This is a genomic window from Brevibacillus sp. SKDU10 (assembly GCF_001645205.1).
In the GTDB taxonomy this organism is placed as follows: domain Bacteria; phylum Bacillota; class Bacilli; order Brevibacillales; family Brevibacillaceae; genus Brevibacillus_B; species Brevibacillus_B halotolerans.
In genome coordinates, this window is sequence record NZ_LSSO01000155.1 from 1 (window position 1) to 57671 (window position 57671).

Here is a 57671-nt window from a genome sequence, read left to right on the forward strand (position 1 = left end):
AGCCTTTTCTTTTTAAAAATTGCAAATAATCTAGCGTTTCGAATATCTCACGAAGCTCTTGATGACGATATCCGGCAGCCAACAGAGCGGCAACGATGGAACCTGCTGACGTGCCAGCAACGCTCTCCCACTGGTATCCATGCTGTTCCATCGCCGTAATCGCTCCAATCAAAGCTATCCCCTTCATGCCTCCCCCTTCAAAAACCGCATCTACTCGCATGTGCTCCCTCCATTCATACAAGGATGAATCCACAAATAGTTTATGCGGCAGGATAGTTATCCTACTCCTGAAAATTAGGGATAAAAAATACAAAAAAGCAAGCTTATCTGGCTTGCCTTTTGTGCTACATGGAATCTGGTTTTGTATCCGTGTCCTCTTTTTGTTCGTCTTCCTCTCGAATACGCATGAGTTCAGCAACACGTGAAGGATCCTCTTTTAAAAATTGAACCAAATACTCTATGCTAGCAATGGATTCCCAGCTCAAATGGTGTTCAATTCCCTCAACGTCCTTGTAAATTAAATCCTGATCGACACCGATTAGCGTCAAGAAATCTTCCAGTAATGCATGTCGCCGCACCAAACGTTTACCTACTTTTTTTCCTTTAGCCGTTAAGACTAGCCCGCGGTATTTTTCATAGACTAAGTAATTGTCTTTATCCAGTTTCTGCACCATTTTTGTAACAGAGGACGGATGCACCTCTAACGCTTCTGCAATATCGGACACACGAGCATATCCCTTGGTATCAATTAAACTATATATTCTTTCCAGATAATCTTCCATACTTGGAGTTGGCACTCTCATCCCTCGTTTCAGCCAGTATCGCCCAAAGACATATGACTCTATCATACCGCTTTCTTTGCTTTTGTTTCAAGGGAAAGTTGAAAGATTTTCCGGCATTTGCTAAAATAATTGTCCTATTTTAATTTTTTAGTCATCCAAACCAGTTCCTTCCCCAAATTCACAAAGCGTTCCTGGAGACGTTCGTCCTGTAACGTGTCATCCTCTTTAAACGCTTTATAGGAATGAGAAACGCTCGGAGAACCTGGTAATGGATAAGCATGCAAATTACGTAAGATAAGCTGTAGTGTATTAACCGTATTAGTTGCTCCCATACTTCCGCCTGCTACGCCGATAATTGCGACTGGTTTTCCGTGTAAAAATCGTCCTTCCAAAAAATCAAAAGAGTTTTTCAAAGCACCTGTAATGGTTCCGTGATATTCTGGGGAACCAACCACTAGTGCATCGGCTTCCGCTACTTTCTTCACAAATTGATGAACAATCTCTGGATACGTACTAGCATCGCTTCTGGCATCATATAGAGGCAGTGGCCACTCAGCTAAATGAATTAATTCAACTTCTGCTCCTTCCATCTTGGCTGAATCTAAAACAATTTGCATTACCTTTTTTGTGCTGGATTCAACATTCATCGAGCCCGCTATTCCTACAATTTTCATTAAGAAAACATCCTTCCCTCTTTAAAAGCATTCCATTTATTGCTTTTCGTTTATTTCTATGATAACGAATCTCATTATTTGAGTAAACAAATTTATTTAATAAGTATAAAAATCAAGCTGTTGTTCTGAATGAACAGGCTTCCCTCATAGACTGATATCAGGATATAACTCCTTGTCTTCTTCAACATTTTTCCAACAAGAAGGAAGATGGTCAATGATAAAAAAAACCTTTCGTGTCACGTCCTTACTTACATCCTCGATGCTTGGGGCGGGATTTCTCAGCGGTTATGAATGGTTGCGGTTTTTTACCTACTATGGCACCTGGGGTTCCATTGGTTTAATGTTGGCTATTATAGCGATGACTTGGATTCTGTATGAATCTCTTCACCTAGCCTATCGAAATCAACTATTCTCCCTGTCTCAGTTTTTAGCCCACCTTATCGGACCACAGCTCACTCATGTATTTGGTTTCTTTACAGCTCTCATCATCATTTTATACAGTGGGATCATGTTAGCTGATCAAGCAATTTTTTTGGAGCAGACAACCTCGCTGTCATCACTGCTTGGTTTACTTGTTTTCCTGGTGCTTGTCTTTTTGGGCGCTAGGCTCTCCAACTCTTCCTTGGCTAAAATAGCCGGAGGGTGCATATTGGGAGCTGTCGTCATTGTATTGTTTTTATATAGCAATCAAACTCATATTCCATTACCCAGTCTATCTTATCAGCTTAATCTAAAGTGGCTTTGGAATGGATTATTATTTACTGGCCTGCATCTATTTTTTAGCTTGGCTGTGCTTCTTCCTTTGGTGCGCGAAACAGATTCACTCCCTTCATTGCGACTTGGCATCGGATTGGGCAGCTTATTGTTTGGTGTTATTGGATTGTTCATTCATTTGCAAATTTTATCGCATTGGCATGATGTTCATACCCACCTCAAGCCCATTGTGGAAATTCTGATGGCTCAATTCCCGCATAGTGTGTATGCTTATCTGCCCATAAGTCTCGGACATGTCATTATACTGGCAAGCATTCTCCTACGCAGTCTAACTGACCCGTTGCTTCAAGAGACGCAGGTGAGTGAGCTACCACTTGTTCTTACCTTAGTAACCTTTGTAGGAGTAATCTCCTTCTTTGGCATCTTCTTCTCCTTTCTTTACCCCTTGCTTTACAGCACGATCACTTATGTTGGCCTCGCTTTATTAAGCATTCTCATCGTGCAGTTTAGCGGCAAGCGTAAGCCTCCGCAGGATATCAGCGATACCTGATAATATTGTTCCGACTACACAACAGCACTAAGGCAGCTACTGTTTTTGCATGACAAAAAGCGCTTCTCCTTGCAGAAATAACTTCTGGAAGAGAAGCGCTTTTTTCATTAAACCCTATATGCTTGCCCTAGTATTGTGAGTTCGATACCTCGCCCTTTACAATGGACACACCCGCACTTGCACCGATCCGGCACGCGCCAGCTTGAAGCATTTTTTCAACATCTGCATAGCTGCGAATACCGCCAGAGGCTTTTACACCTAACTCGCGACCTACTGTTTTTCGCATTAAAGCTATATCTTCCGCAGTGGCTCCGCCTGTTGAAAAGCCTGTTGATGTCTTTACAAAATCGGCTCCAGCTTTCACGGCTAATTCGCAAGCACGTACTTTTTCTTCTTCAGTGAGCAAGCACGTTTCAATAATAACCTTAACCAGTGCTTTGCCTTTTGCTGCTTCTACTACTGCACGGATATCTTGTTCAACTAGCTGGTCATTTTTATCTTTTAATGCACCAACGTTTATTACCATATCTACTTCAGTAGCACCGTTTTCAATAGCGTTCGTTGTTTCAAAGGCTTTCAGCTCAGGAGTGTTCGCGCCTAAAGGAAACCCGATAACCGTGCACACCTTGACCTCTGGAGCTTCCTTCAAAAGCTCCGCGCACAGGCTTACCCAAGTAGGGTTCACACAAACGGAAGCAAATCGATACTCTTTTGCTTCCTCACAAAGCTTTACAATCATGTCTTTAGTTGTATCCGGCTTTAGTGCTGTGTGATCAATATATTTTGCTACGCTTTCTTTGGACATGTACATCCCTCTTTCGCAACCGTTACCAGTTATCTATTCTTTAATCCCACAATAAACCAACGGCAATGCTTCCACTGGGTCTTTGGAGAATCCATATGATTGATAGATACGTTCAATCACCTGATCGACGTCCTGTGTATTACTGTGGATCGTTACAAGCGACTCCCCTTGCTTCACCTGATCCCCCACTTTTTTATGCAGAATCAGACCAACCGCTAGGTCGATTTCAGATTCTTTCGTAGCACGTCCTGCTCCTAAAATCATTGCCGCTGTACCAATATCATCGGCAATAATCTCGGCTACATAACCATTTTCCTTGGCTGGAACCTCTATTGTAAATTGAGCTGTTGGCAAACGCTCTGGTTGATCAACAACGCTTGCATCTCCGCCTTGTGCAGCCAGGAAGGTTTTAAAGGTTTCGAGTGCTTTGCCGTTTGCAATCACTTCTTCCAGCTTAGTCCGTGCTTCTTCTAGACTTGCAGCTTCACCTGCTAAATAAACCATTTGAGAGCCTAATACTAAGCAAAGTTCACGCAGATCTTCTGGCCCTTCACCTTTTAACGTATCAATTGCTTCCTTAACTTCTAAAGCATTTCCGATTGCAAAACCAAGAGGCTGACTCATGTCAGAAATAACCGCCATAGTTTTACGCCCTACTTGGTTACCGATTTTAACCATGGTACTAGCTAGTTCTTTCGCATCATCTAGCGTTTTCATAAAGGCTCCAGCGCCTGTTTTTACATCCAAAACAATGGCATCAGCACCAGAAGCAATCTTTTTACTCATAATCGAGCTTGCAATTAATGGAATTGAGCTTACTGATCCTGTGACATCACGCAAGCCATATAGCTTTTTATCAGCGGGGGTAAGATTACCGCTTTGTCCAACTACGGCCACTTTATTTGTGTTCACTAAACGGTTAAATTCATCATTATCAATCTCGACATGGAAGCCTGTTACTGCTTCCAGCTTGTCTATTGTACCGCCTGTGTGTCCTAGACCACGACCAGACATTTTTGCTACAGGAACACCTACTGCCGCAACTAGCGGAGCAAGGACTAGCGTTGTAGTGTCGCCAACACCACCTGTGCTGTGTTTGTCTACCTTTACACCTTCTATAGCGGACAAATCAATCTGATCACCTGATTCAACCATGGCCATTGTCAGATAGGCTGTTTCTTCTGGGGTCATTCCCTGAAAGTAAATCGCCATAGCTAAAGCAGACATTTGATAATCCGGAATAGATCCATCCGTAAAACCCTCAACGATAAAGATAATCTCTTCTTTGGTCAGTTCTTTCCCATCGCGTTTCTTTTCAATTAAATCGACCATTCTCATATTGATCACCTGCTGTTTCATTATGTATGTTGACAGCTACTACCGTGAGATTACCTACTTCAGTATCTCCATCTTCACCTTACCAGCCTCATGAAAAAATGTCAAATCTCGTTTGAACATTTGTCCAATTCGTATCATATACAAATGGAGCCCAATTCAGAAGGTAGCAACGGTTTGCTGTCTTTAAAAAGGGTAAGCACCTATTTTAAGACATTTTGTGAAGATTACAAGCAGGAATTTCCGAAAATCAAAAAGAGGCCTGCTCCAAATAGGAGAGCTTGCCTCTTTTTCTTGCAATCTGAAGGTCATTTGAGTTGTTTTATTCCGTTTTTATTTTTTAATAATTCCTTGGCAGTATATTGATCAGTAACCAAAACATTATTATAGCCACCACGGATTGCTCCTCTAATTGCCTCTAGCTTGGTTGAGCCTCCAGCGACTAAAATTGACCGTTCCTTACTCTTGAGCTCATCTATTGGGATACCAACTGTCCGGTTCGTTAGCTCTTCGTTTACAATGTTACCCTCCTGATCGTAAAACCGGGAGCAAATATCGCCAACTGCCCGCTCGGCTAACAAGGCTAAATCATGTTCACTAAAATAGCCTAATCGAAACAATAACGCATCAGACATAACTCCACCTACAGTAAAGATAGCAATGTTAGCCTTTCGTGCTAGTTCTAGCTGTCGTTGTATGTAACGATCTGTCTCTACCGTTTCTTTTACCAACGCTGAGTCGACGATTGCGGGGAGAGGCAAATAATGCGGCGTAGTCTGGTAGGCTTGTCCAAACAAATGCAATACCTCAGAGGCATAGGTATTTGTTTGCGAATGGCTCACACCACCCTTTAATTGTACCACCTGTGCCCCCTGAATGGCTTTTGGCTGCAACTCCATGGCTACTCGGTACATTGTCGTGCCCCATGTAACTGCGATTATATCATGATCTGTGACAACCTCATGAAGATACTGTGCTGTTCGTTTCCCAATCATTTCTTTAATGAGTGTCTCGTCATTAGTCGCTACTGGTACAACCATAACAGCTTTTAACTTATATTTTTGCGCTAGTTCCAGCTCAATGCGCTGAAGACTTTCCTCTGGGTCCATAATTTCAATGCGCACAATGCCTTCTGCCTTGGCTTGCTGTAGCAGTCTCGATACAGTTGGTCTTGATACACCTAGTTGCTTAGCAATCTCTTGTTGACTTAAATCCAATTGATAATACATTTTAGCTGCTTCGACCATCTTACTAATTTTATTTTCTTCCATATGTCACCCGTACCTTTACGTCATCTATCAAGACTATACAAGCAAACCCATGTTCTAGCAACCTTAATAGCCACCTTGATGTTTGAAACAAGATTGGCTTGCGCAAATTAGTAATTAAACATGTAAAACGGAGGTATCATATGCCTTACTTTATTGCAAATGGCGCAACCATTCACTATGAGATAAAAGGGGAAGGACTTCCGATTTTGTGTATCCATCCCCCTCTGCTTACAGGCAGCATTTTTTATTATCAGCAAAAAGAGCTGCAAGACCGCTATAAGGTGATTACAGTGGATTTGAGAGGACACGGCAGGAGCAGTATTTCAGCCCATCCCTTTACGTATGAAGGAATCGCTTCTGACTTGCATCTATTATTAGAGCATCTCTGTATTGAACAAGCCGTCCTGTTAGGCTATTCTACCGGAGGCTCTATCGCATTAGAAATGATGTTAAAAAAACCTCAGCACATCAGAGGTGCTATATTATTAAGTGGAATGGCCCACTGTAGAAGTCCCTATCTGCATCGATTAATTACGATTGCTGAAAAGTTAGCTCGACGAGAGGCTCTACACACATTAGCAATGGTGATTGGCTATAGCAATGCCAATAATCCCTTTATGTTTATAAGAAATTATCGCAATGCCATAAAAGGAAACCCAATAGGGATTGCTGACTATTATCACTATGCTACTTGCTACGATGTGTTGGATCGCCTCCATGAGATCAAGTTCCCCATTCTTTTATTAACGGGTGAAAAGGATCGGCATTTTACCAGCTTTTCCAAAGAAATGGCTTCTCAATTACCGATGGCAAAAATTCGTTCCATTCCCCGTTATAAGCATCAGCTCCCTACCAAAGCTTATCACGAGGTTAATTTATTGGTTCATCAGTTTATTAACAGCTTTTGCCTTCAGTCACAATAGCAGTTACCAGCATCAATGATGAAGGGATGCTTCAACATCGTAAAGGATCGATGCAAACAAAGGAATGCACGTCATGGATTCAACACGTTAGCATATAGGATTATTCAAAAAACCGACCGTAGGCTGTACATCCTCCACGGTCGGTTGTCATTTTTCGCTTTATTTTACATCGTTCATGTCCTGCATGATGCTAAAGCCTTTGTAATAGCCTTCTGTAGGAGTTGGGCATTTTGCTTTGCAAAAACCTGTAGCATTTCCTCGTGCTGTCCGATTCCCTGATGTTGCGTATAGGAGCTGGTTGTAGCTTCGTTCCAAACATCCACCCCTGCCGGCAGAGTAGTTATACTCTCTGATTTTAACAAATAGATCGGAGCCGCTATTCTCCCCTTATTGATCAATTGCTCGTAATACTGCTGGTAAGCTTTTGTTTTGTTTACAAGCCCATCGCGTACCTTGTGTATATCGAGGTACTCTGTCACCATCTCATGATTCGCTTCAAGAATAGATTGGACAGTTTCCTCTCGTTCCTCGGAGGACTGGTTCAGTCCGGTCAGCTTACAGTATGAATCAATGAGGATCAGTAGCGAAACGCTTCTGCCTTTCTCCTCTAATGCTTTACCTACCTCAAACGCCAGGTTCCCACCTGCGGAAAATCCCCCCAAAACAAGGGGTTCTGTCGGTGCCATTTGCTCAATCATTTCTATATAACGACTGATTCTATTTTCACTTTCAATAAAATCAAAGGCATGAAGTCGAAATTTATGAAACTGGGAGGCGAGCTGGTTGTACATGATTCCGTAGCCTAGCACGGGAGGAAACAGAAAGATGGATTGATCCTTGGCAGCATGAAAGGTGATCACTTCAGGATATGGGTGCAACTGCTGTTGGTCTGAAGGATTTACTTGATGATCCAAATATCTAGCGATCGCTTCAATAGTAGGCGATTCAAACAAAAGGGCTAGAGGAACCTCCATTCCCCATTCCCGAGAAATATGTCCGATCAGCTTCAAAGCATTTAATGAATTCCCGCCGTTTGTAAAGAAATGATCGACTACCCCCACTTGCGCTATGCCGAGTACATCTTGCCAAATTTTCGCTACCTTTTCCTCCGTATGATTGCGTGGAGCGATGTAGCCAGCCTCCCTAATTACCTCTTGGGGTGGAGGCAAGGAACTACGGTCTACCTTCCCATTAGATGTGATTGGAATCTCCCTGACAAAAACGAGGTAGGAAGGAAGCATATAAGCTGGGAGTTTTTTGGTTAAAAATGTTCGAAGCTGTTGATCATCAAGCTCGCCATTTCTCACCACGTACGCACATAGCGCCTGATCTCCCTGCTTGTCGTTGATCGTCAGAACAAGACTTTCCCGCACATACGGATGAGAAAGAATTGCTGTCTCAATCTCACCAAGCTCCAAGCGATACCCGCGTATTTTCACCTGCTGATCCGAGCGCCCCAGATACTCCAGCTCCCCATTTGGCAGATATCGAGCTAGATCTCCTGTCCGGTATAATATTTCTTCTGTCTTGTAGGGATTAAAGATGAATCTATCCCTTGTCAGGTCTGCTCGATTCAGATATCCTCTCCCAACCCCATGTCCTCCAATATATAATTCTCCTGTTACTCCCATAGGGACGAGCCGTTTCTTAGAATCGAACAGATAACAACTCAATGTAGGCAACGGGACCCCGATATTGCTTCGATTTGTTGTCAGCTCCTCATCTGTCAGCTCCTTATAAGTAACGTGCACAGTGGTTTCTGTTATCCCATACATATTGATGAGACGGGTAGATGGATAATGCGACTGCCAAGGGCGCAGCAGCATGGGTTGCAATGCCTCTCCTCCCAAAATCATATACCTGATTTGCGGTGATAGACCCTCTAGCTTGGTTAGTCTGATCATTTCGTCTTGCAAAGCGTATAGGGCTTTTGGCGTCTGATTTAAAATGGTTACCTTCCGATCAATCAATAGTTTGGCAAACTGTGCAGGGTTTTGTGCAAGCTCTGTTGGTACCACAACTAATTCACCGCCATAGAGCAACGCCCCAAACATTTCCCATACCGAAAAGTCAAAGCAATAGGAATGAAACATGGTCCAAACATCTCGTTCATTAAAATCAAAGCAAGACGGGGTATGTCGTAATAGCTGGACAACCTGACGATGCTCAATCATGACACCTTTGGGCTTTCCAGTGGTTCCAGACGTATAAATGACATAGGCAAGCTGATGCGGGGTAGTGGTGCACAAAACATTTCCATTATTCCCATGGTATATTTCGGGAGCATCTACATGTAGCGCCGCACAACCAAATAGCTGATCCTTTATACGTTCTCCGGTTGTAAGTAAAAGAGCAGCTCCACTATCTGCTACCATATAGGAAATCCGTGACTCGGGATAATGCGGATCGATTGGCACATAAGCTCCTCCCGCTTTCAAAACAGCAAGGATAGCGATGATCATGAGCGGCGATCTATCCAAAAGCAGAGCGACGCGATCCTCAGGAGCAACACCTATATGCTGTAGCCTTCGAGCAAGCTGATTGGCTTTTTGGTTCAGCTCCTTGTAAGAGATGCTTTTCCCCTGATGCCAAAGGGCAATTCGCTCGGGATGAAGAGTTACCTGATTTTCAAACAACTGGTGGATGGTTTTATCTCGTGGGAAATCACATGTCGTATCCCTATGAAGCAAGGTGATTTGCTCTGCTTGGGTCAGTAGACAGAATTCGCTCAGCTTGTCGTCCGGCTGACTTAGCATCTTGCTGATTACTATCTCTAAGTGACATGCCATCTGCTTAATCAGTGACAAGCTGTAACATTCGACTTGATATTCTAATTCAAGGGTGATTTGATCTGGCTGTCGGAGAAAATGAAATTGAATACCAGCCGCTACTTGCTTTGTATAATTCCTTTCTTGAATGGAATCAAGGCATACAACAGTGGGGCAAATGGGGGTACTATCCGGTGCCTTGTTGAATGAAAATAGCTCGGTTATCGCCTGAAACGGGATATTTTGATGATCATTAGCTTCAAGCAGACTCCCTTTGACCTGCTGTAACCATTGTTTGCAAGTAAGGTCATCAGCTCTTGTCGCCGTCACCAAAACAAGACAGTTAATGAAATCATTTTTTGGATCATTCTGCCGAAAAACAGGCATTCCCACAACAACGGTTGGCTGGGCCGTATATACAGCAAGCAGGGCTTTAACAGCGGCTAGCAGCACAGTAAAAAGGGAATAATCAGAGCCTCCGCTAAGCTTGAATAATCGGTTACTCATTTCATGCGTAAATATTTTTTGAAAATATTCTGTTCTGTTGCTCCCCCTGCCTAAGGATAGACCATCAGTTGGAAATGCCGATAAAGCTACATCTTCTTTACTCTTCTCTCGCCAAAAATCCCATTCCCTTTTCCAATGGACAAATCTTGCATCATGGGTTATACCAGCCCTCATCTCAGACTCCCTCCCTTTAAAAATGAAACTCAATTGTATCGGTCAGCATGTTTCTAAGCTGAGACGGCTGTTTTTTTATGACTACATCCTGAAGTGGCTGATCCGGATTTGCCAACATGTCTTGCAACAAGGCGAGATAATCCTGAGAGAGCATTGTAATGGTGTTTGGCTGAAATAAATGAACTGCGTATTCCCATTGAATGAGAAGCTGATTTTGTCTTTCTTCTGCCTTTACTGCTAAATCAAATTGCGCTACTTGTGGCTTTGCTTCGAAGGGCACTATCCTCAGTTCTCGAAGCTGTGCTACTTGCCGATCATTTGAATTTTGCATTCCAAATAATGTGTCGAATAACGGATTTCGTCCGAGGTCACGCGCTAAGCCTAGCTTTTCAATCAGCATTTCCAAGGGATAATCCTGGTGATCATAAGCATCAAGGAATTGATTTCTTACTTGTGTTAAAAACGTGTGGAAATCATCATGCGGATGAACTACACAGCGAATAGCCAACGTATTTACAAACATACCGACCATTGATGCAACGTCAGGATGCGCTCTGCCTGCAATCGGGACCCCTACAATGAAATCATGCTGTCCCGTGTACTTATAAAGAAGCAGATGATAAACAGCAAATAGGAGCATGTGCAGAGTTACCCCATTTTCAGCCGCCCTCTTACGGATCGATGCGGTCAGCTCCTCGTCAATCCATACGCTAACCTGTTGCCCCTGAAATTGCTGAATAGCAGGTCGAGGAAAATCCACAGGAAGCGCTAGAGCTGGCAATGGCTCTTTTAAAAGGGATAACCAAAATCGCTCCTGTCGCAAAAATACAGCCGAATCCCTATATCGCATACTCCAATCGGCATATTCTTTATATTGAATAGAAAGCGGTGCAAGCTCCTCTCCCTGATAGAGGGCAAACAGCTCTTGTAGAAGAATCGCCACAGAAATACCATCTGCAATTATGTGATGCAGTTCTATGATGAACAAATACTGCTCTGGCTTCGTCTGAAACAACCCTGCTCGCATTAAAGGAGACTGGTGTAAATCAAGCGGTTCTTCAAAATATTGAAAAGCAAGGTCCAACTTATGCTCGTCAATCTGTTCGTACAGGAAAGGAAAAGAGACGTTCTCCTCTAGCAACTGCACAATCTCACCTTGCACTACAGCAAAGCTAGTACGCAGAGGCTCATGTCTATCTATGAGCCGTTGGAAGGCTTGCTGGAGTGCCTCCACGTTCAGTTTACCTTCCAGCCAATACATCATCGGAATATGATAGCTTTTTCCTACGCTTTTATATTGACTTACGATATACATTCTCTTTTGTGGGGAAGAGGTTTCATAATAGTCCCTTTGGTTTAATGAAAGCAACGGCTCATAAGCATGCTGTTGCTTTTGACTTTGAACATATAACGTGGTTGCCGCTACGCTTGGATTCTCAAAAACCTGACGTATTGGGATGCTAACCCCGTATTCCTTCTGGATTTGCGAGCACAGTAGCATCACCTTAAGAGAATGACCCCCGCGCTCAAAAAAATGATCATGAATGCCGATGGAAGATACTCCGAGTACGTTTGCCCAAAGGGACGCCATACGAGCCTCGTCTATATTCCGAGGAACCCCTGCTTCTTTTACCGAATAATTGGACTTGGTAGTTGGTTTTGGTAGTAATGGATCGTTGATTTTGCCGTTTTGATTAAGTGGCAACCGCTCCATAATGACATAGAACTGCGGAAGCATATAATCCGGCAACACTGCCTCTAAGAAAGAGCGTATTTCCCCCTCTTGCAAATCCATTCCGTGTTGTTTGACAACATAGGCCGTTACTATCACATGGCCTTGGTCGTTTGTAATAGCACGCACTACTGCTTCCTTTACTTTCTCAAGTGTCAAAATACATGACTCAATTTCCCCCAGCTCAATACGATGCCCACGGATTTTGACCTGATGGTCGCTTCGTTCCAAAAATTCAAGGTTCCCATCAGGGAGTAATCTGACAATATCACCTGTCCGATATAATCTGGCTCCAGAGATAAAAGGATGCGAGATAAATTTTTCGGCTGTCAGCTCTGCACGATTCAAATATCCGTATGCAAGCCCCAGTCCGCCCAAGCATAATTCTCCCGGAGCGCCGAGCGGTTGCAAACGGTTACCGGGCCCTAATACATAAGAGGTCGTATACGATAGCGGTTTACCAATAGGCAGATTTATCATTTCATCAGATAATCGATTTATTTCATAAGAGGTGGCAAAAACCGTTCCCTCCGTTGGCCCGTATACATGAAACAGGCGGGTGTACGGTAGCTTTACTATTGCTTTACGAGCATGTTTAAGCGATGCGCGTTCACCGCCAAACAGAAGTAATCGCACCCCTTGTAAAACGTTTTTTTCCTCATCCATAAGCAAATTGAAAAGAGCGGTCGTCACAAACATGACAGATACTTTTTCTTCTACAATGATTTGTCCCAGACGATCCAATTGTAAAATGGTTTCTTTCCCTGGGAGAATCAGCTTCGCGCCATGTAGCATCGCCCCAAACAAATCAAATATAAAACCATCAAACGTATAAGGAGACAAAGAAAGGAGTGTGTCCTGCGAAGTAATGCCAAAATCGTTGAGTTCTTCAAAAAATGCTGCCATATTTCTCTGACTGATACCGACCCCTTTAGGCAATCCAGTTGTTCCTGAGGTATACACGATATAGGCAATGTGGTCAGGATCAGCCTCGACACCCGTATAACTGCAACTGATCAGTTGGAATAATCCATCCTCAACAACGACCACTGCTTCCTGATGGAGAAGCTCAAGACCTTTTGAATATTGCTTTTTGTCTGTTAGCAACAGAGACGCTTGTGCATCTTCAACCATATATCTCATGCGAGACAAGGGATAATCGGGATCGATAGGGAGATAAGTCGCTCCTTGTTTGACTATCGCCCAAATGCTAACGGCCAGTTCCCAGCCTCGTTGAAATAGTAGCCCCACAACACTGCCGGGTCCTATCCCTTTTTTGTCTAACATAAGTGCTAGCTGATTAGCTCTGTTGTTTAATTCTTGATAGGTAAAGCTTTGCTCTTCTGTGATCAAAGCGATCTTATCTGGATGCTTTTGAACCTGCTTACCAAACTGTTCAACAGGAAGCTTCCCTCTAAGCCAAGTTGTGTTATTGCTCATCTCCTGCTCTCTCGCAATCTCTTTTTGCTGCTCCATTTCTGTTACAAGGTGCATCTCCTCTACCGATCGTTGAGGCTGACGCGCCGCTTGTTTTACTACCATCAGCCATTGATCCTTGATTCGTTGAATAAAATCTGTAGGATATACCTGCTGATTGTACGAGATTTGAAACGTCAGTTGTTTCCCTGGCATGACTAGGATGTTCAAGTCATAGTTCGTTCGTTCACATACACTTATCCTTCCAATTTGGAACCCTAATCGTTGCCCATTTTCATCCTCTACGCTCTCAAAAGGATAATTTTCAAAAACAATAAGGTGATCAATTAACTCTACCTTGTCCGCCTGACTTCCTTTGATTTCATAGAGGGGAATATATTGGTGTTTCTCAGCTTGGAGCACCTGCTCTTGTAATGCTGTGACCAATTCTAAAAACGAGTTCTCCTGATCAAATCGAACGCGGGTCGGAACAACGTTAATGAAAGGTCCGATCATCGCTTCCACACCTTCCAGCTCGACAGGGCGCCCTGAAACAATGGTGCCAAAGATGACATCATTTTTGAGATGATAGCGGCTGAGCAAAATAGCCCAAGCCGCTTGAATAGCCGTGTTTATGGTAAAGGAATGCTGACTGGCTAGCTTATGTAAGGCAAGTGTATCCTCCCAGCCCAACATGAACGTTACCTCACCTGATGTATATTCTCCGGTAGAATTTTCTGCTCTCCTGCCTCTCCTTCTCTGTTCTTTAAAGGTGATCTGTCCCTCAAAATCGTCCAGATAGGATTTCCAATAGGCTAAGGAGGGCTTTTTGTCTTGGGTCTGTAGCCATTTAATATATTCCTTATATGGCTTAACAGCAGGTAGAGAAATCGGTTGTACCAAGCGACTCGATTCATAATAGTGGAAAAGCTCGGAAATCACCCTGCCTAAGCACCAGCCATCTAGCAAAATATGATGATAGCTCCAAACCCAGATATATTCTTCCTTGCCTGTTATAAATACCGCCATTCGCATTAACACGTCTTTTGACAAGTCAAATCCTTTTTCCATGTCTTGCTGTTTGTAGGCTTCGATTATGCGTTCCTGCTCTTCTCTCGCCAGATGGGAGATATCCTTCTTACAGATTGAAAAATCACGCTCTCTTAAGACTACCTGCACGGGACGTTTTACTTTTTCATGAATAAACACCGTGCGAAAGATATCATGACGATTACATAGCCTTTTAACGCTTTGTTCTAGCAAATCAACCTGAAAAGAGCCTTTGATGGGGATGCTCATCTGCTCCACATAGTAGCTTTGCTCTGGATGAAGCAATGTATGAAACAGCATCCCCTCCTGCATAGGTGACAAATAATAAATATCCTGTACCTGATCCTGCTGAAATGTACCCAAATTATATTCCACCTCGCCTTCCGATTAATCCAGTCCGCTCTTCTATCACTTGATCACAGCTTATCTTCTAAGAGTGAAAAAATGTTATCCACTTCCTCCATCTCCAGATCGCTCGCACTAAAATCACTTGGAGTTCGAATTGTTTCTTTCTGAGAAACGCAATGCTCAATGATAGAACGCAAATCACTATGGAACCGATTCATCCAATGCATGATCGTGTCTTCTGTGAACTCGTAGGGATGATAGGAGCATGTCATGATAAGCTGACCCTTGCGAATTAGTCCACTGATCATAAGAGCATAGGGAGAGGTCGAATCAGGTGATATCTGATAACCCATAGAATAAGAAGACGTCTGAATTGACAAGGGGCTGTTTTCATTATCAAATTGCCCTAAATAGTTAAAAGCTATCTCGGGTTCTAACGAAAATTCAAGCCCTTTACGAAGCTCTTTTTTCGTCAAGTAGCGGAGCATTCCATAACCAATGCCCTTATTAGGAATTTGACGTAGCTGCTCTTTTACAGACCTGATCGATGCTGAGGTATCCTCTTCATCCATTTGGAAGACAACAGGGTATTGAGTGGTAAACCAGCCCACAGTGCGGGAGATGCTCAGATTCGGCAAAATCTCCTCTCGTCCGTGACCTTCCAGCAACACTCCCACTTGGGAGCTCTTCGTCCAAAAACGAAGGCTTAGCGTCAACGCAGTTAGTAAAATATCGTTGATTTCTGTCAGATAAGCTTGATGTACCTTCGTTGTGAGCTTAATCGTGTCTTCTGTTGACAGCTCAAATGAGTAGCTAACTAAATCTTTTTGCCTTCTTTTTTGTATCACGCGATCCCTTGGCAATGGCGTAATCTCCAAGCTCTCTACGTGCGACCAATAAGGGAGCTGCTGAAGAAAGTCTTCTGTATGGGCATATTCCTTTAGTTTTAGTGACCATTCCATAAAAGAATTTGTCTTTTCCGGTAGTAAAGGCACCTGTCCCTGTTCAAGCTGAGCATATGTGTGGGCAAAATCGTCTAGTAAAATCCTCCATGATACCCCATCTATTACTAAGTGATGAATAATGATCAGCAAATGGTCCCCATCCGGTGCATGATAAAGTGCCAGCTTTACTAGGGGGCCGGACTGTAGCTGTATACATTCCTGCATCTTATTGGCATGCTCTTCAATGGCTTGGGCCGGATGCTGATGATGCCGAACATCAATCTCGACTATTTGAAACGCCTCGTGGTTTGTTCCCGCATTGTAGGGACGAATCAATTCAGTCGAGATTTCATACACCATGCGAAGAGCATCGTGATGGCGTACCAGGTGCTGAAAGCTTTGGGAAATGATTTTTTCATGAAAACCATGAGACGAGTGAATCATCATAGATTGGTTCCAATGATGCTGATTGGTGAATTGTTGTTCAAAAAACCACCGTTGAATCGGTGTCAGCACTGCTTCCCCTTCCACTGACCCTTGATCTGCTTGTGTCCCCTTTATCCATTGCAGATGTGAAGCTACTTGTTCAATAGTGGGAGAACGAAACAGCTCCTTCATCTCAAGCTTCCAGCCTTGTTTATATAAACGACTAGACATCTGGATGGCTTTGATGGAATCTCCCCCCAGCCAAAAGAAATGATCGGTGATGCCGATTTGCTCCATGCCTAAGACCTCCTGCCAAACCTCTACAAGAAGGCGCTCCTTCTCATCGCGTGGCGCCTGATATCGTTCTGTTTGTGTCGGCACGTTGATAGCTGGCAAGGAGGAACGGTCTATCTTTCCATTGTGATTGAGCGGAATCTGGCTGATTTCCTGCCAGTACGTTGGAATCATAAATTCCGGTAATACACGAAGGAGATCAGCTCGTAGCTTCATAGGCTCCATTCTATCTACCGGGACAATATAGGCACACAGGACCAAAGCACCCTTTGCATCATTTCTATCTAAAACGGCTGCTGACTTGACCATTGGATGCTCAAGGAGTTGGCTCTCAATCTCGGCTAGCTCGATTCGATGTCCGCGAATCTTTACTTGCTGATCTATTCGTCCTACATAATCGATCAGCCCATTTTCTATCCATTTTGCTTGATCACCCGTTCGATACATTCGTTCGTTAGGATAGAATGGATCGGTACCAAAACGTTCGGCTGTTTCCGCTGGTCGATTTATATAGCCACGTGCTATCCCCTTGCCAGCAATGCACAGCTCTCCCGTCACTCCAATCGGAGCTAATTGATTCATTTCGTCTAGTATATAAACCCTTGTGTTATATACAGGTCTCCCGATTGTGATTGGATCTGTATTTGTGTTTATCACAGTAGAAGTTGCTACGACTGTAGCCTCCGTCGGACCATAATTGTTTACTACTGTATAAGGAGTGGACAAAGCACGCCTTAGCTTTTCTCCTCCTGTTAATAAAATTCGAAGGGACAGAGAATGAGCCGGCAGTTCGATGAATTGTTCACATAGCTGAGTCGGCAAAAAGCTGATCGTGATCTTTTCCTGCTCAAAAAATCTATGAAGCAGCATGAGATCATGTCGTATTTCTTCTTTTACCATGCAAACCGTTGCCCCAGCTAGCCAATAGGGGAACATTTCCCATACAGAAGCATCAAAGCTGAAACCAGAGAATTTAGCAGATCGATCCTTCTGCGTTACTTTGAACGTATGATTATGCCAGTAGCAGAGATTGACTAGCGAATGCTGTTCAATCATTACTCCTTTCGACAGTCCAGTCGTCCCAGACGTATAAATAACATAGGCCAAGTCATTTACAGAAGCTTTTCCTTTTGGATTTGCTGCATCAAATGGTTCTTCTGGACAATCTCTTACATAGTCTTCAATCCAAATTACTTCGCCGTGATAGCGTTCCGGCACTTGTAATCCTGCTTGAATTAACAGGCAGGAAGCTTCACTGTCTTCTAGCATGTAAGAAATACGTTCAGAGGGATATTTGGGGTCAAGTGGGAGAAATGCCGCACCCGTTTTTACAATTGCTAGAACACCCTGTGCCATTTGAAGCGATGGTTTAACCATAATTCCTACCTGCTGGTTCGGTTTTATCCCCTTTTGAATCAGCACGCTCGCTAACCGGTTTGCATGAGCATTTAACTGGCGATATGTCCATTCAGATTCTTCATACCTCACTGCGATTCCGTCAGGCGTCAGCAAAACCTGCTCCTCAAATAGTTCCTTGACGGTTTTGTTTGCAGGTAGATCGGCAGTGGTTTGATTCCACTCCTCAAGAAGCCTCTTTCGCTCCTCTTCTCCGACTAGACCAATCTCTCCGATCGAAACATCTGGATGATGGATAACCTGTTGAATAATCGTCAGCAAATACCTGCTCCATCGCTTTATGGTGTCACGTTTAAATAAGACGGTACTATATTCAAATTGCAGCATGAGACACTCTGGTTGCTCAACTACAGCGAGAGTCAGATCAAATTTTGTTGTTTGGTGCTCTATTGTATAAGGAGTGATTGTAAGATCGTCTACATTCAAAGTAGGTAACTCCATATTAGCTAGCGTCATCATTACATTCACAAGCAGGCTGTTGCTCATATCTCGTTCCAAATGCAATTTGCTAATCAATTCCTCAAAGGGATAGTCTTGGTTTTCAAAAGCTGTCAGGCTTGTTTCCTTGATTTCCTGTAGAAATTGAGCAAACGTTTTTTCAGACGTTGGCCGTGATCGTAGTACGACCGTGTTGACAAACATACCTAGCATATCCTTCGTATCGCCATGCGTCCTACCTGCTACGGCTGTGCCAACCAACAGATCTTCCTGTCGGGTGAGCTTGTGAAGAAGAACGTGGAAGCAGGCTAGTAGGAACATAAACAGCGTTGTTTTTGTATCCCCGGTAACTTGACGAATCCCCCTCGTGATTTCCTTGGTCGTCTGAAAGAGCAAAAGATCACCCGCAAAGCTTTGCACGAAAGGACGTTTATCATCTGCGGGCAACTCTAAAATATGCGGAGCCTCCCCAAGCTGTTGCAGCCAGTATCGTTCCTGCCGTCTCATCCATTCTTGGTGCAGAGAATCTGCCTGCCATACAGCATAATCCTTGTACTGTAACCGAGGCAGCTCTACATCCACTCCTGCATAAAATTGGGCAAGCTCCTTCACGATCAGAGCGGTAGACACTCCATCGGTAATAATATGGTGCATATCTAGTAAGAGCAGGTGATGATCCTTCTGCAAACGAATTGCCTTTGCCCGAAATAAGGGGGCTTCCTGCAAATGAAAGGGACGAATAAATTGTCTTATGTGCTCTTCCACACTCTCTGTGCTTCCTTCTGTAAGCGGCAATTGAAAATGAACCTGTTTATAAATGACCTGAGCCGGAGTTCCCTGCTGTTCAAGAAAAGCGGTTCGCAAAATCATATGCCTATCTATCAACATCTGAAACGCTTGCTCAAGGCGTCGATGATCAAAGTCCCCATGAAGCATAAGAGCCTGTGGAAGGTGGTAGCTCATGTTGTGTAAATCCAGTTGCTGCAAGATATACATTCGTTTTTGCGCTGATGACAGCGGATAATACTCCCGGTCATCTGCAACCTCGATAGGGAGATAGGTATCTATCTCGCTTTTCTCCTGTTGCTCAATGTACCTTGCCAAATCTTGTAGAATAGGACGCTCAAATAGCACACGAAGCGGCAATGTTCGCTTGGTTTCTTTTTGCAAGGAACTAACAAATGTCATCGCTCGTAAGGAGTGACCACCTAATCTAAAAAATTGATCCCTTCTCCCTACTCTAGCTACACCTAGAACCTCCTGCCACATCCCTGCCAATAGCTTCTCCCACTTTGTTTGCGGCGCGACATATTCTCCCGGGTCTGCTTTACTCTGTGGAGTGGGCAATGCTCTACGGTTCACTTTGCCATTACTAGTCAGCGGAATGAATGGGATTTGTACAAAAAAGCTCGGAATCATATAACTAGGTAACTCTGTTTGGAGGAATTCACGTATATTGTCAACAGAAACGCTCTGATCTGCTGTGAAATAAGCATATATGTCCTCCACGACTCCATGGTCTGGATAGGCAACAGCTACTGTTGACTTTATTTTCGGATATTTGTAGATTATTGCTTCAATTTCACCTAGCTCAATCCGATAGCCACGACATTTTACTTGGCGATCCATTCGGCCTAAGAATTCAATTTCGCCATCAGGCAACACTCTTGCTAGGTCACCTGTCCGATATCGAACCTGTTTGGGTTCATTTGGATTTGCGATGAACCTTTCGGCTGTCAGCTCCGGGCTAGCCCAATATCCACGACCTACGCTAGGCCCTGAAATGCACAATTCTCCTGGAATGCCGACTGGTTGCACACGACCTCGCTCATCCACAACAAGAAGCTGATTTTCCCCTAATGCCCTACCAATCGGTACATAAACTCTTTTCTCAATAGTAGCAGTCTCTTTTTGAACATGATGGTAGCAGACATCTACGCAACACTCTGTAGGCCCGTATACGTTGGTAAGAAGGGGAACCTGCTCTTGTTGATTAAAGCGACCAAACCATTCCCTGACGACCGAGTAGGATAGGGCTTCTCCACCAATAATCAAATGGCGAAGCGAGAGCGTATTTACATTGTCTACCTGAGCAATCATTTGTAAATGGGCCGGTGTTCCATCGGTTATTTCAATGGCATTCTCTTGATAAAACCTCACCAGCTCGAACGGATCAGCACTCCCCTCCTGTGGTACTACATAGAGTGTATGGCCTTGCAAGAGCGCAGCAAAAATCTGCTGAACAGAGGCATCAAAATGAAGGGGTGCTACCATCGCTACTTTAAGCCTTTGTGGATGCTTGGCATAAATATGCTCGTGCAGACCTGCCACCAAGTGGGAAACCTGTCGATGCTCAATCATGACTCCTTTTGGTTTTCCCGTTGTACCAGACGTATAAATGAGGTAGGCTAAGTCTTCTATTTGGTTGATTCGTTCAGGATTTTTTGTTCCTTTTGCCAGTCGAATAAGCTCCTTTATATCCAATATTTTCTCTTGGTTGTTATCTGGAAGCTGAGCAAAGTATTTCTCCTCAGTCAAAATAACGCTTGCCCGACTATCTTGAATCATATAACGCAGGCGATCAGTCGGCCATTTGGGATCGAGAGGTAGATATGCCCCTCCCGCTTTCAACACCGCGAGAACCCCTACAATCATTTCAATCGATCGATCCAGAAGAAGTGCGATGATTTCATTTCGTTCCACCCCCCTCTTCCTCAGCTCTAGAGCAACTCGGTTGGCCAGCTCATTTAACTCTTGATAGGTAAGCATTTTCCTTTCATAAAAAAGGGCAGGTGCATGTGGAGTCTGTTTTACCTGATCTTCAAATTGAAAGTGCAGTGGAGCAGCCCGGAATGCCATACTTACATCTATATTTTTGCCATAAGTCATCTCGTCGCGATCATCAGGAGATATCCAGCAAAGTTCATGTATGGGAAGCTCCGGATTATCCACAGCGCTTTTTAACAACTGTAAAAAATGCTTGGTGTAGCACTGAATGGTCTTTGGTGAATATAGGTCAGTGCAGTATTCCCAATAAAATTGAAGCCCTTCCTCTCCTTTTACTGCTGTCAGAGTCATATCGAATTTGGCGGTAGGGTTTCGCAGTGGATAAGGGGTAATCGAAAGTCCATTAAGTTGAAGCTTAGACAGCTTAGTGTCCTGAACATTTAACATGACCTGAAATAAAGGGGATCTACTCGTGTCGCGCTCTAACGGAAGCTTCTCCACCAACTCCTCAAACGGAAAATTCTGATGTGAAAACGCCTGCAGACTGGACGCTTTTACCTCCTTCATATATTCCAAAAAAGGAAGCTCTCCTCTAGGCTGATTTCGCAGAGCCAGCGTATTTACAAATAATCCTGGGATTTTTCCCATGTCAGAATGCGTCCTACCCGCTATCGGCGTACCCACTACGATATCTTCCTGTCTGGTTAATTTAGCAAGAAAAATTTGGAGTGTAGCGAGCAATAGCATAAATAGCGTACAGTGATTATCACTGCACCACCTGTCTAAATGTTTGCTGTACGAGCTATCTAGTGTAAAGGGGCAGCGGTCTCCTGCGAAGCTTTGTAGGGCTGGTCGCGGATAATCAGTCGGCAGATGAAGGACTGGGATGTCGAGAGCAAACTGTCCCAGCCAATATTCCTTGGATGCCTCCATGCTTTCCTGATATTCCTGTTGCATTTGCCATACTGCCACATCCTTGTAGTGAAGAAGAGGCTTTGCTACCTCTATTCCTTGGTATAATTGGACGAGGTCGTTAACAAAAAGCTCCATCGAGACGCCATCTGTAACAAGATGATGTATATCGATAAACAAGAGATGCTGCTGCGCTGATAAGCGAATAATGGTGGCGCGAAACAGCGGGGCTCTTTCCAAATCAAAAGGCAGTACAAGCTTCCAGAGCAACTCGTCAATCGAATCCTCCATTTCCTCTATTACATCTACAGTTACCTCCACCTTAGAATGAATGCGTTGAACGAGTTCGCCCTCCACCATATGAAAAGAAGTTCGCAGGGTTTCATGTCGATCAACCAACTGTTGTATCACAGAGATAAGATGATTTGTGTCTACATTACCTTCTAGCAAAAGAGCAGTGGGGATGTTATAGGCTACAGACTCATGCTCCATTTGACTAACAATGTACATGCGCCGTTGTGCGGATGAGACTGGATAGTTTGATTTTTCAGGGGCAGGCAAAATAGGTGCGTAGTTACTCTTGGTGGGTTGAATCTGATTCTCCTGATTTTGCTTTGTTACGTAAGCGGCTAAAAGTCGAACAGTTGGATTTTCAAACAGCAGTCTAATGGGAACTTCTTTTCCTAGTTTTTGATGAATGCTCGAGGTGAGCATCATAGCCTTTAACGAATGCCCACCTAACTCATGAAAATAATCATCTAAGCCTACGTGTTTAACTTGCAGGACCTCTTTCCAAACCTTAGAAATTTCCGTTTCCAGTTCCGTCATAGATTCATTTTGTTGGGGGGTTGACTGAATTTGATCTGCCTGAAAGCTTGGTATTGGTAGCGCTTTTCGATCCACTTTACCACTAGCCATTAGAGGGAATTGATCCATTATTGTATACGTGTGGGGAAGCATATAAGGGGCGATCTTTTTCTGCAAAGATGCTTTAACGTGTGACAAAGAGAAGCTTTCCTTCACCAGAAGATATGCACTTAGCACATTCTGCATGGAGCTGTCCGTCCAGACCGATACAACTGCTTCTTTTACCCCCTCGCACGAATAAATAGCCTGCTCAATTTCTCCTAGTTCTACACGATAACCGCGAATTTTTACTTGATCGTCCATCCGATCCTTGAATTCTATTGTGCCATTTGCTAACCATCTCACCAGGTCTCCTGTTTTGTACATAACAGCGCCTTTCGTAAAGGGAGTGGTTATAAAACGTGCTTGCATCTCCTCCGGTCGATTCACATAGCCTTTTGCCAGACCTTTACCTACGATGCACAATTCTCCTATCGCCCCAATCGGCTGGAGCTGCCCGTGTTTGCCCATAATGTATACTTTGGTATTGGCAACTGGTCGGCCAATCGTAATCTCATCAGGGCTCATGCGACGCAGGATAGTGGTGTTTACGCTATTTTCCGTTGGACCATACTCGTTGATTAGTTCAATAGCAGTGTTTTTCTCCTGAATCCGCTTAAGGAGAGCAGGAAATACCTTTTCCCCCCCAAGCGTAACCATTCGCAGGGAGCTTGCTTGTGTACTCGTGATTGCCTCGATAATAGTAGAAAAAAGTCCAGGAACACTAAATAGATAGGTTACTTGGTTCGCCTCGATTAGTCGGCAAATGGCAAGAGGATTCTGATAATCGTCCTCTGAAACAAGCACGTTTGCAGAGCCAGATAACAGCGGAGTGAACAAACTAGTGACAAACGCATCGAACGAGTAAGCAAGCACTTGTAAAACAACGTCTTCCTGTGTAAAACCATATTCCTCTCTTCTCCATTGCAACCGGTCCGCTATACTGTGATGCTCGATTAAAACACCTTTAGGCTGACCTGCTGTTCCTGATGTATATATGACATAAGCTAAGCTTCTCGGCTGTTCTGGCAAGAGCAAATCAGCATTGTCATACTCAGCGATCCTTTGATCCTCAATGTCAACTCTTTCACCTGTAAAGGCGATAGATTGTAGAAATTCAGCCTGTGCCAACAGAACCTTGGCTTCGCAATCCTCCAACATAAACTGGATTCGTTGATTGGGTAGGGCAGGATCGATAGGTAGGTAGGCACCACCTGCCTTTAATGTTGCTAGAATCGCAATTACCTGTAAACAGCACCGCTTACTCATGATTCCTACTATCGTATCGTTTCCTACCCCTTTATCTCGCAATAAACGCGCAAGCTGATTGGCTGCTTGGTTCAGTTGAGTATACGTATATTTATGTTTTCCCATAATCAGCGCCACCTGATGAGGGGTTCTTTCCACCTGTTCTTCAAAAAGAGCATGCAGTGTCCGATCTGGGTAATCAACCGTGGTATTGGTGAACTCCTCCAGAAGGGTATGTGTTTCGTCCGGAGTTAACAAATTGATGTCCTCTAACAGTATTTCTGGCTGTTTTACGATACATCTTGCAATTTGCTTTACGTGTGCAAGCATATGCTGGATGTCGAGCTGATCAAACTTATGAGCATTATACATCGCTTTTAAAGTCCAACTCTTTCCTGGAAAAACAGAAAGCGTGAAGTCAAAATTTGTTTGTTCAAAAGCATTAACTACTTTTGCCGTAAAGCCTAGTCTGTCCTCCCACTCCTCACTCTCTAGCTTTTGATCAAATGGATAATTCTCAAACGCAATTAGGTGCTGCACTAGCCCCTTCTGTACTGCCGTCAGCTTTTGTATCTCATACAGGGGGAGATACTCGTATTCCTTCGCTTCCAGTGCTTGTTTGTTTACCCACTGAAGCAATTGTGAAAAGGTTTGTTTCTCATGCATCTGAATCCGTACTGGAATCGTGTTGATAAACAAGCCCACCATGCTCGCGATGCCAGGAATTGTAGAGGGGCGTCCCGAAACTACCGTTCCAAATGCAACATCATCGTGATTATTATATCTGCCGAGCTGAATGCCCCACATTGTATGAAGCAGCGCTGAAGGCGTTGCCTGATAGCGCTTCGCAACGAGCAGTAACGCTTCTGTCAGAGTCTCCTCCCATTCTGACGTATATTCGGCATGCTTATAATCAGCAGTTGTAGGTGGAGCAAGCTTTCGGTCTAATAAGGTGCTGGCATGTTCAAAACTAGAAAGTCGATTTTTCCAAAACGCTACTGCCTCCGTCTGATCTTGTTGCTTTACCCATTTCACATAGTCTCCAAAAGCTCGCTGAGAAAAGGAAGGGAAAGGTTGCCCGAATCGGAGTGCTTCATAGCTGGCAAATAACCTTTGCATCAGGATTCCCTGACTCCACCCATCCAGTACAATATGATGATTGGACCAGATTAGCTGATAGGATTGATCTGCGAGGAAAAAGACGGCTAGGCGGATCAGGACGTCTCTTTCCAAATGAAACCCTCTTTTTTTATCGTTTTCCATATAGGCACGAATATGACGTTGCTGTTCCTCTGACGTCAGATGTCTGAGATCTCCTACAAACAAATCAGCTTTGCGTGTTGCCAAGACTATCTGACGTGGCCGCGACAGGCCTTGATGGACGAACGCTGTACGAAGCACATCATGCGTATCCATGATATGTTGCAAGCTCTTTTCTAACAGGACAGCATCAAGCTGTCCTGTTAGGTGCAAATTCAACTGAATCACATACGCTAAGGAATCCGAATCAAGCTCAGCATGGTACAGTATTCCCTCCTGCAAAGGTGTTAAGGGATACAATTTCTGAATGTTTGATTGCCCCATATGTCACCTCATTTAGAAAATGTTTTGCCTTTATTGAAACGACTGAAATAACTTATCCATCTCTTCTATGGTCAGTTCATCATCTCCAAAATCACTGGGTGTCCGCTGACTCTCCTTCTGTTCTGCACAATGCTTAATAAGCATCAATAAGTTTTCCTGAAACCGCTCGCTGAAAACATGCATGGTCTGTTGATTATACATGTGAGGATGGTATGAGATTCGCATGTGAAGCCTCTCATTCTCTATAAATCCAACGATTTCAAGCGGAAATAATTTTTCCGACCTAGGACTGATGTTAGGACCTACAAAGAGCTCTGATCGAGCAAATAGTCCATCCCCGTCCCTTTGCTGAAATTGTCCTAAGTAGTTAAAGCTAATCTCTGGAGTCAATTGCAAAGACAGCCCCTGCTTGTTCCGCTCCTCCGTTACATATCGCAATATTCCGTAGCCGATTCCTTTATGAGGAATACTGCGAAGATGCTCTTTTATTTGCTTAATTTGAGAGGGAAGCTGACTAGCATGTGTTACCGGAAGAATGACTGGATATTGACTGGTGAACCATCCAACCGTACGAGAAATGTTTATTCCTTCGACAATTTCTTCGCGTCCGTGCCCTTCCAGATTGATTAAGAATTGCTCTTCACCCGTCCAAGCATGTAAGGCTAAGCCCAGAGCTGTTAAAAGAATGTCATTCATTTCGGTATGGTACGCTTGATGCACCTTTGTCAGTAATTCTTGCGTATTGTCTTTACTCAGCTGAAATTGCAGATGTAGCTCCTCTTGTCTTGTACATGACTCGATTTCCGTATCTTTTGGAAGACGAGGTACTGTTGTCTGCTCAATGCTTTTCCAGTAGTCTATTTCTTTTATAAAAGCTTTGCTATTTGCATACACCGCTACATTTCTCGCCCATTCCTGACAAGAATGCGTTTTAGCAGGAAATATAATTTCTTCTCCCCTTTGTGCCTGATAGTAGCCTGATATGAAATCCTCCAGTAATATGCGCCAAGAGACTCCATCCACCACTAAATGATGAATAACAAACAGGAGATAATCCCCTTCCTCGGAAGTAAAAAGCCCTACTTTACATAAAGGCCCCTCTGCAACTGCCATACTTGCTTGCATCTGTGCCGCTTTTTGACTCAGCATCTTCACTCGTGTTGCGTAATCCCCTTGTAAGGGAGAGCTGATAAGCTGACAATCCAACATAGTTGGACCGTAATTATAAGCAATTACTTCTCCCGCTTCACTTAGGAAGGCCATTCGAAGTGCATCGTGGTGTTCCCACAGCTTTTGAATAACTTGCTTGGTTATCTGCAAATCAAAGCCTTCCTTGGCATAAAGCAGCATATCCTGATTCCAGTGATGCTCATCTGTAAACTGCTGCTCAAAAAACCAATGCTGAATCGGAGTAAGCAGCACTTCTCCCTCTACTGGAGATTGGTCCATGTGTGTCTGCGAAATTTTTTGCAAATAAGGAGCCACCTGTGCAATGCTCGGATACTGGAACAGATCCTTCATCTCAAGCTTTAAGCCATGTTGATAGAGGCTAGCTGTCAATTGAATGGCTTTGATAGAGTCACCGCCAAGTGTAAAGAAGTTGTCATGAAGCCCAACTTTATCAATTCCCAGTGCCTGCTGCCAGTGATGGACGAGCAATTCCTCCTGCTCGCTCCTGACTTCTGTCTCATATCCCAGATCTGAAGGAACGGAAGGCTGAGGCAATGCATTGCGATCTACTTTTCCGTGAGCTGTCAGCGGTAAAACTTCCAATTGAACAAAGTAAGACGGAAGCATATATTCAGGCAGAAAATGCATAAGCTGCTGACGCATTTCCTCTGGGGTGATGGTCTGCTCTGCCGTGAAATAAGCAATCATATAAGGGTGATCACGTGTGTCCTCCCGTACAATCACGACTGCTTCGCGTACACCACTTACACGTAACAGCCTCGTCTCGATCTCGCCCAATTCTATTCGATAGCCTCTCACTTTAACCTGATGATCTACTCTGCCTAAAAAATGAATATTTCCATCAGGCAGCCATTTCGCCAAATCTCCTGTTCGATACATTCTTTCTGATGGCACAAACGGATTAACAATGAATGTATCACACGTTAATTCAGGGCGATGAAGATAGCCACGTCCAACTCCATCCCCTCCAACGTATAGCTCTCCTGCCACCCCGATAGGCTGAAGCTGATTACTTCGATTCAAAATATAAACCGTAGAATTGCCTATCGGTTTTCCGATGGGAATTACATCCCGATATTCCTCATGAATGGGCATAACTGTCGAAAATGTTGTGTTCTCTGTTGGGCCATATGCGTTCCAGATCTTCAAGGCTGGACACTCTCGTCTGACCCGATTGATATAATGCGGGACAAGAACATCTCCCCCGACAATCAAATGCTGGAGTGGCGCAAACATCAAGGGATTTTGCTCAGCAAATTGATGAAACAGCGGCGATATCAGAAACATCGTGGTGATGCTATGCTTATTAAGAAACTGGGTAAATGCCTGCACATCTAGAAGCTTCTCTTTTTCAATCAGATACAGAGCAGAGCCATGCAACAAGCTGCCAAACACCTCAAACGTACTCGCATCAAAACTCAGGGAACCCGTTTGGACCACTCGATGATTTTGATGGAAAGGCATATAACGGGTATTGTATACAAGTCGAATGATATTTCTGTGCTCAATCATTACCCCCTTTGGATTGCCTGTAGAGCCTGATGTATACATGACATAGGCCAAATCTGTAGGGTGATTCTCGTTGGGTAGATTTTCTGTCGGTACTGCTGCTTCATAGCGATCATCAGCATATAAAAGGGGAACTCCTTCAAAACGGTTTGCTAATCGACGTTGTGTAAGTAAGAGAGTCGTTTTGCTGTCTTCGAGTAAATAGCGAATCCGTTCTTCAGGATAATGGGGATCAATAGGTAGGTATGCAGCTCCCGATTTCAAAACGGCAAGGATGCTAATAATCATCTCAAAGGATGAGTCAAACGAAATTCCGACTATTCCCTCCCGCGCAACTCCTTGCTTTACAAGTCGGTGGGCTAAACGGTTTGATCGTTCATTAAGCTGTCTGTACGTCAGGTGTTGATTTTCATGTACAATCGCTATACGCTCAGGGTTTCGTTTTACCTGTTCCTCAAATAGGAAGGGAATGGTCTGTTCACAAGGATAGTCCTCTTTTGTATTATTAATCATCTTCAATAGCTTCTGTTGTTTATTCTGTGACAAAAGTCGCAGCTTCCCAATTTCCATTGATGTTTCCAAGCCCACATGCTCAAGTAAAGCAAGAAAATACTCACCCCATCGCTTTATCGTCTGCGCTGAGATTCGATTTGCATCATAGTTCATTTGTACAGATAGCTCTTCTTTTGCTTCCATAATCATCAAGGACAGCACAGATGAGTCACTTATAATTGGCCTCTTTGATGGAGGATATCCTTCTATATCATCTGTAGCATAGATGAACGTAGTGTTACATAAAGGACGTTGTAACTGCTCCTCTAGATGTAATGCTTGCTTTTTCCACTCATCGTTTAACCCCTGACGATGTACGTAGGATTGATGAAGGACATGGTGTAATTCACGAGCAAACTCGTTAAAGGCTTTCTCTTCTCGCGGGGTTGCTCTAATTGGAAATAAACAGCTTTGTTCAAAATCCATTCGAGAGTAATCTATAAATGCAATGGCTATATCCTCCTGATTAGTCATTCGGGCCAGCCAAGAGGAATACGCCGTTAACAAAAGCGTTGATAGCGGAATATTCTCAGATTTTGCAAACTGAACAAGACGTTGTGCGATTTCCTTTTTTATCGTTATTTTTGTGGATTGAAGCACGGCTTCTTTCTCCGCCTTCGAACTCTGTATATCCGTAGGTAGCTTTAGCAAAGGCCAGTCTTCCGACAATTGTGATGCCCAGTACGCTCTGCGCCTCTCACTAAACTCCTCGCCAGTAGAAACTCCGATCTCACTGAGCTGCCAATCGGGATGTGCAAGCATACACTCCAATACACGTATATACTGCTCTGTAAATAAGATGATCTGCTCTTGTTCAAAAAGCGCTGTGCTATATTCCACATCTATCTTCAATCTTTTATTGACTTCTCTAACCATAAATGTGACATCGTACTTGGCAATTTTGTTGAGAACAGGGTACGGCTCTAACGTACTTTTTCCAAGCCTCGCCTCTGCTAACTCCATGTTTTGCAGAGCAAATACCGTATCAAACAAAGGGCTACGGCTTGTGTCACGAGGCAAGCCTATTTTATCCACAAGTAGCTCCAAGGGATAATCCTGATGCTCAAAGGCTTGCAAGACCGTCTCTTTGACTTCCAGTAGAAAATCCTTACAAGTTTTCCTATCTGACGGGCTACTGCGTATTGGTAGCATACCAACAAACATTCCTACCATCTGTTGTACCTCGGGAAGTCTTCTACCTGCGATCGGGGTACCGACTATGATATCCTCTTGCCCATTGTTTTGATGTAGTAAAATAATATAAGCGGCAAGAAGCACCATAAATGGGGTTGTTCCTGTTTGAGCACAGTATGCATGCAAGCCTGTCAATAGCTCCTCATTAGTCTCGTTTGTCAGGAAATCACCCTCGTAGCTTTTCAATGCAGGACGTTCTTTACTAGTCTTCCAGTTCAGCAGGGGAACCTGATTGGCAAATATGTTCATCCAATAGTTCTCCTGCTTTTGCTTATCTGAAGAGGTGAGCCATTGATTTTGCCAAACTGCATACTCTTTATAGCCAAATATCGGTGCAGGAATCTCCTCCCCGCCATAAAGCTGGCTTAGCTCGTGCAGAAGGATTCCCAAAGAGGTTCCATCCGCCGCAATGTGATGAAAATCAAGAAAGAGAACATTGCGGTTATCTGCCAACTGAATGAATTCTGCTCGAAAAAGCGGTGCTTTTTTGAGATGAAACGGTTGGATAAAAGCAGAAAATAACTCTCCTATTTCCCTTTCGCTTGTTACTTTTCGCCAAGGCAGCATGAAATCTATTTTATGATGAATGCTTTGAACTACTTTACCCGACACGGTATGAAAGGAGGTTCGCAGTGCTTCATGCCGCATAATCAACTGCTGCAAAGCCTTTTCTAAACGCCCGTGCTCCAGAGGCAGATCACTGATTAAGGCAATAGGAATATGATAAGCGGTTCCACCACCCTCCAATTCGCTGATTGCATACAAACGCTTTTGAGACGAAGAAACCGGATAAAAGGGGCGTTGGGGTAAGGCAGTGATTCTTGGCTGATCACATTTTGGGGAGCGCTCTGCATAATTAGCAATCTCTTGAATATTTTCCGCTTCAAAAATCACCCGCAACGGTATCTCTATACCCACCTGCTCGGCAAATTTGGAAATAAACATCATCGCTTTAAGCGAATGACCTCCACGTGCGAAAAAGTGATCGTTCATTCCAATCTGCTCACAAGCAAGCACTTCCTGCATTACCTGTACCACAGCCTTCTCCATGGTGCTAATAGGCGGTCGATAAGCATCATTTTCTTCCCGCTCCGGCACTTTTATGGACATTAGTGCTCTACGATCCACTTTTCCAATCCCAGTCAGTGGAATGTTATCTAGCTGTATGATTCGTGTTGGCATCATATAAACAGGTAACTGCCTACTGATATGTTCTCGGACCTCTCCACTAGGTATTAACCGATCAGCAACAAAATAAGCGATCAATTCTGTATCCTTCGCGGTTCGATTACCTGCGATTACGACTGCCTCTCGAATCGCTTCATGCTTCATTATTTGATGCTCGATCTCTGCCAGCTCGATCCGATGCCCTCTTACTTTTACCTGCATGTCAGCTCGACCAAAATATTCAATGTTGCCATCCGGTAATAATCTCGCTAAATCTCCCGTGCGATACATACGGTTATGAGGATAGATAGGGGAGCAAATAAAGCTTTCTGCCGTCAGTTCAGGACGATTCCAATACCCCAGAACCAGCCCAGCTCCTCCAAGACAAAGCTCACCCACTACACCGATCGGGTTAAGCTGCCCCCATGCGTTTACGATATAGACAGATGTGTCATTGATTGGTTTACCGATGGGAATAAACGTTGCGGACTTCGAGACCTTCTGTACTGGATAAAAGGTGGCGAAGATGGAGCTCTCAGAAGGGCCATAGACGTGAATCAGTTTATCGGATCCCAATGCTTCCACTGCTTCGCGCACATGTTCCACAGAGGCACGTTCCCCTCCGAACAAAACCTTTCGCACGTTTTTGAAGCATTCCAGTTTACTATCCACCATCACATTAAACAATGCAGTCGTCATAAACAGAACACTAATACGCTCTTTTTCTATTAGCTGTGATAGCTGATTGACATCTAGCGTCTGTTCCTTTGTTGCCACCACAAGTCTGGCGCCATTCAATAAAGCAGCAAAGATATCGAACAAATAACCATCAAACACATAATTAGATAGAGACAATACGGTGTCTGATTCATCCAGCGTCAAATAATTCATCTGATGAGTAACCCGGATTATATTTTGGTGCATCACCATGTTTCCCTTAGGCAAGCCTGTTGTTCCAGAGGTGTACGTAATGGTGACCATATCGCTGGCTTTCATTTCTTGCCCTACATTTGTTGATTCCCCTTCATACAGGGAAGCATCCTCTACATACAACTTTTGTCCTGAAAATCTGATCTGCTCCAGAAGGAAGTCCTGACAACGTTGTGTAATAAGTAAACTCGCCTTGCTATCTGCTAAAAGATAAGTAATCCGCTCGGCAGGGAACCCTATATCCAGCGGCATAAAAATCCCGCCTGCTTTCACAATCGCCACCGTGGTGACTACCATGTCAATACACCTCTCCAGCAGCATTGCTACAACCGTTCCTGCCTTAGCTCCTTTAGCTATCAGTGCACGAGCCAATTGATTTGCTCGTTCATTTATTTCCCGATACGTCATACTTGCTCCCAGACACTGCACAGCAACTTGATCGGGAGTTTTGCTTACTTGTTCTTCAAACAAGCTTACCAAGGTCTGATCGATGTGAGGGTCAACCTGAGAATTGAGAGATAAGACCTGCTCTCTTTCCTCGCGTGACATCATCGCAATCTCAGATATCGGAGTATCGGAGTCTCGTGTTAACGTTTGGAGAAGATAAACATAATGACCCAGCATACGTTTCATACTTTCGTTCGTAAACAGGTTCGTGTTATAGTCCAGATCAATGCGTAGACCAGCCTGCTCCTCTTGCACCTGGATGGTTATATCAAATTTAGCAATGTGAAAATTTGTTTCAAATGCCTCCAAACTCAAATCTGGAAAAGCTGGTAGCTCTGCTAAAGAGCTTTGCAGAATAAACATCGTATCAAACAAAGGATGCCTGCTTAAATCCCGCTCTACCTTGAGTTTTTCCAATAGCCACTCAAACGGGTAATCCTGATGTTCAAAAGCACCTAGTACGCACTCCTGTAACTCTTTTAGGAAATCAGCAAAGGTTTTTGATGAATCAAGCTTTGCAAAAATAGCTACTGTATTTACAAACATGCCCATGATTTTCTCCGTATCAGGGTGATTCCTTCCCGCTACAGGGGTCCCTACAATGAATTCCTCTTGCCCGGTGTATTTAGCAAGCAATACATAGTAGGCGGCCAACATAACTATATAAAGTGTGGTTCCGCTTTGTTCCGCTACCTGCTGTAAATATAGCTTCTGTTCTTTGTTTAGCCAAAAAGTAACTCTGTCTCCATCAAAAGTTTGTATCGCCGGTCTTGGATAATCTGTTGGCAATTGGAGCACCGGAGGCTCATCTCTAAAACGTTCTAGCCAGTAGCCCTCCAGCTCTGTCAATAATTCTATACGTGCTTCTTGCCAGCATACATAATCCTTATAATGCAGCGCCGGTTCTGGTAGCTGTTCATTTGCATACAGCTTTGCCATTTCGTTACACAGAAGCTGAATCGTCACTCCATCGGAAATAATATGGTGCATATCAAACATCATGACATGCTCTGTTTCATTGATTGATACAATTCCGGCACGTAAAAGCGGGGCTATATGCAGGGAGAAGGGCTTAATAAATTCTGCCATGCTTGTATTCAAGCTCTCTTTTGCAGCACCCAATCGCGCGATAGTTAGTGAAGCCTCTTCATGTATCTTCTGGAAGGGAACACCATCTCTCGTAACAAAGGAGGTTCGCAATACTTCATGACGTTTTATCACTTCATTCAAGGTTTTTTCTAAACGCTCGATATCAAGAAAACCTTTTAGGTGCACCATAGCTGGCATATTATAAACAGTCGATTCGCCATTTACCTGACTGGATAAATAGATGCGGCGCTGAGCAAAGGAAAGGGGATAGACATCGCTGGTAGCAGCTGACTTTATCTTGTTATAGAAATGTCCCTTAGCCTTCTGATTTTGAATATAGTGAGCCATGAAATGAATGGTAGGGCATTCAAACAAGACCCGGATCGGCACGTCTACTCCCCATTCCTTGCGAAGTCGGTTCAGCAATTTCATCGCTTTAAGCGAATGCCCTCCCGTTTCAAAAAAGGAATCATGGATGCCGATCTTTTCTATATCCAGAACCTCTCTCCATAAGAGGAGCAAACGACGTTCTGTCTCGTTCTCTGGCATGGCAATATCCTTGTCACACACAAGAGACATCTTTTGCTGTGCTAGTTCTTGCCGATTAATTTTTCCATTGGAAGTTACTGGTAGCTGATCCATGATTATAAAATGGGCAGGAATCATATAGGAAGGTAACTGAACAGCCAGTGAGCTTCGTAGCATGGCAATCGCAGGAGGGTTTTCTCGGTGTTCAGGCACAACAAAAGCACACAGCTCCCGTTCTCCCTGACGATCCAAAAGAGCCAGCACTACCGCTTTTTTAACATCTGGTTGATGAAGGAGGGTAGCCTCAATTTCACCTAGTTCGATGCGAAAGCCGCGAATCTTCACCTGGTCATCTGCTCTTCCTAGATATTCTAGATTCCCATCTGGCATCCATCGAGCCAAATCTCCCGTGCAAAACATCCTTTCCTGTAAATCAAATGGATTAACAACGAATTTTTCTGCGGTTAGCTCGTGTAAATTCAGATAGCCACGCCCTACACTATCTCCAGCAATGCAAAGCTCTCCGACTGCTCCATAAGGCAATAGCCTGCGGTTTTTATCCAAGATATAAAGTCGATTATTACCAAACCCCTTGCCTATCGGAACGTAAGGACCATTCGCTGCAAAAGGAGAGAGTGCTTCACTGGGAAGATCATAGGTAGTCACATCAACGCAGCATTCTGTAGGACCATACACATTGGTGATTCTCGGTGTTACAGCGCCCGCTTCCTTACATTTCTGCTTCCATTTCGATACGCTGTCCCACGGAAGAGCTTCCCCTCCCACTAGCATATGCTTCAGAAGCACTCCATTAACATTCTCTGCCTCCAGCAATAGCTGAAGATGCGCAGGTGTAGCATCTGTGATTTCAATTTGATGTGTTTTATAAAACTCGGTCAATGCTGACCCATTCATAAGGGAAAAAGGAGGAGCGATGTGGAGAGTATGCCCATACAAAAGGGAAGCAAAAATTTGTTGAACAGATGCATCAAAATGCAGCGGGGCGAGTAAGGCGATTTGTAATGGATGCTCATATTGGCCATAGATCCGTTTTTCCATGCCTTCCAAAAGATGATTCACCTGTCTATGCTCAATCATAACGCCCTTAGGTTTACCCGTCGTTCCAGAGGTATAAAGAATGTAGGCAAGCCGGTTAGGATTAGCCTGATTTAATAGCGATTGATTCCTAAAATTCGCACCATGGCCGTCTGCTAGGTTTGTTTCCTTGCAGCATAGCAGCTCTTCTGTAAACAGAATGGTCTTAACCCCTTCTGCATGGTTTAGCCAATCTGCTTTTTCCTCTGTGATAAGCATCGCGGCCTGAGCATCCTCGATAATATATTGCAGCCGTTTTGCAGGAGCTGTTGGGTCAAGCGGTACATAAGCTCCTCCTGCCTTTAACACAGCAAGTATCGCGATGATTATTTTTTCGGAGCGTTCCATGAAAATCGCGACAGGTTCGTCTGCCTTTACTCCTTGGGCTTGTAAATATCGGCTTACCTGATCGACTCGCTCATGTACATCCTGATAACTCAAGCATCTGTCATGAAACATGATTGCTGGCTGGCTCGGATGTTTTTTCACTTGTTGATCGAACCTATCTGTTAAAGTTAATTCATTCACAGGGTCCTTAGTATGCCGCCTAGCGGGTTGCAAAAGCAGATCTCTGTCCTCTATCGGGCATAGCTCCATTTCCGTAATCGCTTTAGCAGATGTTGAAATGGCTTCTTCTACTAGCATGATAAGGCAACGATAAAGACGATCTATCTCCTCATGTATAAATAATTCTGTTGCATAATCAATATCTATGACTAGCCTTCCTTGATCTATGTACTCCTTAATGTGGATAGAAAAATCGTTAGCCTCTTCACCCGAAAAAAGTACTTCTCTTTCTAAGGCGTACTCTCGTTCTTTTATTTGGACAGCTTGAAATTCCAAGGTATGAGCAAACAGCCTGTTTAACCCTGCTTGTTTTTCTCGTAAATCCTGCAATAAGAAATTGTAGGGGTATTTTTGATGGCGAATAATTGCTGCTTGAACTTTATGTAATCGCTGAGCTGTGGTGAGAAAATCGTCTGATTCTCTAAGCTCAAAACGTATTGGAACCGTAGAAACAAACATTCCCAGCATTTGTTTTTCTACTGCATTCGTGCGATTTGCCAGAAAGGTTCCAATCACTTGATCAGTTTGGCCAGTCATTCGATATACGTAGATATAGAGAAGGGAGAGAAAGAAAGTGTGTGGGCTTATGCGATGTTGGGCGCAGAAGTCTTTCATACCTTGATGGAGTATGTGAGGAATTGTTTTAGTAAAACGCTGTGCCTTGATATGTGAGCGATGGCCTTCCTTGATGGCAAGCCGGGCTACTTCAGGAATATCTTGAAAGGTCGTGTTCCAAAACCTTTTGTCTTTTTGAAATCGCCCAGAGGTAACATAGGCCATCTCACTTTGTACATATTCCAAATAAGAGGGAGAGGATGCAGGCTCAGCTTTCTTCCTTGCAACAAGCTGTTCGTATGCATCAAGGATGTGGCTAGCAATCATCACTAGGGAAATCCCGTCCATGATAATATGATGGACTTTGAAAAAAATCCAGCCCTCCTCCTCATTGATTTTGCAGATGGCAGAGGAAAACAAATCATGCTCATACAAAGTCATCGGTCTCTGTGCTTCCTGCCGACACCATTCTAGGCCTCGGATTCTGTCTTGTTCGCAGGTCACAGGTATTCGTTTTATAGGAAACTTCTCATATTTCCCTTGGTATTGATAGGGTTCTTTGTCCTGATTCACTGTGATTTTAATCCGTAATGAATCAAAAAAACGAACTGTTTCATGCAAAGACGAAATGAGATGATCATCCCGTACACCCTTGGGGTCCTTTATTTTTAAAAGAAAGCTTAGATTGGAAATGCTTGTTCCGGGATAAAGCTGTTCCGTTAACCAAATTCGCTTTTGAGCTTGCGTTAAAGGAAAATATCCTTGCATAAATACCCCCCTTATGCTAAAAATTACAAGTTTACACATTCGTTTACTAGGTTTAATTACTCTGTACACGTAAAAATAGCTTACTACTTTTCCACTTATATGCTACATATATACAAGTTATTTTTAGAAAAGATGCCTTTTATTAAAATAGGACTTTTCTACTATAATTGTATAGGATTACACTAGCTCCAAAATTGTAAAAAAGAAGGATTGAGCAGGAAAGCAAAGCAGACTAGAAACGTGATGACACTCTGTCATTCACATCTCTAGCCTGCATCTGAATTGCTTCTTTCTTGGTTTCTAGATAAGAATTATTGTCATTACTTGATCATATGGCAGGGGAAAACCAACGAAACTGTCGTTCCCTCTCCTACTGCTGAGGTAATGCTCACCTGATGATCTAATTTCTCGCTAATCTGTTGTACCAAATATAGTCCCATTCCAGTTGATTCTCGATATTTACGACCATTCTCTCCAGTAAAGAAAGGACGGAATACCCGTTTAATATCTGCTTCGGGAATTCCTACTCCTCTATCGGTAATTTCTAATCTAACCTCTGTCTCCTCTTGGGTTGCAGAAATGGTAACCTTTTGCTTAGAGCCTGCGGAATATTTAATCGCATTCGTAATAATTTGATTTAACATAAAAGGAAGCCATTTCGAATCCGATTTCACATACAGCCCATCCGGAATTTGTACATCTGGATAAACCTGATTACGAATAAAATAGGTTTTATTCTCCTGTATGACCCGTTGCACAATCGGCTTCAATTCAACAGAATCAACACGGAAGTCTCGCTCAAATACTTCTAGGCGGGATGTATGCAGGACCATTTCCAATCCTCGTCCAATCCGCTCCGCCTCTTCTCTGATACTTGGGAAAGGCGGATCATCCTCATCCTGTACTAATAACTGAATGACAGACAGAGGTGTCTTCATCTGATGAACCCACTGATTCATGAAAGTAACATGCTCGTCCTTCTTCCGCTCATGCTCAAGGATCATTTGCTGATACATCCGATATTGACTTTGCATTGCTTCGGCATACGCTTCACTAACTGGTGTTTCGTGAAAATCAACTAAAGAATCCTCCAGAGTTTCCATTGGCTTTTGTAAATGCAAATAAAATTCTCTTGAGCGGATGTAAGTAATAAAAAGATAGATAGCTAACAAGCCTATACTTAAAACAAACATATAGATTAACACGGAGTTTTTAGCATATCCGTCTAATAATAAGATGAACAAAACAAACAGCAATTGAAAAACCTGAAAGAATATCAGTCGCAGATGTTCACGAAAGAACAACTTCACGCTTCATTCCCCCACGTTAGCACTAATCGGTACCCAGCTCCACGCACTGTTTCAATTGCATCTTCAATCCCTAATTCCTGAAACTTTTTACGGACACGTGTGATATTCACATTTAATGTATTATCGTCCACGTACACCTGATCATCCCATAAGTTTTCCAGCAAACGCTCACGACTCACAATGCGGGGGTAGCGTTTCATTAGCTCTTCAATTAATACAGCCTCTTTTTTGGTTAAACTCACCATTTCGTTATGTAATGTGAGCTCCATTCGTTCTGGGTACAATGTTAATCCAGCCTGTTGTACAATTCTCTCCTGCATTTTGGGCGCATAATCTCCATAGTTGCGGCGTAAATGGCTGCGGATTTTGGCCATCACAACATCATAGTGAAACGGTTTAGCTATATAGTCATCTGCCCCGTTCTCCAAGCCTAGAATCTGATCCATTTCCCCTGCTCGGGCTGAAATGAACAGGATTGGACATGTAGAGATTTTTCTGATTTGGCGACACCAATAATAGCCATCGAATTTTGGCAAATTCACATCTAAAAGAACCAACTGTGGATTCAGCTCTTGAAATTCCTCTATCACACGTTCAAAGTTCTTAACAATAACAGCTTGATATCCATATTTTTCAATATAACTTTGTAAGAGTTCAGCTAGTTTGGGATCATCTTCCACGATGTATACAGTATTTACGTTCATCTCATTTTCCCCTTTTCCAACCGTTTGCTTCCCTTTAGTTTATCACATTTTTATCCGAATACATTATCGCATACCAATAAAGTCAATGATACAAAATCCGGCGACTGTCTGCCAAGTTAGTGAATGACCATTTCCCGACAAGCTGCTGCGCATTGATAACAAGCATGAGCGCATGCCTGACAATGATCTTGTTCAAACTGACTGCATATTTTTGCACATGCTTCGCAGATTTCCGCTGTTAATTTGCAGATCTGACTACAAAACATACTATCCAAGGATAATGCACTAATTGCTAGCATACATATCTCTGCACTTTGCCGTACGATGAAAAGACAATCTCGGTATCTATCTAGCTCACTATCCTGTAGACAGGCTACATAGCATTCATTGCAGGCCTGTAAACAAGCCTTACACACTTGTAGGCAATTCTCTACCTGTTGAGGTGTTACTTGCATCTTTTCTACCTCCGTCTCTTTCGTTCCTAGTATTTACCCGTTGTGAGAAAAGGAGAATCAGCGGATTATCATTCAAACATTCAAATAAACATTTGAATGTTTAGCGGTTTGGTTATATAATATAAATCAAACAAGGCAACAATACATAAACATCTATCCACGTTTACAGGAGTATAGCTTACTGATTTCTTGTTGAAAGGAGAATTTATATGGGACACCATCATGATCATTCTCACGGAGGAGGACATCATCATCACGGGAAAGGAGCGAACAAGCGCGCTCTATTGATTTCCCTATTGATAATCACTGCTTTTTTAATTGTAGAGGTGATTGGCGGCTTTCTAACAAACAGCCTTGCCCTTTTGTCGGATGCAGGGCATATGCTAAGCGACTCTTCTGCTCTATTTCTTAGTCTGATCGCCATGTTTTTTGCCGCTAGAAAACCTTCAGCCAAAAAAACATACGGCTTTTATCGCTTCGAAATCCTAGCCGCTCTCATTAATGGTGTAATGCTCGTGGTTATCTCTCTTGTCATCATTTGGGAGGCTTATCAACGATTCTTCGCACCACCTGAAGTAGCAAGTCTGTCGATGATGGGAATTGCGTTCGTTGGTCTATTGGCTAACATTGCAGCCGCCTTCGTTCTGATGCGTGGTGATTACAAAAACAACCTGAATATTCGTAGTGCTTTTTTGCATGTCCTTGGTGATCTATTAGGATCAGTAGGGGCCATTCTAGCAGGTCTTCTCATGTGGAAATTCAATTGGTATATCGCAGACCCCATCATCAGTGTAGTAGTAGCGGTCCTGATTATGTTAAGCGCCTGGCGTGTTACTAGAGATTCTGTTGATGTTCTCATGGAAAGCACACCAGCTTCGATAGACGCTGATCAGGTTTCGGATGCTTTATCCAAGATTGAAGGAGTTACTAGTGTGCATGATTTACATATCTGGACGGTTACCTCTGGATTTGATTCACTCAGTTGCCATTTACATGTTAAAGATGGCTTAGCCAGTTACCCTATTCTGCAAAAAGCATTACACTTGTTAGAACATCAATTCGGCATTACCCACTCCACCATTCAAATTGAAGATTCAAGTATTTTACATCAGGAGCTTTTATGTGAAACAGGACCTCAAACAAGTAACAAGCACGAGCATGCACATAATCATAAACATGAGCACAGTCATTAGCTCCCAAGTCTTTCCTTTTTTAGGAAAGACTTTTTTCGATTAAACCTGCTTGATTTCGATCACACTAAGAAAAATCCATTTTTAGTAAATGGAGGATATCTTGTGAAATATAGAAATACACCTATTACGTTCCTACAAGCCTGCTGCATTCTCTTTCTATCAGCAGGACTTCTTAACCATGTTATTTTAATTCCCTTATTACTTCGTACGGTTGAAAGAGACGGTTGGATCAGTATCCTCATTGCTATGATACTTGCAATCTGCTGGCTTCCTCTGTTGCTGTTCATTATTCGTCGGCAAAGGGGCACGAATTTATTTTCTTGGATTACCCAACAGAGCAGTGCTTGGTTTGCTTGGATCATCATCGGGCTGTTCATACTCTACTTACTCTCAGATATATATGTTACAACTCTAGATATAACCATGTGGACCAAGATTTCCTATTTACCGCAAACCCCTGTATTTTTGGTAGCTGCCAGCATGATCCTATTATCCATACTTTGTGCTTTATCTGGTATCCAACCCTTAGCCATTTGTGCTGGAATCATATTACCAATCGTTATTTTATTAGGGTATTTCGTGATGGGCTCCAACTTTCAGTACAAGAATTATACCCTTTTACTGCCGATTCTCGAAAATGGTTATCTTCCCGTTCTAAGAGGTGCCATGATCATTGGAAATGGTATGGTAGAAATCATCTTTCTTTTGATGCTACAACACCACATTTCTACCTCAATCACCTTTAAAAAGGCAGTGTGGCTCTGTATCCTACTCGCTGGCCTAACACTTGGACCCTATATGGGTGCAGTAGCTAGTTTCGGGCCAAAAGAAGCTGCGAATCAAATGTATCCATCTTTTGAGCAATGGCGCCTTGTAACCATTGGCAAGTATATTGAGCATGTTGATTTTCTCTCTATCTTCCAATGGTTATCTGGAGCATTTATCCGTGTTTCACTAGCTTTATTCCTTATTTATGACGTCCTCCCCATAAAAAAACGCGGCCATCAAATCCTAGTAACGATATTGTCTGGCATCCTTATTGTAGTCATTATCTTATTGCATACACAGGACCCTTTATTAATTGATACCTTTAAAAGAATCTATTTTCCCTTAGCTTTATTTGTTTTATTGGCTATTTCCCTCTTACTTGCTTTCATTGGAAGCTGGTCAAAACAGAACGCGAGAGGTACGGATGAACATGCAAAAGGAAGCAAATCAACATAACCAAGCTACCAGCATAAACAGCATCGTAAGCTTACGTCACCTTCTCTGTGACTATTTTGCAAAATGTGCTGATGTAAAAGTAGAAACATTTCAGTTTGCTACCACAGATTCATCTGTACCTATTTCGTTTTTTTATTGTGATGGACTAATCGATGCTAGAATGTATCGGCAATTTGTGTTTTCCGATCTCCAAAAAAAGTTTAGCAGATATTCCTCATTAGAAGAGTTAGAGCAATACCGAAGCTTACCCGTGCAGCCTATAGATTCACCTATTGATCTAAAAGAGATTGAGCGAGAGCTGTTTACTGGGAAGCTCATCATTACTGTCGATACATATGATCGAGCCTTTGTATTGGATATTTCAGATCCCCCAAATCGTTCGCCTGAAGAATCTAATACGGAGATTTCAGTCAAAGGCCCAAAGGATGGGTTTACAGAAAGCGTTTCAACAAACATAGCCCTGATTAGAAAAAGACTTCGCTCTGAATCAATGTGGAATGAAAGCTTTACGATCGGTCTGCGCAGTCAATCTCAGGTAGCTCTTTTGTATATAAAAGATATTATTGATCCCAGACTCGTAGAAGAAGTACGACATCGGCTTACAAGCATCAGTGCAGATGCATTAGTCAGTAGCTCTCAGCTTGGGGAAGCCTTAGGAGACTCCTCTTATTCTTTATTTCCTCTATTGGATTACATTGGACGTCCTGATTATGCTGTACAGAGTTTATTGCGCGGACGCTTTATCATTTTTATAGAAGGTTCTCCTATGGCATTGATTGGGCCTACCAATCTTCTTATGACCCTAAAGTCACCTGAGGATGCCCACTTTCCCTTCTATTTCGTTACCTTTGAGCGTATCCTTAGGCTCCTTGGCTTGATTGTTTCCATTTTTACGCCTGGATTCTGGACTGCTTTGATTTCCTTCAATGTAGAACAATTACCGTTTCCTCTCTTAGCTACAGTAACCACTGCACGGGTTGGACTGCCTCTTTCATCCTCCATGGAAATGTTCTTGATGCTGGGGTTGTTTGAAATTTTTCGTGAGGCTGGTGTTCGTTTGCCAAAAGCAGTAGGCCAAACAGTAGCGGTAGTCGGGGGATTAATTGTTGGGGATGCCTCCATCCGTGCCGGGCTTGGTTCCCCCACTACCTTGGTCGTTGCTGCAGTGACGGCAGTAGCAACTTTTACCTTAGTCAATCAATCGTTGAGCGGAACGGTGAGTGTCCTGCGGATATTTGTACTCATTGTATCGTCCTTTTTAGGGATGTACGGTTTTTTTCTCTCTCTTTTATCAATTGTACTTTATCTGAGCACTCAGGAATCATTCGGTCTTCCTTATTTAGCACCAATTTCTCCGCCAACCTTTGGAGATATGCTCCAATCGTTAATCGCTCTTCCTTTAAAAGCGATGAGAAAACGGCCGAAAATCCTGCATACAACCGATCCCACTAGACAAGGCAGTGATGAAGCGTGAGGAAGATGTCTCGGACATGTATCTCCTATCTATTGACAATCCCTCTGGTGATTTTGTTAACCGGCTGTTGGGATAATAAAAATATTCAAGACCTCAACTACGTGACAGCACTCGGGATTGATTTTAAGGATGGAGAATTTATTATCTATACACAGTCGCTTGATTTCACGAATATTGCTAAGCAGGAAGGAGCTAGCAACAAAGTAGACAAGCCTATCTGGATCGCTCAGACCAAAGGAAAAACGATTGATCGAGCCATAAATCGTTTTTTCAAATCTAACCAATTACGTGTTGTTTGGGATTATGTTACCGGAATTGTTCTAAGTGAGAGGGTGTTAGCAAAAGATATTTTAGCAAATATTGATAGCTTGCTGCGTTATCCTGAGGTACGATACACCCCTTGGATTTTTGGCTCAGACAAGCCTATTGAAAGCTTATTTACTACTCCATCACTATTTGGACTGTCGCCACTCCTGACCATCTTACATAATCCGGAAGAAACCTTTAAACAGGATTCGATCATTGAACCAATAAGGTTTCAACGGTTTGTTTACGAAATAAGGGAGCCTGGGCTTACGTTATTACTACCATCCCTAAGTCTTAGCCAAAAGGAATGGACCAAAAATCAGAAAAAAACACCTCAATTCCAAATAGATGGCGTCTATGCCATTAAAGCGGGGACCAATGGCGGGTGGTTTCCAACTGCGCAAATTGCTGGTCTACGCTGGATGACACCCAGTACTGTTCAAACCTTCGTTCATCTAGATCGTGAAGATAAACCATTGGCTGACCTGTCCTTTTCCAAGCCCAAGCATCAAGTAAAGTTTACATTTGATCAAAGTGGACAACTACGATTTTCCATTTCTGTAGAGGTGCACGGGTCAATAGATGAATTATCCGAGAAGGCGGATATGGAGGAGCTTCGTAAAAGGGCAGAGCAGAAAATAAAACAAGAAATTAGAGATACCTATCAGTACGGAATAAAAAAGGGAATTGATCTATATTCACTAAAAAATCAACTGTACAAACAAGATATACAAGCCTGGAAGCGTCTGTCCGACAATAATGGAATTACCTTGACAAAGGCGTCGCTAAAAACCATTCAAGTCCACGTTAAACTGGATCACTCCGGCATGTATCGCATAAAAAAATAGAGGAAGTCAGCAAAAGTGTCCATACCAATTGCTACTTCCTCATTTTCAATACAAGCATTCTCATTTTACTTGAAATTCCTCAGGTCGATCCAAACGATAGAGGTTCATATAGCGAGGCTCTTTGTTCATTAATTCTGTATGTGTTCCTCGCATGACAATCCTTCCATCCTCCATAAAAATGATTTCATCCATATGCTCTGCCCCCACCAAATGATGAGTGATCCAAATGAGCGTTTTTTCGTTCATGGTGGTAAAAATAGTCCGCAAGAGCTCCCGTTCCGTACGAGGATCTAGCCCTACAGTAGGTTCATCGAGCAAGACGATCGGTGTATTTTGTAGAAGGATACGTGCAAGTGCAATTCGTTGACGCTCGCCGCCCGAAAAGCGTTGCCCTGTCTCATTCATTTGCGTTTGATACCCTTCTGGCAAGGATTCGATTAAACGATCCAATTGAACCTGCCTGCCAACCTGCCTCAATTCCTCATCAGACGCTTCGAGATTTCCAAGTCGAATATTATTTTCTACAGTAGTATCAAACAGATGGGGGCTTTGATTTAATACGGACATGATCGTTGGAATATGCTCTCCATAATGATCTGCCGGCATCCCCTGAATGCTGACACGCCCCTGAGTAGGAAGAAGCGCTCCCTGTATTAGCTTTAATAACGTTGATTTACCAGCACCGCTTCGTCCGATAATGGCTATTTTTTTACCTTGCGGCACAGTAAGCGATACCTGTTGAACGGCAACAGGTGCTTCTGGAGAATATTGATAAGTGACTTCCTCGATACGGATGTGGGCATCCTTCTGAGCTAATTGTATTTGTTGCTCATCTATCCTTGAATGGAACTCACTTGTGTGGTTTTTTCCATCTGCCTTATCAATACTGTTCAGGCGGTCTAATGAGTTTTGATATTGGGGGATTTTCTCAATCGCTTCTGAGATTGGTAAAAAGATATCCATCACCGGAAACATTACCAGTACGAAAGCCGCGATCAATGTGACAGCAATTTCACCCATAGCATATTGATCACCTGTCCAAAATAACACGGCTACAACAATACAACCCACAATAGTTTGTCCTAAGAAATTACGCCACTTACTCCATTCACTTAATGTAGCGTCAATGCGGGCTACTTTCGCCTCATCCTGCTCGTAGGAATGAACAAACTGCTCCTCCCTACCACTAATTACCCAGTCACTCATCCCCATTATGGCATCAGTTAGTTTTTGATATAACCCATTGCGTTCTGATTTGCTTTCTGTTTGGAGTTGTTTGGTCAGCACGAGTGAAATAGCCGGAAACACAAATAGCAATAACAGGATTAAAAAAGCCATGAACAAGGCAAATCCTGCATCAAACCAGCCAATGACCGCAAGCACCACCACATACATAACCAATGCTACGATGCTAGGAAAAATTGTGCGCAAGTAGACATTTTGAAGATACTCGACATCATCAGCCAGAACACCCAGCAGATCACCTGTGCGAAAGCGTGAACGAACAAATAAAGCCTGCGGTTCTAAAATCTGATACAACCGTAAACGCATTTTTGATAAAATCCGCAAGATTGTATCATGCCCAACCAACCGTTCCACATAATGGACGACAGCACGACTGATCCCAAACGTACGAACCAATACTACAGGCACATAGACCAATAAAATATTTTCAGGTCGTAATGCCGATTTAGAAATGAGAAAGCCGGATGTAAACATCAAGGAACTAGCTGTAAGAGCTGTACATACGCCTAAAAGGACAATAAGAGCAAACCTTCTCGCATAAGCTTTCATGTAGGGGAAAAGCCATTCTTCTCGCTTCATTAGATTTCCTCCCCTTGCATTGCAATCATTTGATAGTAGGTTCCTCGTTTGGCAAGCAGCTCTGCATGTGTACCTACTTCTTTTATCATCCCCTGCTCCAATACGATGACAAGGTCCATATCAAGCATCCAATGAAGCCTATGTGTCGCTAGCAGCACTAATTTATCTTCAAACAAAGAGAGCATCGTCTCTTTTAGTTCATATTCCGTTTCAATATCAAGATGAGCGGTCGGTTCGTCTAATAAAATAATAGGCCGATTACTTAAAAATGCACGAGCAAGAGCGATGCGTTGCTCCTGTCCGCCACTTAACGTACGTCCGCCATTCCCGATTCGTTCTTCACCTTTTCTAGGCAAACTATTGAATAAATCACCTAGACCAGCAGCTTGAATCGCCTTATCTATCTGATCATCACTAGCTGTAGGAGAGTAAAACCTGACATTATCATATAGCGAGCATGAAAAAATATATGGATGCTGAGGAATATAGGTTGTTTGGCTTTGCCATTTTGCTTGACATAGCGAAGATACCCGTTGTCCATTCAACTCCATTTGTCCAGAAGTGGGGGCCAAAAATCCAGCAAGTACATCAATTAATGTAGACTTACCAGCGCCACTTTCTCCAATAATTCCGATCTTTTGTTTACCTGTTATGCTAAAAGAGATATCTTTTAGGGAAGGCTTAGCTTCCAAAAGGGCTTGTTCTTTCTGAATTGAGTTTGTTTGACTCTCATGCTTCATACCAATAGAAGTAAGTACCAGAGAGCTTTCATTTGTCCATTCGCTTATCGTTACGCTAGAATCTTCTTCCTTGCCTTGAGCTGCCTGCTGTTTGAGAATCGCTTGAATCGCCTCTCCTGCTTCTTTCCCATTTAATGTCGCATGATAATCAGCGCCCACCATACGAATTGGCAAGAAATATTCGGGGGCCAAAATCAAAACGGTTAACCCTGTTAACAGAAAAATTTCCCCAGAAATAAGTCGTAGCCCAAGACTAACCGCAACACAAGCCACTGAAAGCATTGTGAAAAAATCCAGCGCAAATGATGATAGAAAAGCTACCCGCAAGGTGCCCATCGTCGCAGAACGATAGCGATCACTCACCCGCTCGATTGTTTTGCTATGCGAACGGCTTAAGCCTAAATATTTAAGGGTTTCCAATCCACGCAATGCATCTACAAAATGGTTGGATAAAATACGATATGATTTCCATTGGCGATCCATTTTTCCCTTAGCTGCAAGACCAATTAGAATCATAAACACAATTAAAATCGGCATCGTAACAAGCAAAATAATTCCAGAAATCATATCCTGCCAGGCTACATAAGCAAGAATGATCCAAGGTGTGATCGCCGTACTAACCATGCGGGGAATAATCAATTCGAGATAGGTACGAAATTGCGCAACTCCCTCGATCACCAGCGTTACCACATTCCCTGTACCCTGTGTTTTAGCAAAACGCGGTCCTAACAAAAATAGTTTTTCCATTAACCTTTTACGTACATCACTGCCTGTTTTCATCGCAAAGCGATAGGCGATTTTCTGTTGCAGCAGGTTGGTCAAATGACGAACGAGAAACGCCAACAAAAACAGACCTAAGCCCATATATAGTTCCTGTAGTTTTTGACCGGCAAAAAGGGCGGAAATAACTTCCGCCAACCATTTTGCCTGGTATAGAATGGACAAGCTTTGGATTAGAACAAGCACAGCCACTGCTAATAGAACTGGCACAATTCCTTTATAACCGAGTAAGTTTTTACCCATTAATATTCCAAGTGCTCCTTCTCATGTACACGTTTATGAAATACAAAGTAACTCCAAATTTGATAGCCCAATACAAATGGCAGCAAGGATAAAGCTACAATCGTCATGATTTTAAGAGAGTATGGACTAGATGATGAATTTTGAATTGTTAGGTTGAACATACTGTCAATAGAGCTAATCATTACACGCGGGAACAATCCAATAAATACGGAACTAATGGATAGGGCAATCACTGTACCAGTCATACCGAATGCCCAGCCATCGCGTTTTTTCGAAATAAAGTAACCAGCCAGCACATAAGCAATGACACCTAATCCTGCTATCACGCTTAGTATTCCACCTCGAACGGTAAAAATATCCGTCATGAAGTAGGTCATACCTCCAAAGATAACCAATAGAAGTGCTAGTGGAACCAACAGCATTTTTGCCTGCTTGCGAGCACGTAAGCGCAGATCACCTGTTGTCCGTAGTGTTGCAAACAAAAGACCGTGTACCTGGCAAAGAACAACAACGGTTATTCCGCCCATCACACTATACAGATTAACCATGTCAAACAATCCAGCGTTCATTTCCATGTTTGCATCAATCGGTAAGCCCTTTAATAGACAAGCAAATACTACACCGAGCAGGAATGGCGGTAAAAAGCTACCGATAAAAATCGCAACATCCCAAACTTTTCTCCATACAGGATTATCTACTTTACCACGGTATTCAAAAGCAACACCGCGACCAATTAACGCTAATAGAAGAAATACTAACGGTAAATAAAAGCCGCTAAACAGAGTTGCATACCAGTTAGGGAATGCAGCAAACATCGCTCCCCCTGCGGTCAGGAGCCATACTTCATTCGCATCCCAGAACGGGCCAATTGAATTGATTAAAATACGGCGCTCCATATCTGATTTAGCTAGGAAAGTAGTAGACATTCCAATTCCAAAATCAAAGCCCTCTAAAAAGAAGAAGCCAATAAACAAAACGGCGATTAAAACAAACCAGAGTTCATTAAGAGAAAGCATGACTTTCCTCCTTGTTAAACGGGTCATTTGTGCTTGCTTCTGCCTTCACTAGAGCATAAGGACCCTTCTTGATAACACGAGTAAACAAATAAAGGAGCACAATGAACAGCACCAAATAAATCGTACTAAAAGCAATCAGGGAGAATAACACCTCACCAGCAGATACGCTCGGTGAAATACTATCTTCGGTTTTCATCAATCCAAAAACAGTCCATGGCTGACGACCAAATTCAGTCATAACCCACCCTGCTGTATTTGCGATAAATGGTAAAGAAATACTATATACCATTGCATGCATAAACCATTTATTTGGCTGCTCTAGCTTTTTGCGCCATGATAGATAGAATCCAATCATTGCAAGGAGAATCATTAAACTACCACCTGCTACCATGATGCGGAAGCTCCAGAAGGTCGTGCGAACAGGTGGAATATAATCGCCAGGACCATATTTTTGTTCGTATTCAGCTTGTAACTCATTCATTCCAGGAAGGTCACCTGAGAATTTACTATAGGATAGATAGCTTAACAGGTATGGAATTGAAACCTCTATTCCATTTTTCTTGTTTTGTGGATCAATCGTAGCAAATACAGTCCAAGGAGCTGGATCCGGACTTCTTTCCCACAAGGCTTCACTTGCAGCCATTTTCATAGGCTGTGTTGCCACCAGATATTGAGCCTGTTGGTGACCAAATACAGCTACAAGGATAGAAGATAGAAGTGCAACCACAATCGATAACTGAAATGATGATTTAAAGAATGATATCTCTTGTTTACGCAATAATTTATAAGCACTAACACCAGCTACTAGAAAAGCTCCTGTCGCAAACGCGGAAAAAATCGTATGCGGGAACTCTACCATTAACTGACCATTCGTAACGAGCGCAAAAAAGTCATTCATCTCCGCTCGACCATTGTTGATCTCAAAGCCTACAGGTCGTTGCATAAAAGAGTTGGCTAACAGTATCCAAAAAGCAGACATTGTCGTACCGAAAGCCACCAGCCAAATACAGAGACAGTGAACCTTTTTAGACAAACGCTCCCAACCAAAAATCCATAAACCAATAAATGTAGATTCCAAAAAGAAAGCTAATAATGCCTCAATTGCAAGGGGCGCACCGAAAACATCACCGACAAATCTTGAGTAATTAGACCAGTTCATACCAAATTGGAACTCCTGTAGAATCCCTGTTACAACACCCACACCAAAGTTAATCAGGAACAGCTTGCCCCAAAACTTTGCCATGTGCTTATATTTTTCTTCCCCTTTGACCACATACATCGTTTCCATTATTGCGATTAGAAAAGATAATCCAATCGTCAATGGGACGAAGATGAAGTGGAAAATCGTTGTGGAAGCAAACTGAGTACGTGATAGCATTACCAGATCCAAATCCATTGATTTCCTCATCCCTCTCTCTTGATAGTTTTTTAACTAAAAGGTATTTTATCTATCCTTGCGTTATTTTCTCAGATTGTTCCATACCCCATGTGTGATATTTATCACATTTAGTTAGCTAGTTTCAATCTAATTTGAAAAGATTCATCTATCCGACAAAAAGTAACATTTTAACAAAAGACTATTCAGAAAATTACCTATATAACAACGGTATTAAATCTACCAACTTATAAGGGTAATTTTCTTGAAAAAATGTTATTTTTTTGATAAATAAAAAAGATGACCACTGTTTTACGTAGTCATCTTTTTTATTTTCGTTTTACGATTATTTATTCTCTTTTTAAAGCTTTACCCGTTGCAATCGCAGAGCATTTAACACAACCGATACGGAGCTTAATGCCATCGCTGCACCTGCTAACCATGGAGCTAATAACCCAGCAGCCGCAATGGGAATCCCCAAACAATTGTAGGCTAGCGCCCAAAATAAATTTTGTTTGATGTTTGTCATCGTTTTCTTGCTCATCGTGAAGGCATCCGCAATGCTATTTAGATCGCCCCGCATCAATGTAATATCTGCTGCTTCCATCGCTATATCTGTACCCGTTCCCATAGCGATACCTATATCTGCTGTTGCTAATGCTGGAGCATCGTTAATTCCATCTCCAACCATTGCTACTTTTTTACCAGCTTGTTGTAACTTAGTTACTTCGGCTGCTTTTCCCTCTGGCAACACTTCTGCAATCACATGCTCGACACCAACCTGTGCCGCGATCGCTTTTGCTGTTCGTTCATTATCGCCTGTGACCATATAGACGCTTAAGCCCATTTCTTTTAAGCGAGAAATCGCTTCTCTGGAGGTTTGTTTGACGGTATCCGCTACCGCGATCACTCCGGCATATCTCTGATCAATGGCAGCCAGCATCGCTGTTTTACCTTCCTGCTCCCATTTTTCCATAATAGGCAATGCTAGATCGATCTGTACCGCAAATTTCCCCATGAGCTTTCGTGTTCCAACTAATACTTCTTTCCCCTCAATAATGGCTCGCACACCGTACCCGGGAATGGCTTCGAATTCGCTAGGGCTTTGCAAGCCAATCCCCTGCTCAATGACACCCGTAACAATGGCCTCCGCTAAAGGATGCTCGGAGTTTTTCTCAGCACTAGCGATATACTGAAGAAATTGTTGTTTTTCCCAGTGATCTGCTGTCAGCACATCTGTCAATTCAGGCTTACCTTTTGTAATCGTCCCTGTTTTATCAAGTAGGACTGTATCAATTCGATGTGTCGCTTCCAAATGTTCTCCACCCTTAAATAGAACACCCGCTTCTGCTGCCCGACCAGAGCCTGCCATGATTGAGGTTGGGGTTGCTAAACCAAGTGCACACGGGCAAGCAATGACTAGAACAGCGATTAGAATTTCTAGTGCGCTAGTAAAATCGCCTGGTGTAATGAAGAAGTACCAAATCAGAAAAGCCAAAACGGCAAGCGATACTACAATCGGAACAAATATACCTGAAATCTTGTCGGCCACACGTTGAATCGGCGCTTTAGACCCCTGTGCTTCTTCCACTACTTTAATGATTTGGGCCAATGCTGTTTCCTTGCCGACCTTTGTAGCCTTTACTTGTAAAACACCGTTTTTATTAATCGTAGCACCTATCACTTGATCGCCTGATTCTTTTTCCACAGGGATGCTTTCTCCCGTTAGCATTGATTCATCCACCGAGGATTTTCCCTCAACGATCTCTCCATCTACCGGTATTTTTTCACCTGGCTTCACGAGAAACAGATCATTAACCTGCACTTCCTCCACAGCAATGACCAGCTCTTGGCCGTTGCGTATAACCGTAGCTGTTTTAGCCTGAAGTCCCATTAAGGTTTTGATGGCTTCTGATGTGCGTCCCTTTGCTAATGCTTCAAAAAGTTTTCCTAATAAAATTAAGGTAATAAGTACAGCACTAGTTTCATAATAAAGATGGATATCATGATGCATGGCCTGCATACTTCTAATCGTTTCATAAAGGCTGTAAAAATAAGCAGCTGATGTTCCTAACGCTACTAATACATCCATGTTTGCTGAGCCATTGCGAAGTGCCTTGTACGCTCCTTGGTAAAATTGCCACCCAATAATGAACTGTACAGGAGTGGCCAATAGAAATTGAATCCATGGGTTCATCAAAATCTCAGGAGCCCAAATAAATGAGGTAAACGAAAAATGCTTCACCATCGTCCATAGCAAAGGGAGAGATAGGATTGCAGAGAAAATCAGTTTACGCTTTTGCCTAGCGATCTCTCTTTTTCGATGATCAGACTCGTCTGCTTGCTCATCCTGCTTCAGACTTGCTCCATATCCTAAATTCTCTACCTTTTTTATGAAATCAACCGTGGTTGTCTCGGAAGGCTGATAAACCACCGTTGCTCGTTCCATCGTTAGATTAACACTTGCATCCAAGACCCCAGGAAGTTTTTTAAGGCCCTTTTCGATTCGAGTCGCACATGCAGCACATGTCATTCCAGTAACAAGTAGCTCTGCTTTCTCCTTAACCGTACCATACCCAAGGGACTCTATACGTTGTTCCAGATCCACCACACTTACCTTTTTGGGGTCAAACGTAACCGAAGCCCGTTCTAAGCTAAGATTAACTGTGGCATCTTGTACCCCCTCTGTCTTCTGCAATCCCTTTTCGATCCGTCGGGCACACGCGGCGCAAGTCATTCCAGTAATTTGCATTGTGGTTTTTTGTTGCTTATTTGCTGCGACGTTCTCCGCCATACTACTACCTCCCTTACCTATACAATACCCTATATAGGTATATTATATCGTTTTAAAAAAGCCCCCTTCAGTGAAGTCAAGGGCCCTTCTAATAAATAGATTTGCTTTTCTTGAATCTTATTATCATACAATAAAAAGTCATTGTACTGCGATAGCTCTTTTTCAGTTGCCTTCGCTGTCTTAGACTACCTTATATCCCAATTTCTCCACATGTTCTTTTAAAAGGATGGCTTCTAGGCTATTAGTGTCATGCTCAATTTCCACCTGCTTTTGAACAAGATCTACCTGAACTTTTTTAGCGCCTAATGCCTTGCATGCTTGTTCAATCTTTGCTGCACAGCTCTTGCAAGACATTCCTTCTACATGCAAAACTGTTTTGGTCATCATGATATCTCTCCTTATCAGATTGTTAAATCCATAATACTATACCCCCCTACCCTATGTAAATAGTAAAAAAGAAAGACCTACATGATTGTAGGTCCTTCTTTGTTCTTTATTTCATCGTATTCGGTGGAATCATCAGCTTGTAGCTGACAACTATCATGACCAAAGCCAGTAAAAGAAAATACATTGGCATAGGCAACAGCATTCCATTATGAAGATAGCTCATCCCTGTCGTAATAAAACTAACGAGAAAGTAGTAGCTTAGTCCAAATATAGCACCTGCTGTACCTTGTGTATCATGATAATTTACCAATGCTAAGCTTAAACAATTCGGTATAGCCATCCCAATCCCCATCAAAAGTATAAAAACACAGCCAACTAGTAATACCAATGACAGGATGGACGAATCTAAACCAATAAGCACCAGAGCGGTTAGGCTCCCGGCGCCCAATGCCGTTACAAGCGATCCTACATAAATAATCCGCTCGGCTGAAAGCTTCTGTAGCAATTTCTTTGAAAGCAAAGCACCAATTATGGACGCTACAGCTACAAAAACACCAAAAAATCCAAACACACCTGGTGTCATATGAAAAAACTCCATGTAAATAAAAGGAGCTTCTGCATAGTAACTGAACAAAATTCCATTCGTTATTCCAATCAGCAACCCAAACAACCAGACTCTTTTATCACGAGCCATACGTTTAGCTGCCAAACTTACACTACTTTTGGAAGTTACAGATAATTTTGTCTCAGGTAATGCCTTACATGTGTAAACAAATACAAGTACCCCCATCACAACAAGGGTAAAGAAAACAGCCCGGAATCCCAAAGCCTGATCAATGAATCCTCCCAGTAAGGGGCCAATTGCGGGAGTAAAAGCAAGCGCAGCAGAGATCTGGGCAAACACAGCATGACGTCTAACTCCGTCTATGCTTTCACGGAGAATGGCTTGCGTCACCACAGAGCCAGTACTTGCTCCAAAGGCCTGAACAAATCTACTGACTAATAACCACTCAACTGCATTAGACAGATAGCAGCCAAGACTGCCAGCTCCATAAATAAATATACCCCATAGCATTGCTGGCCGCCTTCCAATTACATCAGATAGCCTTCCCCAAAAGAAGACTCCTAGGGCAAAGCCAAAGAAATAAAGGCTTAATGTCAATTGAATGATATTGCTGCTAACTCCAAGCGCCTGTGAAATATCAGGTAAAGAAGGTGTATATATCGTTTCACTAATTTGCGGAAAGCCGACAAGAATAATAAATAGTAACAGTGACGGTGTTGAGATTTTTTTGGTCATACCGATTCCCCCTATCACGCGCAAATCTCAAAACTCTGCACATAACGATTACGGAATAGGGGGTTTACACTTACTTAATCTAGCAAATGAAAGCATTTCTATCACCATACTTTTAATAGGGGGAGTCAAACCTTTACCAAAGATAATAGCATAGGCGATATCGATCCTCAACCTTGGTCACGCTATTTTATCTGTTTTTGCTATGCCGCTTTATCTACGCCAGTGATAGAATTTTTTTGACTTCTCATCTGATCTTCCGGGAAGTAGATACGGCTTGCCGCTTCCTGGGAGGCCCATTGCTGATGATGTTTTCAGCTTTGTCTTACCAATATGTACTTTCGTTCCTAATGGGACTAAGCTGTACAATTCTTCCACATCACGATTAAACAGCCGAATGCAGCCTTTAGACACTGCTTTACCGATAGAAGAAGGGTCATTCGTCCCGTGGATAGCATAATCAGGGTTACTCAATGCTAGAGCACGCGTTCCATATACTTTAGTTGCTGATCTAGGCTTATTTACCTTGAGTGCAATGCTAAAATCTCCAACAGGTGTCTGATTGCGAGTTCCTAACGCCACTGGGTAGGAGCGCAATAGATAGGAGCCACTAACCACATGCATCCGAAATTCAGGAATCGAGATGTTAACTTCAATCGGTTGAAGCCCTTTCGCTATCAGATGCAGCCCCTTTGCCCCTACTACCTGCTCCATACTTTCCCAAGGCCTTTGCGGTTGAAAGGCGGTTGGGTTGTAAATCCAGTCTTCCTGAGCGCCCGCTGGAGGTGCAGGGATTTGGGACAAATAATTAGTAGGAGAGGCTTGCACCAATTGATTAAGCTGCTTTGGAAGCGTCTGTGTTCGAAGATAGTAATGATAAAGTGCTGTCCGTAAAGATAATAATCCTAGTAAAGAATGCTGCTGTTCATCGATCCTTTTTTTGATGGATGCCACAAGCTGTTGACTATTACATGCACACTGTTCATCCGTTATCGAAAACCACTCCCCGGCAGCATTCGTAATCCCTAGAACCTGTTCTGGGGTATAAAAAGGCAGTGCCTGATACACTGGGAGTTGCTTATTAGGCGGTACGACGATGACTAAAGGAGATTCCTGCCCTGTCTGCTGTACGTCTTGAAACAACGGGGCTAAAGAGCTTGAAAGTTGCGTTTTTATCAAATCCTCATTCGCCCCTTTAGGCAGGTTTGGTCCCGCAATAACAACCAACGGACGTTTTTGCAAAAGTGATGCAATTGAACCTGCATGCAGCGTCTTTTGTTCACTAGTAGACAAGAGTTTATCGGAGTTAAGTGAATTAGTTGTAAATGAATCCGAATTCACTAGTTTTCCTTTCATAATCTCCGAACCTCCTAAGAAAAGGGTCGTAACATACATGAACAGAATGACTAGAAAGATTACAATCCTTCGTTCGTTTACCATGTTATGCCTCCTTCCGCTTTTCGGAGCCAGCAATCTAAAATTCTCTTCTTTTATGTAACGACAAATATTGGCTTTTCTATGAGTAAAAAGCCTAACGCTCCTTTCCACAAGGAAATACGTTAGGCTTTTGTCTGTACAAATCACTGCTTTTCCATAAATTTAATTTCAAGTAAATCCAGCAGGAATATGAAGATCGGAATCCCCAATATCAGTCCCCATACCCCGATAAAGTGTTCTGAGATAATCAATACAGCAAATGTAACAAAGATCGGTAACTTGGTTTTGGACGACATCAGCTTAGGATTAAGCACATAGGCTTCGATAGCATGCAATACAGTAATCATGATAAGTACATAGATAATCTTGATAAAGCCCCCGATACTAAAAGCGATAGCACACAGAGGAATCAAAGAAATAATGACACCTGCCACCGGAATCAAGCCAAGTACGAAAATCATGATTCCTAATGCAAATAGATGCGGAAAATCCATAATCCATAAAGCAATTATTGACATGATGCAGTTAACCAAGGAGATCATAAATTGTACTTCAATTACTTTTCCAAAGGACTGCGTAAACTTATTACCAAAGTAACGAAAATCCTCATAGAAATAAGATAGCTTGCTTGTTCTTACCTTCGAGGTTAAAAAGAAGATCTTTTCTTTTTCCAGCAAGAAGAAAAGACTTAAAATCATGGCAATCACAAAATTGATACCTAGCTTACT

28 protein-coding genes (1 of these 28 running past the window's edge) are annotated in these 57671 nt (G+C 42.9%); 6 read left to right on the top strand and 22 right to left on the bottom strand.

The features are described from left to right. The 3 genes from AYJ08_RS12020 to AYJ08_RS12030 all read right to left on the bottom strand — a co-directional run. Positions 1–220, bottom strand: a 220-nt coding sequence (locus AYJ08_RS12020; RefSeq protein ID WP_197490644.1) for a patatin-like phospholipase family protein, incomplete at its 3' end; no start/stop codon positions are given. Positions 221–344: 124 nt separating this feature from the next. After that, complete coding sequence (mntR, locus tag AYJ08_RS12025; RefSeq protein WP_003337919.1) at positions 345–797, bottom strand: transcriptional regulator MntR; 453 nt, start codon at positions 795–797, stop codon at positions 345–347. A gap of 119 nt (positions 798–916) precedes the next feature. Next, positions 917–1456, bottom strand: coding sequence for an NADPH-dependent FMN reductase (locus tag AYJ08_RS12030; RefSeq protein WP_064017924.1), 540 nt, complete (start codon positions 1454–1456; stop codon positions 917–919). 214 nt (positions 1457–1670) lie between these two features. Here AYJ08_RS12030 and AYJ08_RS12035 point away from each other — a divergent pair, with 214 nt between their 5' ends. Further along, on the top strand, positions 1671–2720 hold the full coding sequence (locus tag AYJ08_RS12035) for a hypothetical protein (protein WP_064017925.1): 1050 nt from the start codon (positions 1671–1673) through the stop codon (positions 2718–2720). Positions 2721–2847: 127 nt separating this feature from the next. Here the strand turns inward: AYJ08_RS12035 and deoC are convergent, their stop codons facing one another. The 3 genes from deoC to AYJ08_RS12050 form a co-directional block, all read right to left on the bottom strand. Next, entirely contained in the window at positions 2848–3525 is a 678-nt protein-coding gene (gene deoC / locus AYJ08_RS12040) for a deoxyribose-phosphate aldolase (protein ID WP_064017926.1), read from the bottom strand. A gap of 33 nt (positions 3526–3558) precedes the next feature. Further along, positions 3559–4863, bottom strand: a complete 1305-nt coding sequence (locus AYJ08_RS12045) for a pyrimidine-nucleoside phosphorylase (protein WP_064017927.1) — start codon at positions 4861–4863, stop codon at positions 3559–3561. A gap of 305 nt (positions 4864–5168) precedes the next feature. After that, the gene (locus AYJ08_RS12050; RefSeq protein WP_064017928.1) at positions 5169–6131 is read right to left on the bottom strand and encodes a DNA-binding transcriptional repressor DeoR; all 963 of its coding nucleotides are present in this window, start codon (positions 6129–6131) and stop codon (positions 5169–5171) included. A gap of 140 nt (positions 6132–6271) precedes the next feature. On the opposite strand from AYJ08_RS12050, the gene AYJ08_RS12055 reads away from it, so the two are divergent. Next, the gene (locus tag AYJ08_RS12055; protein ID WP_064017929.1) at positions 6272–7054 is read left to right on the top strand and encodes an alpha/beta fold hydrolase; all 783 of its coding nucleotides are present in this window, start codon (positions 6272–6274) and stop codon (positions 7052–7054) included. A gap of 173 nt (positions 7055–7227) precedes the next feature. Here AYJ08_RS12055 and AYJ08_RS12060 read toward each other — a convergent pair whose 3' ends face one another. The 7 genes from AYJ08_RS12060 to AYJ08_RS12090 form a co-directional block, all read right to left on the bottom strand. Continuing rightward, positions 7228–10503 carry a non-ribosomal peptide synthetase gene (locus AYJ08_RS12060; RefSeq protein ID WP_064017930.1) on the bottom strand — a complete coding sequence of 1092 codons (3276 nt, stop codon included), beginning with the start codon at positions 10501–10503 and terminating at the stop codon, positions 7228–7230. 16 nt (positions 10504–10519) lie between these two features. Further along, positions 10520–15064, bottom strand: a complete 4545-nt coding sequence (locus AYJ08_RS12065) for a non-ribosomal peptide synthetase (protein ID WP_064017931.1) — start codon at positions 15062–15064, stop codon at positions 10520–10522. A gap of 53 nt (positions 15065–15117) precedes the next feature. After that, the gene (locus AYJ08_RS12070) at positions 15118–25944 is read right to left on the bottom strand and encodes a non-ribosomal peptide synthetase (RefSeq protein ID WP_064017932.1); all 10827 of its coding nucleotides are present in this window, start codon (positions 25942–25944) and stop codon (positions 15118–15120) included. A gap of 30 nt (positions 25945–25974) precedes the next feature. Next, positions 25975–37536: a non-ribosomal peptide synthetase gene (locus AYJ08_RS12075; RefSeq protein WP_064017933.1), complete on the bottom strand. Its 11562-nt coding sequence runs from the start codon at positions 37534–37536 to the stop codon at positions 25975–25977. 320 nt (positions 37537–37856) lie between these two features. After that, positions 37857–38846 (bottom strand): sensor histidine kinase, encoded by a 990-nt coding sequence (locus tag AYJ08_RS12080; RefSeq protein WP_064017934.1) that lies wholly within the window; start codon positions 38844–38846, stop codon positions 37857–37859. After that, a complete protein-coding gene (locus AYJ08_RS12085; protein WP_003337929.1) occupies positions 38843–39550 on the bottom strand; it encodes a response regulator transcription factor in 708 nt (235 codons plus the stop codon). Before AYJ08_RS12085 ends, AYJ08_RS12080 begins: the two co-directional genes overlap by 4 nt. A 116-nt stretch (positions 39551–39666) precedes the next feature. Continuing rightward, positions 39667–40005 carry a four-helix bundle copper-binding protein gene (locus tag AYJ08_RS12090; protein WP_064017935.1) on the bottom strand — a complete coding sequence of 113 codons (339 nt, stop codon included), beginning with the start codon at positions 40003–40005 and terminating at the stop codon, positions 39667–39669. Positions 40006–40214: 209 nt separating this feature from the next. Here AYJ08_RS12090 and AYJ08_RS12095 point away from each other — a divergent pair, with 209 nt between their 5' ends. The 4 genes from AYJ08_RS12095 (at position 40215) to AYJ08_RS12110 (ending at position 45050) form a co-directional block, all read left to right on the top strand. Beyond that, positions 40215–41198: a cation diffusion facilitator family transporter gene (locus AYJ08_RS12095; protein ID WP_064017936.1), complete on the top strand. Its 984-nt coding sequence runs from the start codon at positions 40215–40217 to the stop codon at positions 41196–41198. A gap of 102 nt (positions 41199–41300) precedes the next feature. Continuing rightward, complete coding sequence (locus AYJ08_RS12100; RefSeq protein WP_064017937.1) at positions 41301–42422, top strand: GerAB/ArcD/ProY family transporter; 1122 nt, start codon at positions 41301–41303, stop codon at positions 42420–42422. Beyond that, positions 42397–43896 (top strand): spore germination protein, encoded by a 1500-nt coding sequence (locus AYJ08_RS12105; protein ID WP_064018001.1) that lies wholly within the window; start codon positions 42397–42399, stop codon positions 43894–43896. The genes AYJ08_RS12100 and AYJ08_RS12105 overlap by 26 nt, the downstream gene beginning before the upstream one ends. Before the next feature lie 5 nt (positions 43897–43901). After that, complete coding sequence (locus tag AYJ08_RS12110) at positions 43902–45050, top strand: Ger(x)C family spore germination protein (RefSeq protein WP_064017938.1); 1149 nt, start codon at positions 43902–43904, stop codon at positions 45048–45050. A gap of 60 nt (positions 45051–45110) precedes the next feature. Here the strand turns inward: AYJ08_RS12110 and cydC are convergent, their stop codons facing one another. From cydC to AYJ08_RS12155, 9 genes are all read right to left on the bottom strand, one after another. Then, a complete protein-coding gene (gene cydC / locus AYJ08_RS12115) occupies positions 45111–46874 on the bottom strand; it encodes a thiol reductant ABC exporter subunit CydC (protein ID WP_064017939.1) in 1764 nt (587 codons plus the stop codon). Continuing rightward, positions 46874–48637 (bottom strand): thiol reductant ABC exporter subunit CydD, encoded by a 1764-nt coding sequence (gene cydD, locus AYJ08_RS12120; protein WP_064017940.1) that lies wholly within the window; start codon positions 48635–48637, stop codon positions 46874–46876. Before cydD ends, cydC begins: the two co-directional genes overlap by 1 nt. Next, positions 48637–49653, bottom strand: coding sequence for a cytochrome d ubiquinol oxidase subunit II (gene cydB, locus AYJ08_RS12125; protein ID WP_064017941.1), 1017 nt, complete (start codon positions 49651–49653; stop codon positions 48637–48639). Before cydB ends, cydD begins: the two co-directional genes overlap by 1 nt. Further along, entirely contained in the window at positions 49640–51049 is a 1410-nt protein-coding gene (locus AYJ08_RS12130; RefSeq protein ID WP_304439627.1) for a cytochrome ubiquinol oxidase subunit I, read from the bottom strand. Before AYJ08_RS12130 ends, cydB begins: the two co-directional genes overlap by 14 nt. Positions 51050–51389: 340 nt before the next feature. Then, positions 51390–53822 (bottom strand): heavy metal translocating P-type ATPase, encoded by a 2433-nt coding sequence (locus tag AYJ08_RS12135; RefSeq protein WP_064017942.1) that lies wholly within the window; start codon positions 53820–53822, stop codon positions 51390–51392. Positions 53823–54002: 180 nt separating this feature from the next. After that, positions 54003–54209, bottom strand: a complete 207-nt coding sequence (locus tag AYJ08_RS12140; RefSeq protein WP_064017943.1) for a heavy-metal-associated domain-containing protein — start codon at positions 54207–54209, stop codon at positions 54003–54005. 106 nt (positions 54210–54315) lie between these two features. Beyond that, positions 54316–55509, bottom strand: a complete 1194-nt coding sequence (locus tag AYJ08_RS12145; RefSeq protein WP_064017944.1) for a multidrug effflux MFS transporter — start codon at positions 55507–55509, stop codon at positions 54316–54318. A 210-nt stretch (positions 55510–55719) separates the two neighbouring features. Next, positions 55720–56946: a L,D-transpeptidase gene (locus tag AYJ08_RS12150; RefSeq protein WP_064017945.1), complete on the bottom strand. Its 1227-nt coding sequence runs from the start codon at positions 56944–56946 to the stop codon at positions 55720–55722. 140 nt (positions 56947–57086) lie between these two features. Then, on the bottom strand, positions 57087–57671 hold the 3' portion of the coding sequence (locus tag AYJ08_RS12155) for an AI-2E family transporter (RefSeq protein WP_064017946.1). It continues 444 nt past the right edge of the window; the window shows 585 of its 1029 coding nt (coding positions 445–1029); its start codon lies off the right edge, out of view — the gene reads right to left on this strand; its stop codon occupies positions 57087–57089.

What these genes read in the sequence shown, in the direction of transcription:
- AYJ08_RS12030 (WP_064017924.1), bottom strand. Translation starts at nt 1,456, where the DNA reads ATGAAAATTGTAGGAATAGCGGGCTCGATGAATGTTGAATCCAGCACA.
- AYJ08_RS12035 (WP_064017925.1), top strand. Translation starts at nt 1,671, where the DNA reads ATGATAAAAAAAACCTTTCGTGTCACGTCCTTACTTACATCCTCGATG.
- deoC (WP_064017926.1), bottom strand. Translation starts at nt 3,525, where the DNA reads ATGTCCAAAGAAAGCGTAGCAAAATATATTGATCACACAGCACTAAAG.
- AYJ08_RS12045 (WP_064017927.1), bottom strand. Translation starts at nt 4,863, where the DNA reads ATGAGAATGGTCGATTTAATTGAAAAGAAACGCGATGGGAAAGAACTG.
- AYJ08_RS12050 (WP_064017928.1), bottom strand. Translation starts at nt 6,131, where the DNA reads ATGGAAGAAAATAAAATTAGTAAGATGGTCGAAGCAGCTAAAATGTAT.
- AYJ08_RS12055 (WP_064017929.1), top strand. Translation starts at nt 6,272, where the DNA reads ATGCCTTACTTTATTGCAAATGGCGCAACCATTCACTATGAGATAAAA.
- AYJ08_RS12060 (WP_064017930.1), bottom strand. Translation starts at nt 10,503, where the DNA reads ATGAGGGCTGGTATAACCCATGATGCAAGATTTGTCCATTGGAAAAGG.
- AYJ08_RS12070 (WP_064017932.1), bottom strand. Translation starts at nt 25,944, where the DNA reads ATGGGGCAATCAAACATTCAGAAATTGTATCCCTTAACACCTTTGCAG.
- AYJ08_RS12075 (WP_064017933.1), bottom strand. Translation starts at nt 37,536, where the DNA reads ATGCAAGGATATTTTCCTTTAACGCAAGCTCAAAAGCGAATTTGGTTA.
- AYJ08_RS12085 (WP_003337929.1), bottom strand. Translation starts at nt 39,550, where the DNA reads ATGAACGTAAATACTGTATACATCGTGGAAGATGATCCCAAACTAGCT.
- AYJ08_RS12090 (WP_064017935.1), bottom strand. Translation starts at nt 40,005, where the DNA reads ATGCAAGTAACACCTCAACAGGTAGAGAATTGCCTACAAGTGTGTAAG.
- AYJ08_RS12095 (WP_064017936.1), top strand. Translation starts at nt 40,215, where the DNA reads ATGGGACACCATCATGATCATTCTCACGGAGGAGGACATCATCATCAC.
- AYJ08_RS12105 (WP_064018001.1), top strand. Translation starts at nt 42,397, where the DNA reads ATGCAAAAGGAAGCAAATCAACATAACCAAGCTACCAGCATAAACAGC.
- AYJ08_RS12110 (WP_064017938.1), top strand. Translation starts at nt 43,902, where the DNA reads ATGTCTCGGACATGTATCTCCTATCTATTGACAATCCCTCTGGTGATT.
- cydC (WP_064017939.1), bottom strand. Translation starts at nt 46,874, where the DNA reads ATGAAGCGAGAAGAATGGCTTTTCCCCTACATGAAAGCTTATGCGAGA.
- cydD (WP_064017940.1), bottom strand. Translation starts at nt 48,637, where the DNA reads ATGGGTAAAAACTTACTCGGTTATAAAGGAATTGTGCCAGTTCTATTA.
- cydB (WP_064017941.1), bottom strand. Translation starts at nt 49,653, where the DNA reads ATGCTTTCTCTTAATGAACTCTGGTTTGTTTTAATCGCCGTTTTGTTT.
- AYJ08_RS12130 (WP_304439627.1), bottom strand. Translation starts at nt 51,049, where the DNA reads ATGGATTTGGATCTGGTAATGCTATCACGTACTCAGTTTGCTTCCACA.
- AYJ08_RS12135 (WP_064017942.1), bottom strand. Translation starts at nt 53,822, where the DNA reads ATGGCGGAGAACGTCGCAGCAAATAAGCAACAAAAAACCACAATGCAA.
- AYJ08_RS12140 (WP_064017943.1), bottom strand. Translation starts at nt 54,209, where the DNA reads ATGATGACCAAAACAGTTTTGCATGTAGAAGGAATGTCTTGCAAGAGC.
- AYJ08_RS12145 (WP_064017944.1), bottom strand. Translation starts at nt 55,509, where the DNA reads ATGACCAAAAAAATCTCAACACCGTCACTGTTACTATTTATTATTCTT.
- AYJ08_RS12150 (WP_064017945.1), bottom strand. Translation starts at nt 56,946, where the DNA reads ATGGTAAACGAACGAAGGATTGTAATCTTTCTAGTCATTCTGTTCATG.